This is a genomic window from Stenotrophomonas sp. YJH_SMC_8 (genome assembly GCF_059371315.1).
Map to the genome: position 1 here is coordinate 396068 of NZ_JCAFUL010000001.1, position 40882 is coordinate 436949.

The window sequence follows — 40882 nt, forward strand, 5'->3', positions numbered from 1 at the left end:
GGCGTCGTTGGCACCCAGCCCGCGCAGCGTTGCCAGCACACTGTCGCGCTGTTCGGGCTGGATGTTGATCAGGAAGTAGTTCGGCGTGTCCGCCGGCAGCCGCTCGCGCCACTGCTGCAGCAGGCCTGGGCCGGTCACTGCCAGCAGCAGCAACGCGCACAGCGACAGCGACAGCCCGACCAGCTGCATCACCGCCAGCAGCCGGCGCCGGGTCAGTGCGGCCAGGCCCAGTCGCCAGTTGCCATGCAGGCGATGCTGCAGGCCGCGCATCAGCTGCAGCAGCACGAAGCCGACCACCCCGGCCGCCACCGCCAGCGCGGCCAGGCCACCCAGCACCCACAGGGCCAGCTTGAGGTCACCGGTGACCTGCACCGCCAGCAACAGGCTTGCCCCCAGCGCGGCCACGTAGGCCAGCAGCGAGGCCGGCGGCAGGGCAGCGAAGGAACGGTTGAGCACGCGCATCGGCGGCACCCCGCGCAGGCGCAGCAGCGGTGGCAGGCCGAAGCCGAACAGCAGCAACAGGCCAATGCCGGCACCGGTCAGCGCCGGCATCGCTTCCGGCAGCGGCAGGCGCTGCGGCACAAGGCTGCCCAGCACCTGTACCAGCCCTTCCTGTGCGGCCATGCCCAGGCCGATGCCAAGCGCACAGGCCGGTACCGCCAGCATCAGCAGCTGCAGTGCCAGGCCGAGCAGGATGTCGCGCTGGCGCGCACCGAGGCAGCGCAGGATCGCCACCTGGTCGATGCGGCGCAGGGCGAAGCGGTTGGCCGCCAATGCGGTGGCCACGCCGGCCAGCAGCACCGCCAGCAGCGCGCTCAGGCCGAGGAAGCGGCCGGCCAGGTCGAAGGCCTGGCGCACGCCGCGCTGGGTGTCATCCACGCTCAGCAGGCGCAGGCCCTTCACCTGTGGCAGCAGCCACTCGCGCAGGGACGCGACCTGCCCCGCCGGTCCTGCAAACATCAGCCGGTAGTTGATGCGGCTGCCGGGGCCAAGCAGGCCGGTGCCTTCCACATCGGCGCGGTTGACCAACAGGGTGGGGGAGAGCGTCAGCAGGTCGCCACCGGTATCCGGTTCGGCCTCGATGATGCCGGCGATGCGCAGCGTGCCAGCGCCGAACTCGAGATCATCGCCGGCCTTCAGTCCCAGCCCCTGCAGCAGGCGTGGATCGGCATAGGCCTGGCCCTTGGGCGGCATGCCGGCGCTGGCGATCAGCGCGCCACCGGGCGTGCTGCGCACCCGCAGCGTGCCACGCAGCGGATAGCCGGCCTGCACCGCCTTGATGCTGGCCATCTGGCTGGCGTCGCCATGGAACAGCACGCTGCCGAAGCTGGCGATACGGGTGTGGGCCAGTCCACGGCGTTGCGCTTCGTCGGCGAATGCCTGCGATGGATCGTCGCGCCCTGCAATGCCGAGGTCACCGCCGAGCATCTCCGCCGCGCTGCCGGTCAGCGCCAGGTTGACCCGGTTCACCAGCGTACCGACCGCGGTCATCACCGCCACGCCCAGTACCAGCGCGGCGAACACGGTCAGCAGGTCGCCGGCCAGGGCCTCGCGACGCAGCGCGCGCCACGCATGCCGCAGCAGGTTCATGCCTGGGCCCCATGTTCAACCGGCAGCAGGCGGCCGTCGTCGATGCGATGGATGTACTGGCAGCGCTGGGCCAGGCGCAGGTCGTGGGTGACCAGCACCAGGGTGGTGCCGCTGCCTGCGTTCAACTCGAACAGCAGGTCGCTGATGTGCTGGCCGGTGGCATGGTCGAGCGAGCCGGTCGGTTCGTCGGCGAACAGGATGCGCGGGCGGGTGACGAAGGCGCGCGCCAGGGCCACGCGCTGCTGTTCGCCACCGGACAGTTGGCGCGGGTAGTGACGGGCGCGATGGGAGAGGCCGACCTGGGCCAGCACTTCATCGACCCGCGCACGATCCTCGCGCCCGGCCAGTTCCAGCGGCAACGCCACGTTCTCGGCGGCGGTCAGCGCCGGCAGCAGGTGGAAGCTCTGGAACACGAAACCGACCTCGCGCGCGCGCAGCTGGGCACGTGCTTCCTCGTCAAGCTGGCCCAGGTCCTGGCCGGCCAGCGCGATATGCCCGCGGCTGGGCAGGTCCAGCCCGGCCAGCAGGCCGAGCAGGGTGGTCTTGCCGGAACCGGAGGCGCCGACGATGGCCACGCTGGTGCCTTCATGGACGGTCAGGGTGATGTTGTCCAGTATGTGGACTTCACCCTCCGGGCCCTGCACGGACTTGCCGACCTGGTCGACGGCGATGGCGACGGGCGCGCTGCGGGGGGACAGGCTGTCGATGAGGAGACTCCAATGCGCAAGACGGGATGGAGCCGGCGAGCCGGCGCGATGATGGTGCTGCTGCTAGCGTTCCTGCTGTTGCCGGGGCTGGCCTGTGCCAAAGGTCCGGCCGGTACCGTGCTGGTGCTCGGCGACAGCCTCAGTGCTGCCCACAATATCCCCGCCGACGCCGGCTGGGTCAGCCTGCTGCAGCAGCGGGTCAGGCTGCAGTCGAAAACCCCGGCGCGCATCGTCAACGCCAGCATGAGCGGCGAGACCACCGCTGGCGCGCTGACGCGCCTGCCGGGACTGCTGGCGAAGGAAAAGCCGACCGTGGTGGTGATTGCCCTGGGCGGCAACGACGCACTGCGCGGGCTGACCCCGGCACAGGTGCAGGGCAACCTGGAAAAAATGGTGCAGGCCAGCCAGAAGGCCGGGGCCAAGGTGCTGCTGCTCGGCATCGACGTACCGCCCAACTATGGCCCGGCCTACCGCCAGCGCCTGGCGGCGGCCTACAGGACGCTGGCCACGCAGTACAAGGTGCCACTGCTGCCCTTCCTGCTGGAGGGCGTGGCGCTGCAACCGGGCATGATGCAGGCCGACGGCCTGCACCCGACCGCGCAGGCGCAGCCGAAGGTGCTGGACAATGTCTGGCCGCTGCTCAGGCCGCTGCTCTGAACCGTTTGATTCCCTCTTGACGGAACTTCACATCACGTCCACCGTCGATGCGGCATGTTTCACAAAGCTGAAGTTAGAGGGAATCACATGCGTCAGACGAAGGAGACCTCCGGCTTGGTGCTGGTGGTCGAAGACAACCGCAACATCTCCGAGATGATCGGGGAATACCTGGAAGGTCGCGGCTTCGAAGTCGACTATGCACAGGACGGCCTGGATGGCTACCGCCTTGCGGCGGAAAACAGCTATGACGTCGTGGTGCTCGACCTGATGTTGCCGCGCCTGGATGGCATCGAAGTGTGCCGTCGCCTGCGCAACGATGCGCGCAAGTCCACCCCGGTGCTGATGCTCACGGCACGCGACACGCTGGACGACAAGCTCACCGGCCTCGGTTTCGGTGCCGATGACTACCTGACCAAGCCGTTCGCGATCCAGGAGCTGGAAGCCCGCCTGCGCGCGCTGATCCGTCGCGAACGTCGCCAGGTCGGTTCGGAAGTGCTGAAGGTGGCGGACCTGGTGCTCGATCCGGTCAGCATGCGTGCGACCCGTGCCGGCACCGAGCTGCAGCTTTCGCCGATCGGCCTGCGCCTGCTGACCATCCTGATGCGTGAATCGCCGCGCGTGGTCACCCGCCAGGAGATCGAGCGCGAGATCTGGGGCAATGGCCTGCCGGATTCGGACACGCTGCGCAGCCACCTGTACAACCTGCGCAAGATCATCGACAAGCCGTTCGACCGTCCGCTGCTGCACACCGTGCAGAGTGCCGGCTACCGCATTGCCGACATCGCCCAGCCGATGGCCTGAGCAGGATACTCGCCGGTGCAGTGGCAGGCCCGGCCGGGTTGTGGCCACGTACGAGGGCAGGGCATGACCGGCCGGCGTTGTCGCCGGTCATCGCCCATGCACCCGCACGGCGTGGCGCGCTGCCTATAATCGCAGCGCTCTGACCGGGACCCCGCAATGCCGCACGGCCTGCCGCGCAAGATCCGTATCGCCTTCATCCTGCAGGCAGTGCTGGCCAGCCTGGGCATCCTGCTGGGTGCGTGGCTGGTCTCGCTGGTGATCAAGCACAGCCTGGTGGGCGCTGCCCTGCGTGAGGAGGCGGCGTACTACTGGACGCTGCATGAAGCGTCACCGGTGCAGCCACCGCCCAATACCCAGAACATCCGCGGCTATCTGCTGGAAAGCGGGCAGTCGGCACTGTCGTTGCCGGCCAACCTGCGCAATCTGGAGCCCGGCTTCCACGAACTGCCCAAGGATGACCAGCTGGTGCTGGTCGACGTGCGCCCGGCCGGTCGCCTGTACCTGGTGTTCCTGCGTTCGCGCGCGGAGATGCTGGCGTTCTGGTTCGGCATCGTGCCGGTGCTGCTGACCCTGCTGGCGGTGTATGGCGCCAGCTGGGTGACCTACCGTGCCTCCAAGCGCCTGGTGTCGCCGGTGAACTGGTTGGCGCGGCGCGTCTCGCGCTGGGACCCGGGTCATCCGGAAGCGGCCGACCTGGAGCCCAACAAGCTGCCCGCCGACATGCAGGGCGAGACCCGGCAGCTGGCGGCCGCGCTGCATTCGCTGGCCAACCGGGTCAGTGCGCATGTGGCACGCGAGCGCAATTTCACCCGCGATGCCAGCCATGAGCTGCGTACGCCGCTGACCGTCATCCGCGTTGCCAGCGACATGGCACTGGGTGATGAAACCCTGCAGCCTCGCCTGCGCCGCAGCCTGCAGCGCATCCAGCGGGCTGGCCGCGACATGGAAGCGGTGATCGATGCGTTCCTGATCCTCGCCCGTGAGGCCGACGTCGAACCGCAGATCGAGCTGTTCGACGTCAACGACATCGTCCGCTATGAAGTGGACAACGCCAATGAACTGCTGGGGTCCCGCCCGGTGTCGGTGCACCTGCACAGCGATGGCCCGGTGCAGCTGCATGCGCCGCCGCGGGTGCTGCAGGTGGTGGTCAGCAACCTGGTGCGCAACGCGTGCAGCTACACCGACGAAGGGCGCATCGACGTGCATGTGCACAACGATCGGGTGGTGGTGCGCGATACCGGCATCGGCATGTCCGCCGAAGCGCTGTCACGGGCGTTCGAGCCGTTCTACCGCGCCGAACCCAGCCGCCCGCAGGGCACCGGCCTGGGCCTGTCGATCGTGCGCCGCCTGTGCGACCGCTTTGGCTGGAAGGTCAGCCTGAGCAGTGAGCCGGGGCAGGGTACCGAGGCGACGGTCATCTTCCGCTGACGCGGCGACCTGCCGGGGTCGGATCCCGTTGCTGCGCAACGGGCTCTGACCCCATCCTGCTGGAATGTCGGTAGATCCACGCCATGCGTGGATGGGGTTGCGGTAGCGCCGGGCCATGCCCGGCGTCCGCGGTGCCTCAGTTGCAGTTGACCTTCGGCGCCACCGCCCTGGTCCAGATCGCGTAGCCCGCCGGGGTCATGTGCAGCATGTCCTCGCGGAACAGCTTCGCATCCGGCTGGCCGTCGGCACCCAGCATCGGCGTGTAGATGTCGGTGAAACCGGTGTTGGGCAGCTTGGCCAGGGCGGCCTTGACCAGCGTGTTGGCCTCGTTGATCGCCGGCAGCAGGTGCGCACGCGACGGGCTCGGCTTGATCGACAGGTACTCCACCGTGGTCTTCGGCAGGTCGCGATGCACGCGCTGCACGAAGGCGACCACATCATCGCGCACCTGCACGGCGGTGCGGCCGCTGTTGAGATCGTTGTCACCGGCGTAGAAGAACACCTTGCACGGCGCATACGGCACCACGATCTGGCCGGCATACCAGGTGCTGTCACGCACTTCCGAACCGCCGAAACCGCGGTTGAATACCGGCTGGCCGGGGAAGTCGGTGGCCAGGCTCTCCCAGAAGCGGATGGAGGAGCTGCCGATGAATTCGATGCCACCGCGCGGCGGCGGGCTGGCCTGGTCGGCGCTGGCGAAGCGGGCCATGTCGCCGGCCCAGGCCACGTTGGAGACCTGTTCGGGCACCCGGGGCGACGTGGACGGGCCCAGGGCCTGGGCCAGCGGTGCAGCGGTGAGCAGGCCCAGCATCAGCAGGCAGGTACGGCGACGGGACATCAGGCGCTCCAGCAGGGAAGGGGAGGGTCATCATAGGAGCACGGCACGGCATGGCGCTTTCCCCGGGCAGGCCATTCGCCCGGACTGCCGAGGGTATGGGGGGCAGCCTTGTGGCAAAATGGCGGCCATCTGCCTATTCCTGTGCACCCATGATTCCCTGCCGTGCGTCTGAGCGGTCGCTGCGCCGCGCCCCTGTTGCTGGATGTTCCACCCGTGGCTGACCAGTTCGGTCATCTGCCCCGCGGCCCGCGCCGCATCTTCCAGGCCGCCCGCTGGTCCTGGCAGGGCCTGCGCGCCGCCTGGCTGCACGAATCGTCGTTCCGGCTGGAGGTCTACCTGCTGATCCTGCTGACCCCGGTCGCGATCTGGCTGGGGCAGACGCCGGTCGAGCGTGCGCTGATGATCGGTTCGATGCTGCTGGTGCTGGCGATGGAACTTGCCAACTCGGCCATCGAGGCGGTGATCGAACGTTACGGCAGCGAAATCCACGAGCTGGCTGGCCGCGCCAAGGACATGGGCTCGGCGGCGGTGTTCGTGCTGATGATGAACGTGCTGCTGTGCTGGGCCCTGGTCGTGGTTCCGCACGCGCTGGCCGGCAGCTACGGCTGAAACCCCATTCCCCCAACTGCCTTGAAGAGTTTCCATGTCCTTTGAGTTCCTCGCCGACCCCAACGCCTGGGTGACCCTGTTCACCCTCAGCGCGCTGGAAATCGTGCTCGGCATCGACAACCTGGTGTTCATTTCCATCGCGGTCAGCAAGCTGCCGGAAGAACGCCGCCCGTTCGCGCGCAAGCTCGGCATCGCGGTGGCCTGCATCACCCGCATCGCGCTGCTGGTATCGCTGGCCTACCTGGCGCACATGTCGGCCAACCTGTTCACCGTGGCCGGCATGGGCATCTCCATCCGCGACCTGGTGCTGATCGTCGGCGGCCTGTTCCTGATCATCAAGGGCTACATGGAGATCAAGGAACTGATCACCGGTGGCGAAGATGAGAACCCGGCCACCAGCAAGGCGTCCGGCGTGTTCGGCATGGTCATCCTGCAGATCGCCATCATCGACATCGTGTTCTCGCTGGACTCGGTGATCACCGCCGTCGGCATCGCCGACCACATCCCGGTGATGGTCGCCGCCATCCTGCTGTCGGTGCTGGTGATGCTGCTGGCCGCCAACCCGCTGGGCCGCTTCATCGATGCCAACCCGACGGTGAAGATGCTGGCGCTGGCCTTCATCCTGCTGATCGGCGCGGTGCTGATCCTGGACGGCCTGGACGTGCACGTGCCCAAGCCCTACATCTATGCCGCGATGGGCTTCTCGGTTCTGGTGGAGTGGCTGAACCTGCTGATGCGCCGCCGCGCACGCGACCACCACGTGCCGGGTGCCGGCGACTGGTAAGTGCGTGACCCCGAACCCCCGGCGCTGCCGGGGGTTCTTCGTTGTGAGGCGCGTTCGCCGGGCATGGCCCGGCGCTACCGGCTTGCTGGTTCCCCGGCCCTGGTAGCGCCGGGCCATGCCCGGCGAGGCAGCTGCCCCCGTCTGTGAACTGGAATCAACAGTGTTTTCCCGGGGCGAGGCTTAATCGCCTGCGGCAAAGCGCGCAGGCTACGCACCTGCCCGTTTCCGCCCCCAGGAACCCCCATGAACTCCAGAGCCGCCTTGCTGGCCCTTGCCGTCGGCGCTTTCGCCATCGGCACCACTGAATTCGCCCCGATGGGCCTGCTGCCGGTCATCGCCGATGGCGTCGGCGTCAGCATCCCGTCCGCCGGCATGCTGATCACCGCCTATGCCGTGGGCGTGATGCTGGGCGCACCGGTGATGACCCTGTTGATGGGCCGTTTCGGCAAGCGCACCGCGCTAATGTTGCTGATGTCGATCTTCGTGGTCGGCAATCTGCTCTCGGCACTGGCCCCGAACTACGGCCTGCTGTTGCTGTCGCGTCTGGTCACCAGCCTCAACCACGGTGCTTTCTTCGGCATCGGCGCGGTGGTTGCCGCCAGCCTGGTGCCGAAGGACAAGCAGGCGGCCGCCGTGGCCACCATGTTCATGGGCCTGACCATCGCCAACATCGGTGGCGTGCCGCTGGCCACGTGGATGGGCCAGCAGCTGGGCTGGCGCCTGTCTTTCGCCGGCACCGCGGTGCTGGGCGTGGTGGCGATCACCGCACTGGGCCTGGCCCTGCCGGCATCGGCACCGGGCCCGCGCCCGGACGTGCGCCGCGAGATGAAGGCCATCCTGCAGCCGCAGGTGTTGCTGGCGATGGCCACCACCGTGCTTGGCGCCGGTGCGATGTTCACCCTCTATACCTACGTCGCACCGGTACTGACCGAGTTGACCGGCGCCTCCAACGCCTTCATCGCGATGTCGCTGGCCCTGATCGGCATCGGCTTCACCTTCGGCAACGGCATCGGCGGGCGCATGGCTGACTGGTCGCTGGATGGCGCCACGCGCATCCTGCTGGCGGTCCTGGCCGTACTCATGTTCGTGCTGCCACTGGCCTTCATGCACCATGCTACTGCGGCGCTGGGCGTGCTGCTGTTCGGCGCAGCGACCTTCGCTATCGTGCCGCCGCTGCAGATCCGGGTGATGCAGGCGGCCAGCGAGGCGCCGGGCCTGGCGTCGTCGATCAACGTCGGTGCGTTCAACCTGGGCAATGCGGTGGGCGCCGCGCTGGGTGGTGCGGTGATCAGTTCGGGGCTGGGTTACGCGGCGATCCCGGTGGCCGGTGGCCTGCTGGCGGCCACGGGGTTGCTGCTGGCACGGCTGGGGCGTCCGCGCACTGCGGTGGCTGAGGCTTGCTGAGAGCGAAGCGGTGCCGGGGCGCACCCGTCCCGGCACCGGCACCGGCACAAGCTCCAAGGTCCTGTTCACTTTGCCGGCCTTGCAGAGACGACTGCGCGGCTAGTCCCGACTGACTAGTGTTTTTTCAGCACGACCTCGTCAGGGTTCCAGTTGTCGTCTGCACCGTCCTGCAATGATTCCGGCACCGCCCAGATAAGTACGCCGGAGTGCTTGCCGGCGAGTTGATGTGCATGGACCCAGAGTTCCGTCCCCGCTCGATTGAATGCAAGGGAATTCAATGCGATTCCTTCTGGAATGGCGAGGCGAGAGACGTGCTTGCCGGAATCCATGCGCCAGACATCGACGTAACGGCCCGGTGAAGCCCCTGTAACCGCCATCGCGAGCAGCCTGCCATGAGCTGTGCGTGCCAGCGCCTGAGTACCGGTTTTTCGTTCCACCCGAAATGCAGTTTCCCCGGTGGAAAGTCGATGAATGCGAAGAACGTCCCTCTGGTCTGTTGGATCACGAGCCTCTTCGGCGACCCAGTCGCCCGCGGCGCTCCCCAACACCAAGCGTCCAGTGCTTCCGGACCTCATTGGAAAGCTCTTGACCACATCGCCTGAAGCAGGTGCAACACCCACCAGGCCGCAACTCGTGAACCAGAAGAGTCCGTCTCCCAGGTCCGGTGCCGGACCTGAAGAGCAGGATTGCATGTAGCCGAAGACGCGCCGCCTCAAGTTGGTTCTATCTTTCCAGAGCGCCTTCATCTCGATGGCGTCTCCTGATCCTGTGTCCATGATCCGCTCGGGGAAGCGCTCCTCCGTCGCCATGTGAGGCTCCGAGTAAAGATAGGACTTGCCACCTGCATCGAGTTGCCAACGAGGGGCCATACTGCTCTGCATGCAACGGTCGCTTCGGATCGACCCGGTCCCATCAACGCTGATCCACACAGGACAGGACGTAAGAATCTGTTGAGTCAGGCTTGGCTCGATTGCGGTCAGGGCCCATAACCCACCCTTTGGGTCGACCTTTGTCTCGATGACCCGTCGGCCTTTGCCCATCTGCCAGGCCGCGATGCGCTCATTCTTCTTCGCAACGAGGTAACCGTATGAATCGTCGGCGCCTGACGTCACATGGAACTGATCCTTGGGCAGCGAACGAATCTGGCCAGAGTTGTTGTCGGGTTGAATCCCCTCGATTGGGAACCACCGCAGCATCGTCGTCGCGCCATCCACGGGCAGAGGAGGGACGATGCGCTGAACCGACGTCTCATCGCTTGGGTTGAACAGACTTGAAATGACATCCAATGATGTTTCAGGGCCCGCTGGGAGCGTGGATACCAGCGCCTGCACCTGGTCTGAGAATTCCTGGCTGGTGCTGTTCTCTGTGATCATCTCGGTCTCCCAATGGGGGTAGGGCACGCCGGCGACCCCCGGAATGGATGCGAAGGCCTTCCATTTGACACGGCGTTGCTCCTGGCGCCGTTCTGCATACCAGAGCAGCGTCTGCGAAGGAGCGCCTGTCAGACCCGTCAGGTCGATCAGAACAACGTGCTTATCGCCCGACCTGCGTCGCGAGGTGTCAATGTAAGAACTGGAGAACGTCCGCCGATCCACAGTCAGATCAGTGAACGCGGCGCCGGTGGGGTCAAGATCGGATGGAGACAGCTGCTCCACGTGAGTACGCCAGCGCGATTTCTCTTCGGGGGCGATAATCCCTGCCGATGCCGCCACATCAATAGCAGCAAGGTTCTGTGCGAACGCGATTGCACTCTTCTCAGGGTGGAAGTGTCCGTAGACCTTGATCCACTCCCGTTCCATGTCTCCCAGGATGGGTTGAGTGTCATCCCTCAGGCGGAATGCGCTGGAAAAGTAGCTTCGCGCGCGTAGCGCTTTGCTGACCGCCTGCGTCGACGCTGACACGATGGAGGCCTTGCCCATGTAGCTGTCACGCCCGACGTGAAGCAGCATGTCCCGGGCTTGGGTATCGTCTGGCGCGATGAGAACAGGCGGGGGCGTCGGAGCACCCCGCGTGGGATCCGGGGTTGGCTGGGCGCACGCCGTTGGCATGAGCAGAGCGATGATCGCCGCTGTTGAGAGAATTTTGTGCATGATCGATGTCGATGTCCATTTCCCGACCGATGGCTGCTGCCTCTGAGCAGGGCGGGCGGTTCGAGTGCGAGATCCCGCACTATCTGATGCGGAATTTGTGTTGGGCCATGCAATAAGTACGAAATGGGCCCGCGCTTGCCCTACCCGGGGGGGGGGGACGGTTCGCCGGCGGAAGGCGGAAGCCAAGGGCAGAGCAGCTCGCAGGCTCGGCGTGGTCGCGCGGACCCGGCCCAGGTAATGCGCCAGACCCTTAGCGTCGGTACCTGCTGGCCTGGACCCATTGGCCCTGCCGGATTCCTGTTCATTTCCACACGCTCGTTAACACTGGCCATGGCATGCTCGGCGCCAAGCCCACCCGGAACCTCCGCCATGCGCCTGTTCACCCGCGTCCTGCCCCTGATGCTGTTGGCCTCCCTGCTGTCCGGCTGTGGCTACAACGCCATCCAGCAGAAGGATGAAGCGGTCAAGGCCAGCTGGTCGGAGGTCATCAACCAGTACAAGCGCCGCGCCGACCTGGTGCCCAACCTGGTGCAGACCGTGAAGGGCTTCGCCAGCCAGGAAGAGCGCGTGCTGACCGAAGTCACCAACGCCCGTTCGCGCGTCGGCCAGATCAACGTCAACGCCGATGACGAGGCTTCGCTCAAGCAGTTCCAGCAGGCCCAGGGCGAACTCGGCAGCGCGCTGTCGCGGCTGCTGGTGGTCTCCGAGAACTACCCGCAGCTGAAGTCGGACCAGAATTTCCGCGACCTTCAGGCCCAGCTGGAAGGCACCGAGAACCGGGTCACCGTCGCCCGTGGCCGTTACATCCAGCAGGTGCAGGACTACAACACCTACATCCGCTCGTTCCCGCAGGTGATCACCGCCAAGATCTTCGGCTACAAGACCAAGCCGAACTTCACCGTGGACAACGAAGCGCAGATCTCCAACGCGCCGGCGGTCGATTTCGGCAACGCGCCGCCGCAGCAGCCGGCACCGCAGCCGGGCAATTGACCCATGCGCCTGGCCACCGTGCTGCTGGCCCTGCTGCTGTGGCTGCCGCTGGCGTCGCACGCCCAGCAGCTGGCGCCGATTCCGGCGCTGGATTCGCCGGTGGTCGATACCACCGGCACGCTGGACGCCGCGCAGAAGCAGGCGCTGGTACAGCAGGCGCTGGAGCTCCAGCAGCGCAAGGGCAGCCAGCTGCAGGTGCTGGTGATACCCACGACGCAACCGGAAGACATCGCGCAGTACACCACGCGCGTTTTCGACCAATGGCAGATCGGCCGCAAGGGTGTGGATGACGGCGTGCTGCTGGTGGTGGCCAAGGAGGACCGGCGCGTGCGCATTGAACCGGGTTACGGCCTGGAGGGAGCGATTCCCGATGCCATCGCCAACCGGGTCATCCAGGAGTACCTGGTGCCGCGCTTCCGCAGCGGCGACTACGCCGGCGGCATCACCGATGCCACGGCCGTACTGGTGAAGATCGTCGATGGTGAAGCACTGCCTGCGCCGGTCAGCGGCCAGCGTGGCCGCGAGCCCGAGGGTGGCGGCGATACCTGGTTCCTGGCGCTGTTCATCGGCGTGTTCGCTGGCAGCATCCTGCGCGGCGTGTTCTCGCGCGTGCCGCGACCGCTGCGTGGCCTGCTCGGCGGTGCCGGTGCAGCGGTGGCGGCGTTCCTGTTCACCTCAACCCTGCTGGCCAGTGGCCTGGCGGGCGTCGTGGGCCTGATCGTGGCCATGCTCTCCGGTCACCCCGGCCGCTTTGCCGGTGGCGGCGGCTGGGGCGGTGGCAGCTGGGGCGGCGGAGGCGGCTTCGGTGGCGGTGGTGGATTCGGCGGCGGCGGTTGGGGCGGTGGTGGTGGGCGCTCCGGCGGTGGCGGTGCTTCGGGGGGCTGGTGATGATCCAACGACTGTGTCGTCATGTGTTTTCGCCGTCGGTACGGCGCGCGTTCCCGCCGGCCACGCTGCAGGCGATCACCGAGGCCATCGCGGCCGGTGAGCAGCGCCACGGCGGGCAGGTGATGTTCGCGGTGGAAGCGGACCTGCCGCTGGCCGCGCTGTGGCACAAGGTCGCCCCGCGCCAGGCGGCCGAACACGCCTTCGCGCGCCTGCGCACCTGGGATACCACCCACAACAACGGCGTGCTGATCTACCTGCTGCTGGCCGACCACGCCATCGAGATCGTCGCTGACCGGGGCCTGCACGGCCGGGTCAGCCCGGCGCAGTGGCAGCGGGTCTGCACCCATCTGCGCGAGGGCCTGCGCGGGTCCAACCCGGTGGAAGCGCTGCAGGATGCGATCGACGAGGTCTCCAGCCTGGTGGAAGGGCACTTTCCGGCCTCGACGCGGTCGAACGATGACGCGTTGCCGAACTCGCCCCAGCTCCTTGGTTGAGCCGGGGCGGCACTGGCCCGAGAATAGGCGTTCAACCGCAAGGCACCTTCCATGATCTATTTCCACGACATCGACCCCATCGCCCTCTCGCTGGGGCCGATCAAGGTGCATTGGTACGGCATCATGTACCTGCTGGGCTTCACCGCCGCCTGGCTGTTGGGCCGCAAGCGCATCGCCGCCGGGCGCCTGCCGGGCGTCGATGCCAACGGCTTCTCCGACCTGCTGTTCTACGCCATGCTCGGCGTGGTGCTGGGCGGGCGCATCGGCTACATGCTGTTCTACGCGCTGGGCGATTTCCTGCACAACCCGCTGCTGCTGTTCAAGGTGTGGGATGGCGGCATGAGTTTCCACGGTGGCCTGCTGGGCGTGCTGGGCGCCTGCTGGTGGTGGTCGCGCAAGCACGCGCTGCACTTCTTCGACACCATGGATTTCATGGCGCCGCTGGTGCCGCTGGGCCTGGGCTTTGGCCGCATCGGCAACTTCATCGGTGCCGAGCTGTGGGGCAAGTACACCGACGGTACGTGGGGCGTGGTGTTCCCGTCCGGCCTGCCGGCGCCGCTGAACCAGCTGGACCACGCGACCCTGCAGGCGCAGTTCGCCACCGGTGCGCTGAACCAGTTCGCGCGCCATCCGTCGCAGCTGTATGAAGCCTTCCTGGAAGGCCTGGTGATGTTCGTGGTGCTGTGGGCCGTATCGGCCAAGCCGCGCCACCGTTACCTGGTTGGCGGCCTGTTCGCGCTGATGTACGGCCTGTTCCGCTTCGCGGTGGAGTTCGTGCGCATGCCCGACAACGGCGTCTACGTGGCCTTCGACTGGCTGACCCGTGGCCAGATCCTGAGCCTGCCGCTGATCGCTTTCGGCCTGGTGCTGCTGGCGATGTCGCGCCGCGCGCCGGTGCTGCAGCCGCAGCTGCCGGTGGCTGCCGAGGGCAAGGCATGAAGGCCTACCTGGACCTGCTCTCGCACGTGCTCGAACACGGCGCGGAGAAGAGCGACCGCACCGGCACCGGCACCCGCAGCGTGTTCGGCTGGCAGATGCGCTTCAACCTGGCCGACGGCTTCCCGCTGGTCACCACCAAGAAGCTGCACCTGCGCTCGATCATCCACGAGCTGCTGTGGTTCCTGAAGGGCGACACCAACATCGGCTACCTGAAGGACAACCAGGTACGCATCTGGGACGAGTGGGCCGACGCCAACGGCGACCTCGGCCCGGTGTACGGCAAGCAGTGGCGCAGCTGGGCCACCGCCGATGGCCGCGAGATCGACCAGATGCAGTGGCTGGTGGACGAGATCAAGCGCAACCCCGATTCGCGGCGGCTGGTGGTCAGCGCCTGGAACGTGGGCGAGCTTTCGCAGATGGCGTTGATGCCGTGCCACAACCTGTTCCAGTTCTACGTGGTGGACGGCAAGCTCAGCTGCCAGCTGTACCAGCGCAGCGGCGACATCTTCCTCGGCGTGCCGTTCAACATTGCCAGCTACGCGCTGCTGACCCACATGGTGGCGCAGGCCACTGGCCTGGGCGTGGGCGATTTCGTGCATACGCTGGGCGACGCGCACCTGTATTCGAACCACTTCCAGCAGGCCCGCGAGCAACTGTCGCGCGAACCGCGCGCGCTGCCGAAGTTGTGGTTGAACCCGGAGGTGACCGACCTGTTCGGCTTCCAGTTCGACGATATCCGCATCGATGGTTATGACCCGCATCCGGCCATCAAGGCGCCGGTGGCGGTGTGAGTGCGATGAAGCTCTCGATGATCGTGGCGCTGGACCGCAACCGGGGCATCGGCCAGGGCAACGCCATGCCCTGGCACCTGCCGGACGACTTCAAGCACTTCAAGGCGCTCACCCTGGGCAAGCCGATCCTGATGGGGCGCAAGACCGCCGAGTCGATCGGCCGCGTGCTGCCGGGGCGGACCAACCTGGTGCTGACCCGCAGCGGCCAGGTGCCGTTCGCGGGCATGCGCGCGGTGGCGTCGCTGGACGAAGCCAAGGCGATTGCCGAAGGCGAGGGGGCCAGCGAGCTGTGCATCATCGGCGGTGGCGAGATCTTCCGTCAGCTGCTCGACCAGGCCAGTGACCTGTACCTGACCTGGGTGGATGCCGAAGTCCCTGCCGACACCCACTTCCCCGAGGTGGATGCCGCGGTGTGGCAGGAAGTGAGCAGCGAGCCGCACCCGGCCGATGAGCGCCACGCGTATGCGTTCCGCTTCGTGCATTACATGCGTCGCTGAGGGCGGAAGTGCCGACGGGAATACCGACGGGAATGCCGACGGGAATGCCGACGGGAATGCCGACGGGAATGCCGACGGGAATGCCGACGGGAATGCCGACGGGAATGCCGACGGGAATACCGACGGAAACACCGACGGGGTAGAGTCGACTGTTAGTCGACTGCTCTTGGCGCTCCCCCTGAACCCCTCGCACTGCGCGCGATAGTCGACTAACAGTCGACTCTACCGGGGCGAGCACTGCGGCATCCGGTAGCGCGCGATAGTCGACTGACAGTCGACTCTACCGGGGCGGCCACTACGGCATCCGGTAATGCCCGATGATGGTGTGCTGGAACAGCAGGTTCTCTTCGCGCGTGCCGCGCGCGATGTTGTGCAGTACCAGCGGCGTGCCATTGGCCAGCCGCCGGTCGGATACGATGCCCACATGCAGCAGGCCGTTGCCGTTGAGCTTCCAGGCGACGATGTCGCCGGCCGCGTAGTCCGCGGCGGCGGCGGTGATCGGCTGCTGCCAGCCCTGCCGCTCGAACCAGCGCATCAGGTTCGGCACGCGGCGATGATCGATGTTGCGGTCCGGCCGTGACAGTCCCCATATCGCCGGGTACGCGCTGAAGTTGCCGCGCATGTCCTCATGCACGCGTGTCTGCAGGTCCAGCCCCTGGCTGCGCAGGGCACGCACCACCACGTCGGTGCAGACGCCGCGATCCAGCGGGACGTCCCCGCCGGGGTACGACAGGACCTGATAGGCCGGGTCGTAGCGGGTGGTGACGCCGATCTGCGCGCGTGCGGCGGCCACCAGTGGCGGCGAAGGCGCCTGCGGTCGCGATGGCGTGTGGTCGGCGTTTCCGCCGCCGGTGGGGGCCGGGGCCGAAGTGGGCTGGCAGCCGCTGGCCAGGGCCAGCGTCAGCAGCACCATCCATGGTGCCCAGCCGCGCCGCGTCATGCCGGCGGCGGAGGACTGTTGTTGCCGGGGCCCGCAGAGCCACCACCACCACCACGGCGCCGACGACGGCGCGGGCCGCGGTTGCCCGGGGTGGCGGCCGAAGCGTTGCCGCCGCCCTGTTCCTTGCCCTGCGCCGATGCAGCCGGGCGCTCGTGCGCCGGTCGCGCTGGGGGACGGGCGTTGGGCACCGGTGCCGGTACATCGCGGCCCGGCACCTGTACAACGCGCAGTTCATCGGTATCGAGCTGGATCGCCGTAAGCTTGCCGCCCCACACCGCGCCGGTGTCGATGGCGTGCACGCCCTGGGTGATGGTCAGGCCCAGCGCCGACCAGTGGCCGCACACGACCTTGAGGTCGCGCTCAACCCGGCCCGGCACTTCGAACCACGGGTACAGCCCCTGTTCCTGCGTGCCCGGTGTGCCCTTGTCCTCGATGCCGATGCGCCCACGCGGGGTGCAGTAGCGCATGCGGGTGAGCACGTTGATGATCGCGCGTGAACGGTCGTAGCCGGACAGGTTCGGTGCCCAGCTCGGCTTGTCGCCGTACATGTTGCGGAACAACTTGCGGTAGCCGGCGCCGTGCAGCTGTGCCTCGACTTCGGCGGCATGCTTCTCGGCCATCTGCGTGGTCCACTTCGGCGCCAGGCCGGCGTGCACCATCATCCAGCCCAGCTCGCGGTCCACGTGCACCAGCTTCTGCAGGCGCAGCCAGTCCAGCAGTTCGTCGCGGTCCTCGGCCTGCACGATGCGCAGCAGGTCCGGGTTGACCTTGCGCTGTTCCTCTTCGGTGCGTGCACCGACGGCAAGCAGCGAAAGGTCGTGGTTGCCCAGCACCACCACGCTGTGTTCGCGCAGCGAATGGACCAGCCGCAGTGTTTCCAGGGACTGGCCACCGCGGTTGACCAGGTCGCCGCAGAACCACAGGGTGTCCTGCGCCGGATCGAAGCGGATCTTCTCCAGCAGCCGCTGGGTGACGTCATAGCAGCCCTGCAGGTCGCCGATCGCCCACACACTCATCGTTCGGCCTCCGTGTCAGTGCAGGGTACGCGGGATGGCCAGCACGAAAGGTGCGACCGGCGCGGCAAATTCGGTGCCGTCGTCGGCGACCATGTCGTAGTGGCCCTGCATGGTCCCGTGATCGGTCCCCAGCATGACACCGGACGTGTAATGGAAGTCTTCACCGGGACGCAGGCGCGGCTGCTCGCCGATCACCCCGTCGCCATCGACATGCTCGACACGGCCGTTGGCATCGGTGATGCGCCAGTGGCGTGCGACCAGGCGCGCGGCAACACGCCCCTGGTTGTGGATGCGGATCGTGTAGGCGAACGCATAGCGCCCGTCTTCCGGCGCGGATTGATCGTCGAGGAAGCGCGGTGCGACTTCGACGGAGATGGCATAAACGTCAGCGTCTTCCATACCGGCAGTGTAATCAGGAGGCATTGGCCAAGGCGATGAATTCGGCCACGTCCAGCTGCTCGGCACGGGCATCGGGACGCACGCCGGCGGCAACGAACTGCTCGGCGGACACCACGTTGTTCAGGGCGTTGCGCAGGGTCTTGCGGCGCTGGCCGAAGGCGGCCTTGACCACGTCGGCGAAGCGCTTGTGATCGAGGATGTTGATCGTTCCCGGGTCGCGCGGCACCAGCCGCACCACGGCCGAATCGACCTTCGGCGGCGGCCGGAACGCGCCCGGCGGCACCACGAACAGCGAGGTCACCTGGCAGTACGCCTGCAGCATCACGCTGAGCCGGCCGTACACCTTGCTGCCGGGGCCGGCGGCCATGCGGTCGACCACTTCCTTCTGCAGCATGAAATGCATGTCGCGGATCACCGCGGCATGTTCCAGTGCATGGAACAGGATCGGCGAGGAGATGTTGTAGGGCAGGTTGCCGACCAGGCGGATCGGCTGGCCGGCGGCCAGCTCGGTGAAGTCCACGCGCAGCACGTCGCGGTGGACGATGGTCAGCTCGCCCAGCGGTTCGGCGGCGGCGGTCAGCGGCGCGATCAGGTCGCGGTCGAACTCGATCACCGTCAGCTTCGGATGCACGCGCAGCAGCGGCAGCGTAATCGCGCCCTGGCCGGGACCGATCTCGACCAGGCGGTCACCGTCTTTCGGGTTGACCGCCATCACAATCTTGTCGATGTAGTGGCGGTCGGCCAGGAAATGCTGGCCAAGCTGCTTCTTGGCCGGGGCGGTGAACACCGGGCCGGAGGGGGAATGCGGGGAATTCATGCGCTCAGTGTACGTTGCCGCGCAAGCTGCGCACACAACGTCGTTGCCGCCTGCATGCTGGAAGGATCGGCGATGCCGCGGCCGGCCAGATCCAGCGCGGTGCCATGGTCCACTGCTACGCGTGGGTAGGGCAGGCCCAGGGTCAGGTTCACCGCCTGCTCGAAGCCCGAGTACTTCAGCACCGGCAGGCCCTGGTCGTGGTACATCGCCAGCACACTGTCGAAGCCGGCCAGCTTGGCCGGCAGGAACGCGGTATCGGCCGGCAGCGGCCCGATCAGGTCCATGCCCTCTGCGCGCAGGCGCTGCATCAGCGGAATGATCAGGTCCAGCTCTTCGCGGCCCAGGTGGCCGTCTTCGCCGGCGTGGGGGTTCAGGCCGAGCACGGCGATGCGGGGGGCAGGCAGGCCGAATTCGCGCCGAAGTGCGGCATGCAGGGTGCGCAGGGTGTGTTCCAGGCTGGGCGCGGTGATCGCGTCGGCCACCTCGCGCAACGGCAGGTGAGTGGTGGCCAGGGCCACGCGCACGATGGGGTTGGCCAGCATCATCACCACCTTCACGCCGGCCTGGTCGGCCAGCAGTTCGGTGGTGCCGCTGTAGGCGATGCCGCCCTCGTTGATGACCGCCTTGTGTACCGGGCCGGTCACCAGGCCGTGCAGTTCGCCGGACAGGCAGGCCTGGCCAGCGCCAAGCAGGGCGCCGATGACCGCGCCGGCATTGGCCGGATCGGCCTGGCCGAAGTGGCTCGGGGCGGCATTGGCCACCACGCGCAGGCGCAGGTCGCCGGGGACGCATGCTTCAGCATCCTCGGGCAGCAGTTGCAGCGGCAGGTTCAGCGCGGCCGCAGCCGCGCGCAGGGTGTCCGGGTCGGCGAAGGCCAGCAGCCGGCAATCTTCACGCGGCTGCTGGACAAGGCGGACGCACAGCTCCGGGCCGATCCCGGCGGGCTCGCCCGGTACCAGAGCGAGCTCGGGGCGCATCGGTCAGGACTGCGGCGGCGTGGCGGTGTTTTCCGCGCGGTCACCGCTGCGGAAGCTGACGTAGGCTTCGCCACGCAGTTCCTGCAGGAAGCGGTTGTACTCGTCTTCCAGCTTGCGGCGGCCAATGGTCTCGCGGACCTGGGCACGCTGGTTGTCGTTGGTCACGTCGGTCTGGCGAGTGGCCACGCGCTGCAGGATGTGCCAACCGGCATCGGTGCGGAACGGCTGGCTGACGCCGCCGTCCTGGATTCCGGCCACCTGCTGGCCAAAGGCCGGACCGAACGCATCGGCCGGGAACCAGCCCAGATCGCCGCCCTGGCCCTTGCTGTTGTTGTCCTCGGAGGACTCCTTGGCCACGGTCTCGAAGTCCGCGCCGCCAGCGATGCGGGCACGCAGGGTATCGATCTTGGCTTTGGCGGCCGCGTCGGTCTGGTGGTCGTCCACGCGCACCAGGATGTGGCGGCCGTGGTACTCGGTGACGGTGCTGGCGCCGGCAGTGGCACTGGCATCACGCACTTCCACCAGCTTCAGCAGCTGGAAGCCGCTGGGGCCGCGGATCGGGCCGACCACTTCGCCAGGCTTCATCTTTTCCATCATCTGCGCGAACGCCTGCGGGATTTCATCCAGGCTGCGCCAGCCCAGGTCGCCGCCTTCCAGCGCGTTGGGGCTGTCCGAATAGCGCACGGCCGCTGCGTTGAAGTCCAGCTCGCCCTTGTCCAGCAGGGCCTTCACGCCATCGGCCTTCTTCTGGCCGGTGGCGATCTGGTCGGCGTTGGCGCCGTCCGGCAGGGCGATCAGGATGTGCGCCAGGTGGTACTGGTTGCCCACCGTGGCCTGCTGCTTCAGCGCGGCGTCGACTTCACCCTCGCTGACGCTGATGCGGCTCTGCGCGAAGCTCTGGCGCAGGCGCTGCACGGTGATTTCATCACGCACCGAGGCGCGGAAATCGTTGAAGTCGATGCCGTCATGGGCCAGGCGCTGGCGCAGGGCGTCCAGGTTCGAGCCATTCTGCTGGGCGATGGAATTCATCGCCTGGTTCAGCTCCTGGTCGCTGACACGGATGCCGCTGCCCTGGGCGCGGGCCACCTGCAGCTTGACCAGCACCAGGCGCTCGAGCACCTGGCGGCTGAGCACGTCTTCCGGCGGCAGCTGGTTTTCCCGGCCGGCGTACTGTGCCTTGATGTTGGCGATCGCACGCTGCAGTTCACTCTGCAGGATGACGTCCTCATCGACGACGGCGGCGATGCGGTCGAGCGGCTGCGCCTCCTGGGCAAGCACCTGCAGGGGGGCGGACACGCTGGACACCGCCAGCAGCGAGGCGAGTAGAACGGGGAAGCGCTTGGTCATGGGATCAGATTCGGATCGTAGTCATCGCGGGTCGCCCCGGTGTTGGTGGGCGGCACGAGATAGAGGTCGTCGCGGTTGTAGCCGAGGATAGCACGGCGCAGCGTGCGGTCCGTGTCCTGGCCGATGGAGCTCAGGCCCTTCAGGACGAACTCCACCTGGATGGCGTTGTTCATCTCGCCTTCGCGATTGCGGACATAGCGGCGACCGACCACACGCACGGCCAGGCAGCAGCTGTCCCACTGGACACCGCCGATGATTTCCAGCGGCTCCTTGTCCTGCAGCGAGTAGTAATAGCGGCCCACCAGGCTCCATCGCGCATTCAGCGGGTACAGGAACGACAGGTCGGCCTGCTCCAGCAGGGTGCGGTCATGCTTGTTGGCACCGGGCAGGGCACCGGCATTGATGCGGTAGCGGTAGCTCAGGTTGACCACGCCGTCGTTGGGCATCAGGTAGCGGGCACGGACGCTGGCCAGATCCTCGCGCTTGTACTTCGGGTCCCACTGGTAGGTGGCGCCCAGGGTCCAGCGGTCGTTGATCATGTAGTTGCCGTCGGCGATCCAGGCCGACTTGCCCTTTTCCACCGGCTCACCGCCGGGGGTGACGGTCACCCGCGACTCATCGAAGTACTGGATCTGGCCGATGGAGGCCGAGAAGCGCTCCTTGCCGGTGGTCTGGTCGATGAAGCGGGTGCTCAGCGCCAGGGTCAGCTGGTTGGCATCGTTCTGGCGGTCGGCGCCGGTATAGCGCGAATCGCGGAACAGCTGGCCCCAGCTGAAGGTGAAGTCACGCGTATCGAAGATCGGCAGCTCGTCCTGGTTGCGGTACGGCGTGCGCAGGTAGAACAGCCGCGGCTCCAGGGTCTGCAGGAACGACTTGCCGCCGATGCGGGTCTCGCGGTCGAAGAACAGGCCGGCGTCGATGCTGCCGATCGGCAGGCTGCGGCTGGGCGAGGTATTGCCGCGCAGCTGCTCGGGCGTGGCCGTGGCCGGATCGATGCCCTGCGAGCGCAGGATCTGGGCCTGGATGCCTCTCACACCATCCACCAGGCCGCGATCAAGCTGGTAGGCGGTGTAGCGGTAGGCCAGGGTCGGGGTCACATACCAGGCTGCGCCGCTGATCGGGAACGACACATACGGCTTCACGTCCAGTCGCGAACCACCGCTGACACCGACGCCGTCGGTCCACTGCTCCCCATTGCGGGTGTACTGCAGATCCTTGCCGGTGCCGACGGCGTTCTTGAAGTTGATGTCGTCGTGGGTGAAGCGCACCGCTTCGGCGTAGATGCCGGTTTCCAGCCATGAACGGACCGGCTTGTCCCAGTTGAAGTACAGGCGCGGCTGGCGGTTGTAGGGCAGGGCGCGCTCGTCGAGGGTGTAGTCGGTCAGCTGCCAGCGGTCGGCCATGATGCCGGCCGTCCAGTTCGTGCCGGTGCCATACAGGCCCACCGTGCTCTGCAGGTTGGAGGCGGTCACCCCCACCAGGCGGTTGGCGAAATCCTCGACATAGCGCTCGTCGCTGACCCAGGCCAGGTTCGCGCGGGCCTGCCAGTGGCTGTCCACGTTGTGGTAGCCGGTGAACATCACCCGGCCGCGGTCACGGTCACGCAGGCGGTCGTTGGGCATGAACGAGGTCAGCACCTCGCCGCGGCCGCCGTTGTAGAGGTAGCGGAACTCGTTGTCGAGCAGCAGGCCGCGCCGGCTCATGTAGCGCGGGGTCAGCGTGTCGTCGTAGTTCGGGGCCAGGTTGAAGTAGATCGGCTGGGCGTAGTCGAAGCCGTTGCGCCCGGACATGCCCAGCTGCGGGAACAGCAGGCCGGTCTTGCGGCGGTCATCGATCGGGAACTTGAAGTACGGCGCCCACAGCACCGGCACCTTGCCGATGCGCAGCACGGCGTTGCGCGCGGTGCCGAAGCCTTCGTCGTTGTCCACTTCGATCTGCGGCGCCGACAGCTTCCACACCGGCTGCGAGGGGTCGCAGGTGGTGTAGGTGGAGCGGTGCATCTGGCCGACCGCGCCCTGCAGGTCGACCGATTCGGCATCGCCGTTGCCCCGGCGCGACACCAGCTGGTACTTGATGTCGGAGATCTTGTGGGTGTCGCTTTCCTGGTTGCCTTCGGCACGCTTGGCGACCATACGGATCGACCCGTCCTGGTAGCGGACATTGCCGTCGGCGATGTAGTTGCCGGTCTCGGTGTCGAAGCTGAGCTTGTCGGTACCGACGAACTGGTCACCCCGGCGCAGCGCCACGTTGCCCTCGTACTGCGGCACGGTGGTGGTGCCAAGCAGCTGGTCACCCTCGATGTCGGTCGGCTGCTGCTCGCGCGCGGCGGCGGCGCTGGCCTTGTCCTGGCCGGGGACCGGGGTCGGGGCGTCGGTGAACGCGGGGATGACGTCGGTGGCCGGGCACAGGCCCCAGTTGAGCGGCTTTTCATCGGCCATCACCGGCAGGCTGATGGCGATGCTCAGAGGCAGGGGAAGCAGGCGGAGGGCTCGGCGCACGCGGTTCGGATTCGGGCGAAAACGGACGGTAGCTTGCCCCATCCCTTGCATAGGGGCAATGAAGGGCGCAGGAGATTGCCGGTTCGGGTTCATCCGGCAGCGTTGCCACCAGCCGCTGAGATCAGGGCCTGGACATGGGCCACACTGCACTCGGCCAGTGCCTGCAGGTCATAGCCGCCCTCCAGCATCGAGACCACCCGGCCGGCCCCGTGGCGGCGTGCCAGCGCGTGCAGTTCACCGGTGATCCAGGCGAAATCCTCGGTCTCCAGCATCAGGTCGGCCTGCGGGTCGCGCAGGTGGGCGTCGAAGCCGGCCGAGATCAGCAACAGCTGCGGGCGGAAGTCGTCGATGGCCGGCAGCATCTCGTCGGCCCATACGTTGCGGAAGCGGAAGCCCCCGCTGCCGGGGGGCAGCAGGATGTTCATCAGGTTGCCTGCGCCGCGGTCACGGCGCAGGCCGGAATTGGGGAACAGCCCGGCCTGGTGCGTGCTGTAGTACGAGACCCGGGCATCGTGCTGGAAGATATCCTGGGTGCCGTTGCCGTGGTGCACGTCGAAATCGACCACCGCGATCCGCTCCAGGCCATGACGGTCGCGGGCATAGGCGGCGGCGATGGCGATGTTGTTGAGAAGGCAGAAGCCCATCGCCGTGCTGCTGGTGGCGTGGTGGCCGGGCGGACGCACCGCGCAGAAGGCCAGCGGGTCGTCGCCCAGCATCACCGCATCGACTGCGGCCACGCCCGCACCGGCGGCGTGCACGGCAGCGCTGGCCGAGCCGGGTGAGGTCCAGGTGTCCATGTCCAGCTGGCGCAGCGGCACGGTCTGCGGCTGCAGCACGAAGTCCAGCAGGGCGCTGTCGTGGACCCGGGTCAGCTCACCGAACTTGGCCGGCGGCGCCTCGCGCCATTCGAGCTGGCCTGGGAAGGCCGCATGCAGCGCATCGAGTACGTGCTGCAGGCGTTGCGGGCACTCCGGGTGGCCGGGGCCGGGATCGTGCAGCATGCAGGACGGATGGGTGTAGACCAGCATCGTGCCGACTCAGCGCTGGCGCTGCTGCGGTTGCCACAGCGCCTCGCCCTGGCCGTCGGCACGGGCCAGCACCCGGGCCAGCACGAACAGCAGGTCCGACAGCCGGTTGAGGTACTGCAGCGCCTCGCTGCGCACGGCTTCGTGGCGGGCCAGGGTGACCGTCTCGCGCTCGGCGCGGCGGACAATGGTGCGCGCCAGATGGCAGCGCGCAGCCGCCTCGCCCCCGGCCGGCAGGATGAACTCCTTCAGCATCGGCAGGCCGGCGTTGTAGTGGTCCAGCTGCTGCTCCAGTGCCGAGACATCGGCGGCGTGGATCGCGGCGTGGCCGGGGATGCACAGCTCGGCACCCAGATCGAACAGCTGGTGCTGCAGGTGCACGACCAGTGCGCGCACGTCCTCCGGCAACGGTGCCGCCAGCAGCAGGCCGAGCGCGGCGTTGGCTTCGTCGACGGTGCCGTAGGACGCCACCCGGGCGTCATCCTTGGCGACGCGCTGGCCGTCACCGAGGCCGGTACTGCCGTCGTCGCCGGTGCGGGTGTAGATGCGCGAGAGGCGATGACCCATGGCGTGGCTCAGTGCCGGATGTCGCGGCGGGCCTGCTGGAGCTTCAGCACCTGCTCCACGGCCAGCTGCAGCGCGGCGGCCAGCGCCACGTAGATGGCGGTGGTGCGGAGGTAGGGGCCGAACCACTGCGCGTAGTTCTGCGCCCAGCCGGCCAGGGTCGGCTCGGCCACGTTGCGGCTGCTCCAGTAGAAACCGCCCTGCGCCAGCAGGTGGCAGACCGCCACCGAGGCCACCAGCAGCAGCGCGCCCTTGGCCAGCACCGGCCAGCGCGCGGTCTGGTAGTTGCGGCCCAGCAGCATGCCGCCGGCCCACAGCGAGAAATACGCCGGCAGCAGCAGCCAGTAGCCCGGCGACACGCAGTAGTGCTGCCAGAAGTCCAGGCCGCTGCTGCGGATCACGATCCAGTCGACCAGCACCGCGAACACCATCAGCAGCGGGAACGCCCAGCGCGTCCAGCGCGCCAGGTAGAAGCCGCCGATGAAGAACACCGCCCACGAGGCATCGGGGATCGCCGCGAAGTGGTTGACCCGGGTCGCTGCCAGCACCAGAACGAGCACGGACAGGACGAAGGCGCGGTTGGCAGTGTCGGACATGGTGGCGGGCCCGGAGCGGATTCAGGTTTCATTCTAGCCCGCCGCGCGGGTTGGCGCAGGACCGGCCGTTCGGCGTACAGACGGGGCGAGCGCGTATCATGAACGCATGAGTGAACGACATGACGTGCTGATTGTCGGCGGTGGCCTGGTCGGCGCCAGCCTGGCCATTGCCCTGGACCGCCTCGGCCGCGACGTGGGCCTGCTCGAGGCCAGCCCGGCCGGCGAGCTGCCGGCGGTGTTCGACCAGCGCAACCTCAGTTTCGCCGCAGCCACCGTCAACGCGCTGACCGCGCTGGGGGTTATGCAGAAACTGGCGATGGCGCCGGGTCCCATCCGGCGCATCCATGTCAGCCGCGCCGGCGATTTCGGCCGTGTGCAGCTTGAAGCGGCCGATTACGACCGGCCGTGGTTCGGCCAGGTGGTGGTCGCCCGCGACTTCGGCCAGGCGCTGGAAGCGCGCCTGCAGGAGCTGCCACGGCTGCACCGTTACCGGCCGATGCGGTTCCTGGGCCTGGGTGAAGTGGTCGACGGCTACCGCCAGGTGCGGGTGGCCGACGAGGCCGGCGAGCGCGTGCTGCTGGCACGGCTGGTGGTGGGTGCCGATGGCACGACCAGTGGCGTGCGTGGTGCACTGGGCATCGAGGTCGACCGCCATGATTTCCAGCAGACCCTGTTCGTGGCCCGCGTGCGCAGCCAGCGCGCGCCGGACGGCACGGCCTGGGAGCGCTTCACCGATACCGGACCGACCGCGCTGCTGCCGCGGGGTGACCGCCACTTCGGCACCGTGCATGGCGTGGCACGCGACCAGGCCGATGCCGTGATGGCGCTGGACGACGCGGCCTGGCTGCACCGCCTGCAGGACGCGATCGGCTGGCGTGCCGGCCGTCTGCTCGAATCCGGCCCACGCAGTGCTTATCCGCTCATCCAGGTGCTGTCGCGCGCGCTGGCCGGTGAACGCACGGTGCTGCTCGGCAATGCCGCGCAGACCATCCACCCGCTGGGTGCACAGGGCTTCAACCTGGGCCTGCGCGATGCGCTGACCCTGGCCGAGCTGCTGGAAGATTCCTTCGATGATGCCGGCAGCGATGCGCTGTTGCAGGCCTATGTCGCGCGCCGTGAGGAGGACCGCCGGCAGACCGTGGCGTTCTCCGGAGGCTTGGCGCGACTGACCAGCAACCCGGCACCGCTGATGCGGCCGCTGCGTAGCCTCGGCCTGGTGGCCGCACAACGTGCTTCGGTACAGTCGATGCTGGTCGGTGGCGCGATGGGCTTCCGTGGCGAAGTGCCGCGGTTGTGCCGCGGAGAAGCCGCATGAGCCGCCGCGCCCGACTGGATGTGGCCATCGTCGGCGGTGGCGTGGTCGGTGCCGCGTGCGCGCTGGCGCTGGCCGACGCCGGGCTGTCGGTCGCGCTGGTGGAGGGCCGCGAACCGGCGCCGTGGCAGGCTGCGCAGCCGGACCTGCGGGTATTCGCCTTTGCCGCCGACAACGTGCAGCTGTTGAACCGCCTGGGCGTGTGGCCGGCGATCGCGCAGGCCCGCGCCTGGCCTTACCGGCGCATGCAGGTGTGGGACGCGGCCGGTGGCGAGGATCTGCTGTTCGACGCCGATCGCTTCGGTCGTCGTGAGCTGGGCTACATCGTCGAGAACGGATTGCTGCAGGACCGCCTGTGGGCGGCGCTGCCCGCGGCGGGCGTGCAGCTGCATTGCCCGGCACGGGTGGAAGCGCTGGAGCAGGACGAGGACGGCGTGCGCCTGCGCCTGGACGACGGTCGTCGCCTCGAAGCGTCGTTGGCGGTGGCCGCCGACGGTGCCGAATCGACCCTGCGCCAGCTGGCCGGGATCGAGGTTGAAAAGCATGACTACCACCAGCGTGGCGTGGTGGCCTATGTCGACAGTGAACTGCCGAACCAGGCCACGGCCTGGCAGCGCTTCCTGCCGACCGGGCCGTTGGCGTTGCTGCCGGTGGCCGAGCGCCGCAGCTCGATCGTCTGGACCCTGCCGCAGGACGAGGCTGCGCGCGTGCTGGCGCTGGACGAGGATGCGTTCAACCGGGAATTGACCCGCGCCTTCGCTGCGCGGCTGGGCGAACTGCGCCTGGCCTCGCCGCGCGCGGCGTTCCCGTTGCGCCGCCAGCTGGCCCGCCACTACGTAGCCGGCCGTGTGCTGGCATTGGGAGATGCAGCGCATGTGGTGCACCCGCTGGCCGGGCAGGGCGTGAACCTGGGCCTGCGCGATGTGGCCGCTCTGCAGCAGTGGCTGGCGCCGTCGGCAGAACGCCGCGGCCAGCCGCGCCTGTCGCCGCAGCGCCTGCAGCGCTGGGCGCGCGAACGCCGCAGCGACAACCACATCGCCGCCTACAGCTTCGACGCGATCAACCGCCTGTTCTCCAACGACGAAATGCACCTGACCCTGGCCCGTGGCCGCGCGCTGGGCTGCGTGGGCAAATGGCCACCGCTGGTGCAGGCGTTCTGGAAACGCGCCGCGGGCGTATAGCCGGAACGCAACCCGCACGACGCTGCGGGCATCGCTGGCGTGTTACCAACCACGGGACGCCGCTTTTGTAGGTGCCAACCAAGGTTGGCACCTACCGAAAGCGGGCTCTGGATTGGTTCAGTAGATCCACGCCATGCGTGGATGAACCTCGCCGCGGTGAATCAATCAACCAGCCAACCGGCCAGGTCGGCACGGTCCAGCTTGCCGCGGTGCCTGCGGTCCAGCGAATTGAACTCATCGGCCAGCGCCGGATTCGCCTGTGCTTCCTCGCGGCTGATGAAACCATCGCCGTTCACATCCAGCGCAGCGAAGTGGATGCGGTACTGGCCTACCACGCTGCTGGGCTCCAGCGAACGCACCGTCACCTGTGCCTCGCCGGCCGGCTGTGCAATCTCCACGCTGCCGCTGACCCGGCCCGCATCCAGCGGCTGTTGGCGGATCGCGCCGCCGGTGGGGCCCAGCGGCTGGCTCTGCGCCGGGGTATGCGGCAGTTGCTGGGCCATGGTCGGCGCGGCAGCCAGCAAGGTGGTCAGCAGGGTGAGCGAGTGGTAGCGCATGGTTCCCTTCCTCGGTAGCGCCGGGCCATGCCCGGCGGGCGCGGTGGCCTCAGCGTAGCGGCGAGGCCAGTACCGTGATCTCCTCACGGTCGTGGTACAGCTGCTTGGCGCGTACCACCAGCGGCTTGCCGGCCTGGTCCTGGAACAGGTCCAGGCACAGCCGGGTCTCGTCCCAGCGCTTCTTCATCGGCAGCTTCAGGTTGAAGATCGCGTGCCGGCACCAGCCTTCGCGGAACCAGGTGGCCATGCGCTCGGCCACGCGGCGCGGCTGCTCGACCATGTCGCAGACCATCCAGTCCAGCGGTTGCTCGGGATGCCAGTGGAAACCATCGGCGCGCAGGTGCTCGACCAGTCCGGTGTCCAGCACGTGCTGGCGCAGCGGGCCGTTGTCGATGCTCAGCACGTGCATGTGCTGGCGGGTCAGCACCCAGGTCCAGCCGCCGGGGGCGGCGCCAAGGTCGGCCGCACGCATGCCGGGCCTGGCCAGCGTCTCGCGTTCTTCCGGCGTCAGCAGGGTCAGCAGTGCTTCGTCCAGCTTCAGCGCCGAACGCGAGGGCGCTTCGGGCAGCAGCTTCAGGCGCGGAATGCCCAAGGCCCACGGCGCGCTGTCGGCCGGGTCGGCCACGCAGACGAAGGCGTGGGTGCCGTCGACGAACACCACGTGCAGGCGCGGCAGGCGATTGTTCGGCTTGTCGGTCAGCTTGCCGGCCTTGCGCAGCGCCGGGCGCAGCGCGTTGCCGAAGGCGCGGGCCAGGCCGGACAGCGGCTTGCCGGCGTCCGAGTCCGGGTGTTCCACCCACAGGTCACCGAAGCGCGGCGCATCGGCCAGCACCTCCAGCATCGGGGTGATGCGGTCGGCCGGGTCCAGCTGCGGCAGCTCGGCCAGTACCAGCAGCTTCTGCCGCGCGAAGATCAGCTCGCGCCAGCGCAGGCGGGGCGCCAGCGCGGCGGCTTCGTCGCACATGAACAGCACGTAGCCATCATTGCGTTGGGTGCGCGCGTAGCCGGCGAAACCGGCTTCGCCGGCGCGGAACTGCAGTTCGCCGGCCAGCTCGGGCTCGAAGCCCTGCCGGCACAGGCACAGCAGGCCGATGCCGGCCTCAGTAACGGGCGCCATCGCTTTCCCCATAGGCGCGCAGCACGCTGCGTGCGGCGTCGCGGTTCAGGCCCTGCACCACTTCGATGCCGCGCTTGTTGAGTTCGCCCACCCAGTCGGCCGGCAGCGGGCCTTCGTCGAACGGGGTCAGTTCCTCGACGTCGGCCGAGTTGGCGCCGATCAGCAGGCGGTCGATGCCGGCCCACACGGTGGCGCCGTAGCACTGGCAGCACGGCTGCGAGCTGGTGGCCAGGGTGACCGGCGACAGCACCGCGTTCAGGCGCGGGGTCTGCAGGCGCTGCTGGGCCAGCATGTAGGCCATGTTCTCGGCGTGTGCCAGCGAGGTCGCGTGCGGCATCACCCGGTTCACGCCGGCGGCGATGACCTTGTCATCCGGGCCGAACACCACGGCACCGAACGGGCCGCCACTGGCGTGCTCGACGTTCAGCCGCGACAGCTCGATCGCCAGCGCGACCTTGGCCTCATCGCCCGGATATCGACGATCCAGGTCGATCTGGTCGTGGATCCAGGCGGGAAGGGTCAGGTGGACTTGCGCGTACAGCATCGCGGGGGTGCCTCGTGTGGGATGGGAAAAAGTGCGGTTGCTTGGGAAACCGGCGCGCAGTGTAGCTGCCCCGGCCTGTATCAGGTGTGGGCGCGGGTCAGCCCGGCGAGCCGGTGCGGATCACCACGTACTGCTTGCGGAACTCCAACCCCGCCTGCGGCCAACTGGCGGCATACGCGCGCAGCAATGGCAGGGCAGGGGCGAAGTCGTGGCCATTGACCCGGCAATCGGCCTCGCACAGGCCATCGGCATCGCGCGAGGCGAACAGGCGGATGGCCAGGAACTGACGTGCCTTCAGCAGGTCGTCGAAGGCCTCCATGCTGCGGGTGAAAAGGCAGCAGGGGCAGGAGCCATGATCGTCCTCGCTGCAGGTGGAGGCATCCACTTCCTGTGCACGGTAGTGCGCCAACGGCCCCAGCACCACGGTGCGCTCGTGTTCCTCGCCGTCGTCGCCGGTCGGGTAGGTCAGGCCCATCATCGGCAGGCCCTGTGCGTCGTCGGCGCCCACTGCAGTCTGCAGCGTTGCCAGGTCCACCCGCACCCAGGTCTGGAAGCCGGACTGCAGCGAGGCCCGTTCGTCGGCACCGTTGGCGTGCTGGTACTCGAACAGGCCATCAGCGAACAGGATGGGGTGCTGTGCCTCGATGACCGTGGACGTCTGCCAGCCGCCGTTGTCGCGTGCGTGCGCGGCCATTGCGTGAGGGGTCAGGCGCAGCCCGCTGTCCAGCAGCAGTGCGCCGCCGTCGACGCGGCTGGTGATGCCGGCGTCCTGCAGGACCTGCTGCAGCAGCGGGAGGAGCGCGGTGGAGGTGGTGGTCATGTCAGGCCTGTGGATGGATCGGGTGGGACATCCAGGCTGGGCCGGGTGTCAATGGTCGAGTGCGTCGCGCTCGGCACGATAGCGCTGCGCGTCGGACTGCTGCTGCGGATCGTTGCCATGATCACGCAGCCAGGTGTCCAGCTCGCGGCGATAGTCCGCACGGAAGTCGGCATTGCCCGGGCTGAAATGCAGCTTGCGTGCCGCCACCTCCACGCGCTCGCGTGCGCTGACACGGGCCTGCGCGATGCCGTGCGGCGATTCATTGGTGAGGATGACGAAGTTGCGCGGGAAGCCCGGGGTGTACTTCACCACGAACGGCTGGTCCCGCGCCGGAATGCGGATCGTGTTCTCCAGCGGCCACAGCGAGGCGGTGTTGGTGTGGAACACCACTTCCACGTCGCGGCCCTCGGCGGTGCGCAACACCGCTTCGTAACGCCAGATGTACTGTTCGTTGAGTGTGGAATTGGTTTCCTCGGCCTTGACGATCACCGCTTCACCACGCTCGCCCACCGCATTGAGGAAGGTGGCGTTGAGGAAGCTGCCGAGGAAGATGTTGAGCATCGCCAGCGGGAACACCACGATGGCGTAGACCGGTGAACGTCGCCACCACGAGACCAGCCCGGCCAGCACCATCGCTGCAAAGAACGTCAGCAGCGGATGCTGCGAGATGAACCAGAGCAGGGCGGACAGGGCGGTGATCATCGTCGGGGGCGCGCGGGCGCCGTGTTGGCGCCCGCGCAGGTCCTCAGGCCGACCAGGTGTCGCGCAGGGTCACGCTGCGGTTGAACACCGGCTTGGCCTCGGTGTGGTCGCGGCGGTCGGCAACGAAGTAGCCGGTACGTTCGAACTGGAACGACTGCTCCGGCGCGGCGCTCGCCGCGGCCGGCTCGACATAGCCGGTGACGGTGCGGCGCGATTCCGGGTTGAGGTAATCGCGGTAGGTCTTGCCTTCCGATTCGTCGTCCGGGTTCGGCACCGAGAACAGGCGGTCGTACAGGCGGATCTCGGCCGGCACGCCGTGCACGGCGCTGACCCAATGGATGGTGCCCTTGACCTTGCGGTTGGCGCCTTCCATGCCCGGACGCGATTCCGGATCCAGCCAGCCGCGCAGCTCGGTGATGGTGCCGTCGGCATCCTTGATCACTTCGTCGCAGCGGATGATGCCGGCGCCGCGCAGGCGCACTTCGCCGCCCGGGACCAGGCGCTTCCAGCCCTTCGGCGGCACTTCGGCGAAGTCCTCGCGGTCGATCCACACCTCGCGCGCGAACGGCACTTCGCGGGTACCGAAGCTCTCGTCCTTCGGGTGGTTGCTGAAGGTCAGCTGCTCTTCGTGGCCTTCCGGCAGGTTGGTCAGCACCAGCTTGACCGGATCGACCACCGCCATGCGGCGCGGTGCGGCGCTATCCAGGTCTTCGCGCAGCGCGCCTTCCAGCACGCTGAAATCGATCAGCGAATTCTGCTTGCTGATGCCCACGCGCTCGGCGAACAGGCGCATCGCGGCCGGGGTGTAGCCACGGCGGCGCAGGCCCTGCAGGGTCGGCATGCGCGGGTCTTCCCAGCCGTCCACCAGCTGTTCGGTGACCAGCGCCATCAGCTTGCGCTTGCTCATCACCGTGTAGTTGATGTTCAGGCGGGAGAACTCGATCTGGCGCGGCTTGGCTGCTTCGCGCGGCAGGCCGGCATCGACCAGCGGCTGGGTCAGCGCATCGTCATGGGCGAAATCGACGTTGTCCACGCACCAGTCGTACAGCGGGCGGTGGTCTTCGAATTCCAGCGTGCACAGCGAGTGGGTGATGCCCTCGATCGAATCACCCAGGGCGTGGGCGAAGTCGTACATCGGGTAGATCGGCCACGCGTTGCCGGTGTTCTGGTGCTCGACGTGCTTGATGCGGTACAGCGCCGGATCGCGCAGGTTGATGTTGCCGCTGGCCATGTCGATCTTGGCGCGCAGGGTGCGCGCGCCATCCGGGAATTCACCGGCGCGCATGCGGCGGAACAGGTCGAGGTTTTCCTCGACGCTGCGGTCGCGCCACGGCGACGGACGGCCCGGTTCGGTCAGGGTGCCGCGGTAGGCGCGCACTTCCTCGGCCGACAGGTCGCAGACATAGGCCTTGCCCTGTTCGATCAGCTTCTCGGCGGCCAGGTAATAGGTCTGGAAGTAGTCCGAGGCGTGGCGCAGCTCGTTCCATTCGAAGCCCAGCCAGCGCACGTCGTCCTGGATCGCGGCCACGTATTCCGGGTCTTCCTTGGCCGGGTTGGTGTCGTCGAAACGCAGGTTGCAGACGCCGCTGAACTCACCGGCGATGCCGAAGTTCAGGCAGATCGACTTGGCATGGCCGATGTGCAGGTAGCCGTTCGGCTCGGGCGGGAAGCGGGTCTTGATCGCCTGGTGCTTTCCGCTGGCCAGGTCCTCGCGCACGATCTGGCGGATGAAATCGCGCTTCTCGTGGCTGTCGGCGGGGGTCTCGGGGCTGGCGGGGGTGTGCTCGGACATGAGTCTGGGGCGAAAAAGGGCAGAAAGACCAACAGTCTAGCGCGTACCGGGCAGGGCTGCCCGGTCCGGGTCGGTAGCGCCGGGCCGCATCCGGCGAGCGCGGCGGCAACCCGCCGGGCATGGCCCGGCGCTGCCGGGACGGGGCGGGCGTATGCTGGACCCCTGTCCCACGGAGCCGCCGCATGCACATTGTGTACAAGGCCGACAACCTGTTCGACGCCCACCTGGTCAAGCACGCGCTGGAAGATGCCGGCATCCCGGCCTTCGTGTTCGGCGAGTCGCTGCTGGGCGGCATGGGCGAGCTGCCGCTGTTTGGCGTGCTGCGGGTCGGCATCCCGGATGCGGCACGCCCGCAGGCCGAGGACATCGTCGCCGCGCTGGACTTGGGCCAAGCCCCGTCCGACCCCATTTCAGATGCCGACGACATTGCCGGCCTGCCGGCGTAGGAGCGCATCATGTTGGGAATTGGCCAGGGCATCCTCGGCATCGGGGCCTTCAAGCAGCGTTTGCCGCGCGCGGAAGAGGCGCTGCCGGGACGCGAGCAGCCGTTGCCGCTGCACAGCAACCAGCACTTCGTGAACAGCCATCCGCTGAAGGACCGCTTCGCCGGCCTGCAGCAGATCCGTTTCGCGCTGGGCTGCTTCTGGGGCGCCGAGCGCAAGTTCTGGACCGAGCCGGGCGTGTACAGCACCTCGGTCGGCTATGCCGGCGGCATCACCCCGAACCCGACCTATGAAGAGGTCTGCTCGGGCCTGACCGGCCACACCGAAGTGGTGCAGGTGGTGTTCGATCCGGCGGTGGTGAGCCTGGAGCGGCTGCTGCAGCTGTTCTGGGAGAGCCATGATCCGACCCAGGGCATGCGCCAGGGCAACGACACCGGCACCCAGTACCGCTCGGCGATCCACGCCACCGACGAGGCGCAGTACGCGGCAGCGCTGGCCAGCCGCGAGGCCTACCAGGCGCAGCTGGACGCCGCCGGTTACGGCCCGATCACCACCGAGATCGTGTATCCGGCGCCTGAGTATTACTACGCCGAGGATTACCACCAGCAGTACCTGGCGAAGAACCCGAACGGCTACTGCGGCATCGGCGGCACCGGCGTGAGCTGCCCGATCGGGCTGGATGTGGAGGCGCCGCGCTGACGCGCGGAGGTCCGCCTGCGGCGGGCAACATCAACATCAACATCCAAAGCGGCTCTGGGTTGCTGATGGTTTGGCGGGACGGGGGCGGCTGGCAGGACACGCCGTAAACCCCGCTCCGCGGTCCGGCCCAGCCGCTGGCGGCTGGGCGTTCGGGCGCTTGCGAAGCAGTGCTTCGCAAGCAAAGCGCCCTCACCCCTGGGGGCTCGATGGCGCCATCCATGGCGCCAACGGTCCTGCCAGCCGCCCCCGTCCCACCTTCGACAGTTTCCCGGTGACGGTGGGAAACTGCATTGGGTTACTGACGAACTGATGGAAAAGAAAAAGGACGCGGCTTTCGCCGCGTCCTTTTTCTTTGGTCCTGCTGTGCCCTTGTAGAGCCGAGCCATGCTCGGCTGCGAGCAAGCGAAGCGTGCGACCCGCTGTTGCTCTTCTTTCTTTCTTCCGTGGCGGGCGGCCACAGGAAACTGTCGAAGGCAGGGTGGGTAGGCTGTGCAGGGGCGTGAGCCGCATGGATGCGGCGACCGAGCTTACATGGACGTACTTGCAGCGTCCCCTGCACGGCCTACCCACCCTGCCAAACGCATGACCCGCATTTCGCGACCCAGCCCCCCGCCACGAGGGGCTCAGCCGTTGGCCGGAATCACAGTTCCGAACGAATCCGCTCGCGCAGCGCCTGCAGATCCTTGGCAAACGCATCGATACCCGTCGCCAGCTTCTCGGTGGCCATCGGATCGGCGGCCAGGTCGGCGGCGAACGTCGCCGCGTCGATCGGGGGCACCGCCACGCCGTCGGCGGCACCGGCCACCAGCTTGCGCGGCAGCTCGCCGTGGTCGGCGTCCAGCTTCTCCAGCAGGTCCGGCGAAATCGTCAGGCGATCGCAACCGGCCAGCGCTTCAATCTGCGCGGTCGAACGGAACGAGGCGCCCATCACCACGGTCGGCGAACCGCGGCGCTTGAACTCGGCATACACGCCACGCACGAACTTCACGCCCGGGTCTTCGTCGATGGTGGCCGGGGTCTGGCCGTTGGCCACGTACCAATCGAGAATGCGGCCGACGAACGGCGAGATCAGGAACGCGCCGGCTTCGCTGCAGGCCAGCGCCTGGGTCGGGTTGAAGATCAGGGTCAGGTTGCAGTCGATGCCTTCGGCCTGCAGGATGCGCGCCGCCTCCACGCCTTCCCAGGTCGCGGCGATCTTGATCAGGATCTTCTCGCGCGGCACGCCGGCATCGGCGTACATCTGGATGAACTGGCGGGCCTTGGCCACGGTGGCGGCGGTGTCGTGGGCCTGGTCGGCATCCACTTCGGTGGACACGCGGCCCGGCACCAGCGTGCTCAGCAGCGCGCCGACGCCGATGGTCAGGCGGTCGGCCACGGCGTGCACCACGGCTTCGCGGTCGCCCGTCTGCTGCCGGCCCCAGGCCAGTTCGCGTTCGATCAGCTCTGCGTAGACCGGCAGGTCCAGCGCCTTCTTCACCAGGGTCGGGTTGGTGGTGCAGTCCACCGGCTGCAGGCGCTTGATGGCGTCGTAGTCACCGGTATCGGCAACGACCACGGACAGTTCGCGCAGCTGGGACAGTTTGGACGGGGTACTCATTACGGCTCCTGGTGCAGGGGGATCGAATCGCGCGCGGTGCGCAGCGGTAATCAGGGGCGGTCGTTGTGGACCGCGGTCACGCGCAGGCGCAGCTTGCGGCCGCCGGGCGCATTCCAGTCGATGCTCTGGCCGATGGCCAGGCCGAGCAGGGCACTGCCGACCGGGGCCAGCACGGAAACCTTGCCTTCGTCGACGTTGGCTTCGCGGGGGAAGACCAGGGTCAGGACGTGCTTCTCGCCCGACACTTCATCTTCGCACTCCACGCGCGAATGCATCATGACGATGCCTTCGGGAATCTGGTCCGGTGCCAGCACGGTGGCCCGGTTGAGCTCTTCAGCAAGCGCGAGCGCGGCAGGCGTCTGGCTCAGCGCAGGGGATTCGAGCATGGCGTCCAGGCGGTCCATGTCGAAGGTGGAAACGGTGATCGACGGCGGCAGGCCGCTGGCGGTGTTCATGGTGAAGCTCCTTGGTTGAAAGCCATGCAAAAGGCGGCACCTGCTGGCGCCGCCTGTCTGTATTGTGGGGACAAATGCGGCCGGAATCGACTCCTGCCGATTCCGGGCCGATGCTGCGGGGGATCAGCCGTTCAGCGCGGGGCCGGGCAGAGCGGCCGCTTCGTCGGCGGCATTCACCGCATCAAGGGTGAACAGCGCCTCCGGCAGGCGCTTGAACTGGTCGGCCAGCTCCATCAGGAAGTCGTTCATGGCCGAGCTGCGGCGCCAGATCATGGCGATGCGGCGGCTGGGACGGCCCTCGCCGGTGAAGTCGAGCAGGCGGATGTTGTTCGAGCGCGGCACCGGCGGCTGCACCGACAGGCTGGGCAGCAGGGTGATGCCGACGTCGGCGGCCACCATCTGCCGCAGCGTCTCCAGGCTGGTGGCGCGGAACTCGGACTTCTCGTTGGCGCCGAACAGGCGGCACACTTCCAGCGCCTGGTCGCGCAGGCAGTGACCGTCTTCCAGCAGCAGCAGCTTCTGCGTGGCCAGTTCCTGCACATCCAGGTGTTCGCGGCGAGCCAGCGGGTGGCGCCCGGACACGGCCAGCAGGAACGGTTCCTCGAACAGGAACTCGGCGTGCAGCTGGTCGTCGATCACCGGCAGTGCCAGCAGCGCGGCGTCCAGCTTGCCCTCGCGCAGCCGGTCCAGCAGCACGTCGCTCTTTTCCTCGACCAGCAGCAGTTCCAGCTCCGGGAAGCGCTCGCGGATGCGCGGGATCACATGCGGCAGCAGGTACGGGCCGAGGGTCGGGAAGATCCCCAGGCGCACCGTACCGGCTTCCGGGTCGCGGCTGCGTCGCGCCGCTTCCTTCAGTTGTTCCACTTCGGACACGATCACCCGCGCCCGTGCCGCCGCTTCCTGCCCGGCCGGGGTCAGCATCACCTTGCGCGGTGCGCGTTCCACCAGCGGCAGGCCCAGTTCTTCTTCCAGCTTGCGGATCTGCGTCGACAGCGTGGGCTGGCTGACGAAGCAGGAGGCAGCAGCCCGGCCGAAATGCTTGTGGTCGGCCAGGGCTACCAGGTACTTCAGATCACGTAGGTTCATCCTTACACCCCAGGGGTAACGGACCGGCTGACGGCGTGGTTACCCGACAGGCAGACAATGTTCCCGGTGATCTGGGAACGGTGGATCAGGCAGCTTCAGCAACGGCACCGCTGCTGTTGCTCACAGACGAGCGGATCAGGTGGTCGAACGCGCTCAGTGCGGCGGTCGAGCCGGCGCCCATGGCAATGATGATCTGCTTGTAGGGTACTGTCGTGCAATCGCCGGCGGCGAACACACCCGGCAGGTTGGTCTGGCCACGGTCGTCGATGACGATCTCGCCACGCGGCGACAGCGCCACGGTGTCCTTCAGCCATTCGGTGTTCGGCAGCAGGCCGATCTGCACGAAGATGCCCTCCAGCTCGACGCGGTGGGCGTCGCCGCCGACGCGGTCCTTGTAGACCAGGCCGGTAACGCGGCTGCCATCGCCCAGTACCTCGGTGGTCTGCGCGCTGGTCAGCACGGTGACATTGCCGAGGCTGCGCAGCTTCTTCTGCAGCACTTCATCGGCGCGCAGGCTGGAATCGAACTCCAGCAGGGTCACATGCGACACGATGCCGGCCAGGTCGATGGCCGCTTCCACGCCGGAGTTGCCGCCGCCGATCACCGCCACGCGCTTGCCCTTGAACAGCGGGCCGTCGCAGTGCGGGCAGTACGCCACGCCCTTGTTGCGGTACTGGTCCTCGCCCGGCACGTTCATCTGCCGCCAGCGCGCGCCGGTGGACAGGATCACCGAACGCGACTTCAGCACCGCGCCGTTCTCCAGCTGCACCTGCACCAGGCCGTCTTCGCCGGCCGGCACCAGCGCACTGGCGCGCTGCAGGTTCATGATGTCCACTTCGTACTCGCGCACGTGCTGTTCCAGCGCCGTGGCCAGCTTCGGGCCCTCGGTCTCCTTCACCGAGATGAAGTTCTCGATCGCCATGGTGTCCAGCACCTGGCCACCGAAACGCTCGGCGGCGATGCCGGTACGGATGCCCTTGCGTGCGGCGTAGATCGCCGCTGCAGCGCCGGCCGGGCCACCGCCCACCACCAGCACGTCGAAGGCGTCCTTGGCGGCGATCTTCTCGGCATCGCGCTTGCTGGCATTGGTGTCCAGCTTGGCCACGATCTGCTCGAGGGTCATGCGGCCCTGGTCGAACACTTCACCGTTGAGGTACACGGTCGGCACCGACATGATCTCGCGCTTCTCGACTTCGTCCTGGAACAGGGCACCGTCGATGGCCACGTGCTGGATGCGCGGGTTGAGTACCGCGGCCAGGTTCAGGGCCTGCACCACGTCCGGGCAGTTCTGGCAGGACAGCGAGAAATAGGTTTCAAACCTGTAGTCGCCTTCCAGGTTCTGCACCTGCTCGATCAGCTCGGCGGTGGCCTTGGACGGGTGGCCGCCCACCTGCAGCAGGGCCAGCACCAGCGAGGTGAACTCGTGGCCCATCGGCAGGCCGGCGAAGGTCAGGTGGATATCCTGGCCCGGCGTGCCCAGATCGAACGAGGGCACGCGGCCCTGACCATCGCGCAGCACCTGCAGCGAGATCTTGTCCGACAGGCTTTCCAGGGTCTGCAGCAGTTCCAGCATTTCCTGCGACTTGGCGCCGTCGTCGGCGTGCGCGGTGATCTGGATCGGGCGGGTCACGCGCTCCAGATAGGTCTTCAGCTGCGACTGCAGGTTGGCGTCCAACATCGGGTCATCTCCTGGCTTCAGGCAAACAGGGGGCGTGGCACCGCTGTAGAAGGTAGCGGACCAGCAGGGGGTAGGGGTGAACCCAAGACAGCGACCGTGGAAGGGGCTGGCTGGCCAAGGCTGGCGCGCGTTGGCTGTCTTGGGTTCACCCCCACGCCGGCGGGGGGACCGGCACGGGGATGAAGGGCGCGCCGTGGCGTGGGGCCACGGCAGGCCGGTACTGCCTTAGATCTTGCCGACCAGGTCCAGCGACGGGGTCAGGGTCTTCTCGCCTTCCTTCCACTTGGCCGGGCACACCTGGTTCGGGTTGGCGGCGGTGAACTGGGCAGCCTTCAGCTTGCGCAGGGTCTCGGCGACGTCACGGGCGATCTCGTTGGAGTGGATCTCCAGGGTCTTGATCACGCCTTCCGGGTTGATGATGAAGGTGCCGCGCAGGGCCAGGCCTTCTTCTTCAATGTGCACGCCGAAGGCGCGGGTCAGCTGGTGGGTCGGGTCGCCGACCAGCGGGAACTGGGCCTTGCCGACGGCCGGCGAGGTTTCGTGCCACACCTTGTGCGAGAAGTGGGTGTCGGTGGTGACGATGTAGACCTCGGCGCCAGCCTTCTTGAACTCGGCGTAATGGTCAGCCGCGTCTTCGATCTCGGTCGGGCAGTTGAAGGTGAAGGCGGCCGGCATGAAGATCAGGACGGACCACTGGCCCTTCAGGCTGTTGTCGGAAACCTTGATGAACTCGCCATTGTGGTAAGCGTTGGCTTCGAACGGCTGGATCTGGGTGTTGATGAGGGACATCATTTTTCCTCTGGTGAAGGGGAGTGGGTGAATCGACAGGAGCTAGGTTACCGACTCACTGGCGATAAGAACAATCCATTGATTGCATCTATTTGATAGATGGAGTCTATCAAAAGGTCGTGAGCAGGCACTGAACCTTGCCCCTCCCATCCTGCAACTGCCTGTGTGACAAGGAAAATCGTCCTGAACGCGTGAAGAGGGCTGATAGCCCCTCCTTATGCCCTCTGGCAGAACCTGAACGGATTCCAGCTTTTGTAGAGCCGAGCCCATGCTCGGCTGCGGATCTGTAGCAACTGTCTTGTCAGGCGGAGGCCATCTGGGCCTCCGCATCCCGTTTGCGGGCGTTGAGGATCACCAGCATTTTGCGCATCACCGCGACCAAAGCCACCTTGCCCGGTTTGCCCTGCCTGACGAGTGATTCAAA

At 67.5% G+C, this 40882-nt stretch carries 42 protein-coding genes and 1 pseudogene (1 of these 43 only partly in view); 17 read left to right on the plus strand and 26 right to left on the minus strand.

Annotation, left to right across the window (positions count from 1 at the left end):
• Together AC5P88_RS01730 and AC5P88_RS01735 are read right to left on the minus strand one after the other, a co-directional pair.
• A protein-coding gene (locus AC5P88_RS01730) for an ABC transporter permease (RefSeq protein ID WP_495224117.1) crosses the window boundary here: on the minus strand, window positions 1-1590 show its 5' portion. Its footprint begins 924 nt before the window's first position; the window shows 1590 of its 2514 coding nt (coding positions 1-1590); its start codon is at window positions 1588-1590; its stop codon lies off the left edge, out of view.
• Window positions 1587-2234 carry an ABC transporter ATP-binding protein gene (locus AC5P88_RS01735; RefSeq protein ID WP_106550129.1) on the minus strand — a complete coding sequence of 216 codons (648 nt, stop codon included), beginning with the start codon at window positions 2232-2234 and terminating at the stop codon, window positions 1587-1589. Before AC5P88_RS01735 ends, AC5P88_RS01730 begins: the two co-directional genes overlap by 4 nt.
• Window positions 2235-2309: 75 nt before the next feature.
• Between AC5P88_RS01735 and AC5P88_RS01740 the strand changes: the two genes are divergently transcribed.
• The 3 genes from AC5P88_RS01740 (at window position 2310) to AC5P88_RS01750 (ending at window position 5183) form a co-directional block, all read left to right on the plus strand.
• The gene (locus AC5P88_RS01740) at window positions 2310-2954 is read left to right on the plus strand and encodes an arylesterase (protein ID WP_495224118.1); all 645 of its coding nucleotides are present in this window, start codon (window positions 2310-2312) and stop codon (window positions 2952-2954) included.
• Window positions 2955-3041: 87 nt separating this feature from the next.
• A complete protein-coding gene (locus AC5P88_RS01745; protein WP_002811889.1) occupies window positions 3042-3755 on the plus strand; it encodes a response regulator transcription factor in 714 nt (237 codons plus the stop codon).
• Between the two features lie 156 nt (window positions 3756-3911).
• Window positions 3912-5183 (plus strand): sensor histidine kinase, encoded by a 1272-nt coding sequence (locus AC5P88_RS01750; protein ID WP_111110963.1) that lies wholly within the window; start codon window positions 3912-3914, stop codon window positions 5181-5183.
• Window positions 5184-5319: 136 nt separating this feature from the next.
• Here the strand turns inward: AC5P88_RS01750 and AC5P88_RS01755 are convergent, their stop codons facing one another.
• Window positions 5320-6021 carry an SGNH/GDSL hydrolase family protein gene (locus AC5P88_RS01755; protein WP_495224119.1) on the minus strand — a complete coding sequence of 234 codons (702 nt, stop codon included), beginning with the start codon at window positions 6019-6021 and terminating at the stop codon, window positions 5320-5322.
• Between the two features lie 213 nt (window positions 6022-6234).
• Here AC5P88_RS01755 and AC5P88_RS01760 point away from each other — a divergent pair, with 213 nt between their 5' ends.
• From AC5P88_RS01760 to AC5P88_RS01770, 3 genes are all read left to right on the plus strand, one after another.
• Window positions 6235-6630 carry a diacylglycerol kinase gene (locus AC5P88_RS01760; protein ID WP_106550125.1) on the plus strand — a complete coding sequence of 132 codons (396 nt, stop codon included), beginning with the start codon at window positions 6235-6237 and terminating at the stop codon, window positions 6628-6630.
• A gap of 34 nt (window positions 6631-6664) precedes the next feature.
• Window positions 6665-7414 carry a TerC family protein gene (locus AC5P88_RS01765; protein ID WP_004144462.1) on the plus strand — a complete coding sequence of 250 codons (750 nt, stop codon included), beginning with the start codon at window positions 6665-6667 and terminating at the stop codon, window positions 7412-7414.
• 243 nt (window positions 7415-7657) lie between these two features.
• A complete protein-coding gene (locus AC5P88_RS01770; protein ID WP_495224120.1) occupies window positions 7658-8818 on the plus strand; it encodes an MFS transporter in 1161 nt (386 codons plus the stop codon).
• Between the two features lie 113 nt (window positions 8819-8931).
• Here the strand turns inward: AC5P88_RS01770 and AC5P88_RS01775 are convergent, their stop codons facing one another.
• Window positions 8932-10767, minus strand: a complete 1836-nt coding sequence (locus AC5P88_RS01775) for a hypothetical protein (protein ID WP_495224121.1) — start codon at window positions 10765-10767, stop codon at window positions 8932-8934.
• A gap of 510 nt (window positions 10768-11277) precedes the next feature.
• Between AC5P88_RS01775 and AC5P88_RS01780 the strand changes: the two genes are divergently transcribed.
• Genes AC5P88_RS01780 through AC5P88_RS01810 form a run of 7 tightly spaced genes read left to right on the plus strand, consistent with a single transcriptional unit; the run spans window position 11278 to window position 15712 of the window.
• Window positions 11278-11898, plus strand: a complete 621-nt coding sequence (locus AC5P88_RS01780; RefSeq protein ID WP_495224122.1) for a LemA family protein — start codon at window positions 11278-11280, stop codon at window positions 11896-11898.
• Between the two features lie 3 nt (window positions 11899-11901).
• Window positions 11902-12786, plus strand: coding sequence for a TPM domain-containing protein (locus AC5P88_RS01785; RefSeq protein WP_495224123.1), 885 nt, complete (start codon window positions 11902-11904; stop codon window positions 12784-12786).
• Window positions 12786-13280 (plus strand): TPM domain-containing protein, encoded by a 495-nt coding sequence (locus AC5P88_RS01790; RefSeq protein ID WP_495224124.1) that lies wholly within the window; start codon window positions 12786-12788, stop codon window positions 13278-13280. Before AC5P88_RS01785 ends, AC5P88_RS01790 begins: the two co-directional genes overlap by 1 nt.
• Before the next feature lie 51 nt (window positions 13281-13331).
• A complete protein-coding gene (lgt, locus tag AC5P88_RS01795) occupies window positions 13332-14219 on the plus strand; it encodes a prolipoprotein diacylglyceryl transferase (RefSeq protein ID WP_106550119.1) in 888 nt (295 codons plus the stop codon).
• A complete protein-coding gene (locus tag AC5P88_RS01800; RefSeq protein WP_495224126.1) occupies window positions 14216-15010 on the plus strand; it encodes a thymidylate synthase in 795 nt (264 codons plus the stop codon). Before lgt ends, AC5P88_RS01800 begins: the two co-directional genes overlap by 4 nt.
• Window positions 15011-15015: 5 nt before the next feature.
• Entirely contained in the window at window positions 15016-15507 is a 492-nt protein-coding gene (locus AC5P88_RS01805) for a dihydrofolate reductase (protein ID WP_495224127.1), read from the plus strand.
• A complete protein-coding gene (locus AC5P88_RS01810) occupies window positions 15473-15712 on the plus strand; it encodes a hypothetical protein (RefSeq protein ID WP_495224128.1) in 240 nt (79 codons plus the stop codon). Before AC5P88_RS01805 ends, AC5P88_RS01810 begins: the two co-directional genes overlap by 35 nt.
• A gap of 90 nt (window positions 15713-15802) precedes the next feature.
• On the opposite strand, the gene AC5P88_RS01815 is transcribed toward AC5P88_RS01810, so the two are convergent.
• The 10 genes from AC5P88_RS01815 to AC5P88_RS01860 all read right to left on the minus strand — a co-directional run bounded on the left by AC5P88_RS01815 (window position 15803) and on the right by AC5P88_RS01860 (window position 25686).
• Entirely contained in the window at window positions 15803-16447 is a 645-nt protein-coding gene (locus AC5P88_RS01815; protein WP_495224130.1) for a DUF1287 domain-containing protein, read from the minus strand.
• Window positions 16444-17463: a symmetrical bis(5'-nucleosyl)-tetraphosphatase gene (locus tag AC5P88_RS01820; protein WP_495224131.1), complete on the minus strand. Its 1020-nt coding sequence runs from the start codon at window positions 17461-17463 to the stop codon at window positions 16444-16446. The genes AC5P88_RS01815 and AC5P88_RS01820 overlap by 4 nt, the downstream gene beginning before the upstream one ends.
• Before the next feature lie 15 nt (window positions 17464-17478).
• The gene (gene apaG / locus AC5P88_RS01825) at window positions 17479-17862 is read right to left on the minus strand and encodes a Co2+/Mg2+ efflux facilitator ApaG/CorD (RefSeq protein WP_005412297.1); all 384 of its coding nucleotides are present in this window, start codon (window positions 17860-17862) and stop codon (window positions 17479-17481) included.
• A 13-nt stretch (window positions 17863-17875) separates the two neighbouring features.
• The gene (gene rsmA / locus AC5P88_RS01830) at window positions 17876-18679 is read right to left on the minus strand and encodes a 16S rRNA (adenine(1518)-N(6)/adenine(1519)-N(6))-dimethyltransferase RsmA (protein WP_495224132.1); all 804 of its coding nucleotides are present in this window, start codon (window positions 18677-18679) and stop codon (window positions 17876-17878) included.
• Entirely contained in the window at window positions 18676-19656 is a 981-nt protein-coding gene (gene pdxA, locus AC5P88_RS01835; protein WP_495224133.1) for a 4-hydroxythreonine-4-phosphate dehydrogenase PdxA, read from the minus strand. The genes rsmA and pdxA overlap by 4 nt, the downstream gene beginning before the upstream one ends.
• 3 nt (window positions 19657-19659) lie before the next feature.
• Window positions 19660-21003, minus strand: a complete 1344-nt coding sequence (locus AC5P88_RS01840; RefSeq protein ID WP_495224134.1) for a peptidylprolyl isomerase — start codon at window positions 21001-21003, stop codon at window positions 19660-19662.
• Window positions 21000-23501 carry an LPS-assembly protein LptD gene (gene lptD / locus AC5P88_RS01845; protein WP_111202429.1) on the minus strand — a complete coding sequence of 834 codons (2502 nt, stop codon included), beginning with the start codon at window positions 23499-23501 and terminating at the stop codon, window positions 21000-21002. Before lptD ends, AC5P88_RS01840 begins: the two co-directional genes overlap by 4 nt.
• Window positions 23502-23590: 89 nt before the next feature.
• Window positions 23591-24529 (minus strand): histone deacetylase family protein, encoded by a 939-nt coding sequence (locus tag AC5P88_RS01850; protein ID WP_111202420.1) that lies wholly within the window; start codon window positions 24527-24529, stop codon window positions 23591-23593.
• A 9-nt stretch (window positions 24530-24538) separates the two neighbouring features.
• Window positions 24539-25093 carry a cob(I)yrinic acid a,c-diamide adenosyltransferase gene (locus AC5P88_RS01855; RefSeq protein WP_049428822.1) on the minus strand — a complete coding sequence of 185 codons (555 nt, stop codon included), beginning with the start codon at window positions 25091-25093 and terminating at the stop codon, window positions 24539-24541.
• A gap of 8 nt (window positions 25094-25101) precedes the next feature.
• A complete protein-coding gene (locus AC5P88_RS01860) occupies window positions 25102-25686 on the minus strand; it encodes a hypothetical protein (protein WP_049428818.1) in 585 nt (194 codons plus the stop codon).
• Window positions 25687-25792: 106 nt separating this feature from the next.
• On the opposite strand from AC5P88_RS01860, the gene ubiH reads away from it, so the two are divergent.
• Both ubiH and AC5P88_RS01870 read left to right on the plus strand, forming a co-directional pair.
• Window positions 25793-27001 (plus strand): 2-octaprenyl-6-methoxyphenyl hydroxylase, encoded by a 1209-nt coding sequence (gene ubiH, locus AC5P88_RS01865; protein ID WP_495224136.1) that lies wholly within the window; start codon window positions 25793-25795, stop codon window positions 26999-27001.
• Complete coding sequence (locus AC5P88_RS01870; RefSeq protein WP_495224137.1) at window positions 26998-28179, plus strand: UbiH/UbiF family hydroxylase; 1182 nt, start codon at window positions 26998-27000, stop codon at window positions 28177-28179. The genes ubiH and AC5P88_RS01870 overlap by 4 nt, the downstream gene beginning before the upstream one ends.
• A 161-nt stretch (window positions 28180-28340) precedes the next feature.
• Here AC5P88_RS01870 and AC5P88_RS01875 read toward each other — a convergent pair whose 3' ends face one another.
• The 6 genes from AC5P88_RS01875 to AC5P88_RS01900 all read right to left on the minus strand — a co-directional run bounded on the left by AC5P88_RS01875 (window position 28341) and on the right by AC5P88_RS01900 (window position 33711).
• A complete protein-coding gene (locus AC5P88_RS01875) occupies window positions 28341-28736 on the minus strand; it encodes an EF-hand domain-containing protein (protein ID WP_495224139.1) in 396 nt (131 codons plus the stop codon).
• Window positions 28737-28785: 49 nt separating this feature from the next.
• Window positions 28786-29853, minus strand: a complete 1068-nt coding sequence (rlmM, locus tag AC5P88_RS01880; protein WP_495224141.1) for a 23S rRNA (cytidine(2498)-2'-O)-methyltransferase RlmM — start codon at window positions 29851-29853, stop codon at window positions 28786-28788.
• Complete coding sequence (locus AC5P88_RS01885) at window positions 29837-30397, minus strand: nucleoside deaminase (RefSeq protein WP_004154307.1); 561 nt, start codon at window positions 30395-30397, stop codon at window positions 29837-29839. Before AC5P88_RS01885 ends, rlmM begins: the two co-directional genes overlap by 17 nt.
• Window positions 30398-30494: 97 nt before the next feature.
• Window positions 30495-31217: a DUF6348 family protein gene (locus AC5P88_RS01890; RefSeq protein ID WP_495224142.1), complete on the minus strand. Its 723-nt coding sequence runs from the start codon at window positions 31215-31217 to the stop codon at window positions 30495-30497.
• Between the two features lie 48 nt (window positions 31218-31265).
• Window positions 31266-31919 (minus strand): hypothetical protein, encoded by a 654-nt coding sequence (locus AC5P88_RS01895; protein WP_495224144.1) that lies wholly within the window; start codon window positions 31917-31919, stop codon window positions 31266-31268.
• Between the two features lie 43 nt (window positions 31920-31962).
• A complete protein-coding gene (locus AC5P88_RS01900) occupies window positions 31963-33711 on the minus strand; it encodes a glutamine--tRNA ligase/YqeY domain fusion protein (protein ID WP_495224145.1) in 1749 nt (582 codons plus the stop codon).
• Between the two features lie 182 nt (window positions 33712-33893).
• Between AC5P88_RS01900 and AC5P88_RS01905 the strand changes: the two genes are divergently transcribed.
• Both AC5P88_RS01905 and msrA read left to right on the plus strand, forming a co-directional pair.
• On the plus strand, window positions 33894-34157 hold the full coding sequence (locus AC5P88_RS01905) for a putative signal transducing protein (protein WP_106550103.1): 264 nt from the start codon (window positions 33894-33896) through the stop codon (window positions 34155-34157).
• Window positions 34158-34187: 30 nt separating this feature from the next.
• The gene (msrA, locus tag AC5P88_RS01910; protein ID WP_046987839.1) at window positions 34188-34853 is read left to right on the plus strand and encodes a peptide-methionine (S)-S-oxide reductase MsrA; all 666 of its coding nucleotides are present in this window, start codon (window positions 34188-34190) and stop codon (window positions 34851-34853) included.
• A 640-nt stretch (window positions 34854-35493) separates the two neighbouring features.
• On the opposite strand, the gene AC5P88_RS01915 is transcribed toward msrA, so the two are convergent.
• The 6 genes and pseudogenes from AC5P88_RS01915 to AC5P88_RS01940 form a co-directional block, all read right to left on the minus strand.
• Entirely contained in the window at window positions 35494-36450 is a 957-nt protein-coding gene (locus AC5P88_RS01915; RefSeq protein WP_495224147.1) for a transaldolase, read from the minus strand.
• A 50-nt stretch (window positions 36451-36500) separates the two neighbouring features.
• Window positions 36501-36905, minus strand: a complete 405-nt coding sequence (gene rnk, locus AC5P88_RS01920; protein ID WP_014036052.1) for a nucleoside diphosphate kinase regulator — start codon at window positions 36903-36905, stop codon at window positions 36501-36503.
• Between the two features lie 123 nt (window positions 36906-37028).
• Entirely contained in the window at window positions 37029-37991 is a 963-nt protein-coding gene (locus AC5P88_RS01925; protein WP_111202519.1) for a LysR substrate-binding domain-containing protein, read from the minus strand.
• Between the two features lie 85 nt (window positions 37992-38076).
• Complete coding sequence (gene ahpF, locus AC5P88_RS01930) at window positions 38077-39669, minus strand: alkyl hydroperoxide reductase subunit F (protein WP_106550869.1); 1593 nt, start codon at window positions 39667-39669, stop codon at window positions 38077-38079.
• 225 nt (window positions 39670-39894) lie between these two features.
• On the minus strand, window positions 39895-40458 hold the full coding sequence (gene ahpC / locus AC5P88_RS01935; RefSeq protein ID WP_014036055.1) for an alkyl hydroperoxide reductase subunit C: 564 nt from the start codon (window positions 40456-40458) through the stop codon (window positions 39895-39897).
• A 301-nt stretch (window positions 40459-40759) separates the two neighbouring features.
• A pseudogene (locus AC5P88_RS01940) lies at window positions 40760-40882 on the minus strand (IS110 family transposase); the annotation flags it as partial.

What these genes read in the sequence shown, in the direction of transcription:
- AC5P88_RS01925 (WP_111202519.1), bottom strand. Translation starts at nt 37,991, where the DNA reads ATGAACCTACGTGATCTGAAGTACCTGGTAGCCCTGGCCGACCACAAG.
- lgt (WP_106550119.1), top strand. Translation starts at nt 13,332, where the DNA reads ATGATCTATTTCCACGACATCGACCCCATCGCCCTCTCGCTGGGGCCG.
- AC5P88_RS01790 (WP_495224124.1), top strand. Translation starts at nt 12,786, where the DNA reads ATGATCCAACGACTGTGTCGTCATGTGTTTTCGCCGTCGGTACGGCGC.
- AC5P88_RS01820 (WP_495224131.1), bottom strand. Translation starts at nt 17,463, where the DNA reads ATGAGTGTGTGGGCGATCGGCGACCTGCAGGGCTGCTATGACGTCACC.
- AC5P88_RS01900 (WP_495224145.1), bottom strand. Translation starts at nt 33,711, where the DNA reads ATGTCCGAGCACACCCCCGCCAGCCCCGAGACCCCCGCCGACAGCCAC.
- AC5P88_RS01895 (WP_495224144.1), bottom strand. Translation starts at nt 31,919, where the DNA reads ATGATCACCGCCCTGTCCGCCCTGCTCTGGTTCATCTCGCAGCATCCG.
- AC5P88_RS01750 (WP_111110963.1), top strand. Translation starts at nt 3,912, where the DNA reads ATGCCGCACGGCCTGCCGCGCAAGATCCGTATCGCCTTCATCCTGCAG.
- AC5P88_RS01885 (WP_004154307.1), bottom strand. Translation starts at nt 30,397, where the DNA reads ATGCTGTACGCGCAAGTCCACCTGACCCTTCCCGCCTGGATCCACGAC.
- AC5P88_RS01785 (WP_495224123.1), top strand. Translation starts at nt 11,902, where the DNA reads ATGCGCCTGGCCACCGTGCTGCTGGCCCTGCTGCTGTGGCTGCCGCTG.
- AC5P88_RS01770 (WP_495224120.1), top strand. Translation starts at nt 7,658, where the DNA reads ATGAACTCCAGAGCCGCCTTGCTGGCCCTTGCCGTCGGCGCTTTCGCC.
- ahpF (WP_106550869.1), bottom strand. Translation starts at nt 39,669, where the DNA reads ATGTTGGACGCCAACCTGCAGTCGCAGCTGAAGACCTATCTGGAGCGC.
- AC5P88_RS01875 (WP_495224139.1), bottom strand. Translation starts at nt 28,736, where the DNA reads ATGCGCTACCACTCGCTCACCCTGCTGACCACCTTGCTGGCTGCCGCG.
- AC5P88_RS01810 (WP_495224128.1), top strand. Translation starts at nt 15,473, where the DNA reads ATGCGTTCCGCTTCGTGCATTACATGCGTCGCTGAGGGCGGAAGTGCC.
- ubiH (WP_495224136.1), top strand. Translation starts at nt 25,793, where the DNA reads ATGAGTGAACGACATGACGTGCTGATTGTCGGCGGTGGCCTGGTCGGC.
- AC5P88_RS01775 (WP_495224121.1), bottom strand. Translation starts at nt 10,767, where the DNA reads ATGCTGCTTCACGTCGGGCGTGACAGCTACATGGGCAAGGCCTCCATC.
- AC5P88_RS01815 (WP_495224130.1), bottom strand. Translation starts at nt 16,447, where the DNA reads ATGACGCGGCGCGGCTGGGCACCATGGATGGTGCTGCTGACGCTGGCC.
- pdxA (WP_495224133.1), bottom strand. Translation starts at nt 19,656, where the DNA reads ATGCGCCCCGAGCTCGCTCTGGTACCGGGCGAGCCCGCCGGGATCGGC.
- rlmM (WP_495224141.1), bottom strand. Translation starts at nt 29,853, where the DNA reads ATGGCGCCCGTTACTGAGGCCGGCATCGGCCTGCTGTGCCTGTGCCGG.
- AC5P88_RS01905 (WP_106550103.1), top strand. Translation starts at nt 33,894, where the DNA reads ATGCACATTGTGTACAAGGCCGACAACCTGTTCGACGCCCACCTGGTC.
- AC5P88_RS01765 (WP_004144462.1), top strand. Translation starts at nt 6,665, where the DNA reads ATGTCCTTTGAGTTCCTCGCCGACCCCAACGCCTGGGTGACCCTGTTC.
- AC5P88_RS01870 (WP_495224137.1), top strand. Translation starts at nt 26,998, where the DNA reads ATGAGCCGCCGCGCCCGACTGGATGTGGCCATCGTCGGCGGTGGCGTG.
- AC5P88_RS01745 (WP_002811889.1), top strand. Translation starts at nt 3,042, where the DNA reads ATGCGTCAGACGAAGGAGACCTCCGGCTTGGTGCTGGTGGTCGAAGAC.
- AC5P88_RS01755 (WP_495224119.1), bottom strand. Translation starts at nt 6,021, where the DNA reads ATGTCCCGTCGCCGTACCTGCCTGCTGATGCTGGGCCTGCTCACCGCT.
- AC5P88_RS01855 (WP_049428822.1), bottom strand. Translation starts at nt 25,093, where the DNA reads ATGGGTCATCGCCTCTCGCGCATCTACACCCGCACCGGCGACGACGGC.
- AC5P88_RS01850 (WP_111202420.1), bottom strand. Translation starts at nt 24,529, where the DNA reads ATGCTGGTCTACACCCATCCGTCCTGCATGCTGCACGATCCCGGCCCC.
- AC5P88_RS01890 (WP_495224142.1), bottom strand. Translation starts at nt 31,217, where the DNA reads ATGACCACCACCTCCACCGCGCTCCTCCCGCTGCTGCAGCAGGTCCTG.
- AC5P88_RS01740 (WP_495224118.1), top strand. Translation starts at nt 2,310, where the DNA reads ATGCGCAAGACGGGATGGAGCCGGCGAGCCGGCGCGATGATGGTGCTG.
- apaG (WP_005412297.1), bottom strand. Translation starts at nt 17,862, where the DNA reads ATGGAAGACGCTGACGTTTATGCCATCTCCGTCGAAGTCGCACCGCGC.
- AC5P88_RS01780 (WP_495224122.1), top strand. Translation starts at nt 11,278, where the DNA reads ATGCGCCTGTTCACCCGCGTCCTGCCCCTGATGCTGTTGGCCTCCCTG.
- AC5P88_RS01915 (WP_495224147.1), bottom strand. Translation starts at nt 36,450, where the DNA reads ATGAGTACCCCGTCCAAACTGTCCCAGCTGCGCGAACTGTCCGTGGTC.
- AC5P88_RS01805 (WP_495224127.1), top strand. Translation starts at nt 15,016, where the DNA reads ATGAAGCTCTCGATGATCGTGGCGCTGGACCGCAACCGGGGCATCGGC.
- AC5P88_RS01860 (WP_049428818.1), bottom strand. Translation starts at nt 25,686, where the DNA reads ATGTCCGACACTGCCAACCGCGCCTTCGTCCTGTCCGTGCTCGTTCTG.
- rnk (WP_014036052.1), bottom strand. Translation starts at nt 36,905, where the DNA reads ATGAACACCGCCAGCGGCCTGCCGCCGTCGATCACCGTTTCCACCTTC.
- AC5P88_RS01840 (WP_495224134.1), bottom strand. Translation starts at nt 21,003, where the DNA reads ATGACCAAGCGCTTCCCCGTTCTACTCGCCTCGCTGCTGGCGGTGTCC.
- rsmA (WP_495224132.1), bottom strand. Translation starts at nt 18,679, where the DNA reads ATGAATTCCCCGCATTCCCCCTCCGGCCCGGTGTTCACCGCCCCGGCC.
- AC5P88_RS01800 (WP_495224126.1), top strand. Translation starts at nt 14,216, where the DNA reads ATGAAGGCCTACCTGGACCTGCTCTCGCACGTGCTCGAACACGGCGCG.
- ahpC (WP_014036055.1), bottom strand. Translation starts at nt 40,458, where the DNA reads ATGTCCCTCATCAACACCCAGATCCAGCCGTTCGAAGCCAACGCTTAC.